Annotated in this window: 39 protein-coding genes and 1 pseudogene; 10 read left to right on the forward strand and 30 right to left on the reverse strand. The window is 39.4% G+C overall.

All coding sequences use genetic code 11. From position 1 onward, the window contains the following. Positions 1–633 precede the first annotated feature (633 nt). On the forward strand, positions 634–804 hold the full coding sequence (locus M1381_04035; protein ID MCL4478255.1) for a hypothetical protein: 171 nt from the start codon (positions 634–636) through the stop codon (positions 802–804). Positions 805–1085: 281 nt separating this feature from the next. Here M1381_04035 and ftsH read toward each other — a convergent pair whose 3' ends face one another. The 8 genes from ftsH to M1381_04075 all read right to left on the reverse strand — a co-directional run bounded on the left by ftsH (position 1086) and on the right by M1381_04075 (position 12000). Then, the gene (gene ftsH, locus M1381_04040; protein MCL4478256.1) at positions 1086–2936 is read right to left on the reverse strand and encodes an ATP-dependent zinc metalloprotease FtsH; all 1851 of its coding nucleotides are present in this window, start codon (positions 2934–2936) and stop codon (positions 1086–1088) included. Positions 2937–2991: 55 nt separating this feature from the next. Next, complete coding sequence (gene tilS / locus M1381_04045; protein ID MCL4478257.1) at positions 2992–4398, reverse strand: tRNA lysidine(34) synthetase TilS; 1407 nt, start codon at positions 4396–4398, stop codon at positions 2992–2994. A gap of 140 nt (positions 4399–4538) precedes the next feature. Further along, on the reverse strand, positions 4539–5948 hold the full coding sequence (locus M1381_04050) for a hypothetical protein (protein MCL4478258.1): 1410 nt from the start codon (positions 5946–5948) through the stop codon (positions 4539–4541). A 167-nt stretch (positions 5949–6115) separates the two neighbouring features. Next, a complete protein-coding gene (locus tag M1381_04055; protein MCL4478259.1) occupies positions 6116–8116 on the reverse strand; it encodes a hypothetical protein in 2001 nt (666 codons plus the stop codon). 3 nt (positions 8117–8119) lie between these two features. Further along, positions 8120–9037, reverse strand: coding sequence for a cytochrome b/b6 domain-containing protein (locus tag M1381_04060; protein ID MCL4478260.1), 918 nt, complete (start codon positions 9035–9037; stop codon positions 8120–8122). A gap of 2 nt (positions 9038–9039) precedes the next feature. After that, positions 9040–10110, reverse strand: a complete 1071-nt coding sequence (locus M1381_04065) for a hypothetical protein (GenBank protein MCL4478261.1) — start codon at positions 10108–10110, stop codon at positions 9040–9042. 2 nt (positions 10111–10112) lie between these two features. Then, positions 10113–10781, reverse strand: coding sequence for a cytochrome b/b6 domain-containing protein (locus tag M1381_04070; protein MCL4478262.1), 669 nt, complete (start codon positions 10779–10781; stop codon positions 10113–10115). Further along, complete coding sequence (locus tag M1381_04075; GenBank protein ID MCL4478263.1) at positions 10774–12000, reverse strand: cytochrome c3 family protein; 1227 nt, start codon at positions 11998–12000, stop codon at positions 10774–10776. Before M1381_04075 ends, M1381_04070 begins: the two co-directional genes overlap by 8 nt. 153 nt (positions 12001–12153) lie before the next feature. Between M1381_04075 and M1381_04080 the strand changes: the two genes are divergently transcribed. Further along, positions 12154–12492 carry a hypothetical protein gene (locus tag M1381_04080; GenBank protein ID MCL4478264.1) on the forward strand — a complete coding sequence of 113 codons (339 nt, stop codon included), beginning with the start codon at positions 12154–12156 and terminating at the stop codon, positions 12490–12492. Here M1381_04080 and M1381_04085 read toward each other — a convergent pair. The 17 genes from M1381_04085 to M1381_04165 all read right to left on the reverse strand — a co-directional run bounded on the left by M1381_04085 (position 12489) and on the right by M1381_04165 (position 31881). After that, complete coding sequence (locus M1381_04085) at positions 12489–13547, reverse strand: patatin-like phospholipase family protein (GenBank protein ID MCL4478265.1); 1059 nt, start codon at positions 13545–13547, stop codon at positions 12489–12491. The two genes, M1381_04080 and M1381_04085, sit on opposite strands and share 4 nt — an antisense overlap. Positions 13548–13630: 83 nt before the next feature. Next, positions 13631–14698, reverse strand: a complete 1068-nt coding sequence (locus tag M1381_04090) for a type II secretion system protein GspK (GenBank protein MCL4478266.1) — start codon at positions 14696–14698, stop codon at positions 13631–13633. Next, entirely contained in the window at positions 14695–15348 is a 654-nt protein-coding gene (locus tag M1381_04095; protein ID MCL4478267.1) for a prepilin-type N-terminal cleavage/methylation domain-containing protein, read from the reverse strand. Before M1381_04095 ends, M1381_04090 begins: the two co-directional genes overlap by 4 nt. Further along, a complete protein-coding gene (locus M1381_04100) occupies positions 15345–15770 on the reverse strand; it encodes a type II secretion system GspH family protein (protein ID MCL4478268.1) in 426 nt (141 codons plus the stop codon). The genes M1381_04095 and M1381_04100 overlap by 4 nt, the downstream gene beginning before the upstream one ends. Then, positions 15739–16272: a prepilin-type N-terminal cleavage/methylation domain-containing protein gene (locus tag M1381_04105; protein ID MCL4478269.1), complete on the reverse strand. Its 534-nt coding sequence runs from the start codon at positions 16270–16272 to the stop codon at positions 15739–15741. Before M1381_04105 ends, M1381_04100 begins: the two co-directional genes overlap by 32 nt. After that, the gene (gspG, locus tag M1381_04110; GenBank protein MCL4478270.1) at positions 16265–16702 is read right to left on the reverse strand and encodes a type II secretion system major pseudopilin GspG; all 438 of its coding nucleotides are present in this window, start codon (positions 16700–16702) and stop codon (positions 16265–16267) included. Before gspG ends, M1381_04105 begins: the two co-directional genes overlap by 8 nt. 10 nt (positions 16703–16712) lie before the next feature. Next, positions 16713–17936, reverse strand: a complete 1224-nt coding sequence (gene gspF, locus M1381_04115) for a type II secretion system inner membrane protein GspF (GenBank protein MCL4478271.1) — start codon at positions 17934–17936, stop codon at positions 16713–16715. 4 nt (positions 17937–17940) lie between these two features. Then, complete coding sequence (gene gspE / locus M1381_04120) at positions 17941–19659, reverse strand: type II secretion system ATPase GspE (GenBank protein ID MCL4478272.1); 1719 nt, start codon at positions 19657–19659, stop codon at positions 17941–17943. Beyond that, complete coding sequence (gene gspD / locus M1381_04125) at positions 19656–22076, reverse strand: type II secretion system secretin GspD (protein ID MCL4478273.1); 2421 nt, start codon at positions 22074–22076, stop codon at positions 19656–19658. The genes gspE and gspD overlap by 4 nt, the downstream gene beginning before the upstream one ends. A gap of 10 nt (positions 22077–22086) precedes the next feature. After that, positions 22087–22953, reverse strand: a complete 867-nt coding sequence (locus M1381_04130; GenBank protein MCL4478274.1) for a PDZ domain-containing protein — start codon at positions 22951–22953, stop codon at positions 22087–22089. Beyond that, positions 22931–24067, reverse strand: coding sequence for a GTPase HflX (hflX, locus tag M1381_04135; protein ID MCL4478275.1), 1137 nt, complete (start codon positions 24065–24067; stop codon positions 22931–22933). The genes M1381_04130 and hflX overlap by 23 nt, the downstream gene beginning before the upstream one ends. Further along, the gene (gene hfq, locus M1381_04140; GenBank protein ID MCL4478276.1) at positions 24064–24351 is read right to left on the reverse strand and encodes an RNA chaperone Hfq; all 288 of its coding nucleotides are present in this window, start codon (positions 24349–24351) and stop codon (positions 24064–24066) included. Before hfq ends, hflX begins: the two co-directional genes overlap by 4 nt. Positions 24352–24361: 10 nt before the next feature. Continuing rightward, entirely contained in the window at positions 24362–27829 is a 3468-nt protein-coding gene (gene dnaE / locus M1381_04145; GenBank protein MCL4478277.1) for a DNA polymerase III subunit alpha, read from the reverse strand. Positions 27830–27832: 3 nt separating this feature from the next. Further along, positions 27833–29365, reverse strand: coding sequence for a glutamine-hydrolyzing GMP synthase (gene guaA / locus M1381_04150; protein ID MCL4478278.1), 1533 nt, complete (start codon positions 29363–29365; stop codon positions 27833–27835). A 10-nt stretch (positions 29366–29375) separates the two neighbouring features. Beyond that, entirely contained in the window at positions 29376–30848 is a 1473-nt protein-coding gene (gene guaB / locus M1381_04155; GenBank protein MCL4478279.1) for an IMP dehydrogenase, read from the reverse strand. 26 nt (positions 30849–30874) lie between these two features. Then, entirely contained in the window at positions 30875–31327 is a 453-nt protein-coding gene (locus M1381_04160) for a cyclic nucleotide-binding domain-containing protein (GenBank protein ID MCL4478280.1), read from the reverse strand. 38 nt (positions 31328–31365) lie between these two features. Further along, positions 31366–31881, reverse strand: a complete 516-nt coding sequence (locus M1381_04165) for a gamma carbonic anhydrase family protein (protein MCL4478281.1) — start codon at positions 31879–31881, stop codon at positions 31366–31368. Positions 31882–31945: 64 nt separating this feature from the next. Here M1381_04165 and M1381_04170 point away from each other — a divergent pair, with 64 nt between their 5' ends. Then, complete coding sequence (locus M1381_04170) at positions 31946–32491, forward strand: hypothetical protein (GenBank protein MCL4478282.1); 546 nt, start codon at positions 31946–31948, stop codon at positions 32489–32491. A gap of 94 nt (positions 32492–32585) precedes the next feature. Here the strand turns inward: M1381_04170 and M1381_04175 are convergent, their stop codons facing one another. Then, positions 32586–33920, reverse strand: coding sequence for an MATE family efflux transporter (locus M1381_04175; GenBank protein MCL4478283.1), 1335 nt, complete (start codon positions 33918–33920; stop codon positions 32586–32588). Beyond that, entirely contained in the window at positions 33917–36757 is a 2841-nt protein-coding gene (locus tag M1381_04180; GenBank protein MCL4478284.1) for a hypothetical protein, read from the reverse strand. Before M1381_04180 ends, M1381_04175 begins: the two co-directional genes overlap by 4 nt. A gap of 228 nt (positions 36758–36985) precedes the next feature. On the opposite strand from M1381_04180, the gene M1381_04185 reads away from it, so the two are divergent. The 7 genes and pseudogenes from M1381_04185 (at position 36986) to M1381_04215 (ending at position 43304) form a co-directional block, all read left to right on the forward strand. After that, positions 36986–37222: a hypothetical protein gene (locus M1381_04185; protein ID MCL4478285.1), complete on the forward strand. Its 237-nt coding sequence runs from the start codon at positions 36986–36988 to the stop codon at positions 37220–37222. Positions 37223–37418: 196 nt separating this feature from the next. Continuing rightward, positions 37419–38090, forward strand: coding sequence for a ribulose-phosphate 3-epimerase (gene rpe, locus M1381_04190; GenBank protein MCL4478286.1), 672 nt, complete (start codon positions 37419–37421; stop codon positions 38088–38090). Beyond that, complete coding sequence (tmk, locus tag M1381_04195; protein MCL4478287.1) at positions 38087–38722, forward strand: dTMP kinase; 636 nt, start codon at positions 38087–38089, stop codon at positions 38720–38722. Before rpe ends, tmk begins: the two co-directional genes overlap by 4 nt. Beyond that, positions 38709–39695, forward strand: a complete 987-nt coding sequence (locus M1381_04200) for a DNA polymerase III subunit (protein ID MCL4478288.1) — start codon at positions 38709–38711, stop codon at positions 39693–39695. The genes tmk and M1381_04200 overlap by 14 nt, the downstream gene beginning before the upstream one ends. Then, positions 39685–40503, forward strand: a complete 819-nt coding sequence (locus M1381_04205; protein ID MCL4478289.1) for a stage 0 sporulation protein — start codon at positions 39685–39687, stop codon at positions 40501–40503. Before M1381_04200 ends, M1381_04205 begins: the two co-directional genes overlap by 11 nt. Positions 40504–40587: 84 nt before the next feature. Then, positions 40588–42498: a methionine--tRNA ligase gene (metG, locus tag M1381_04210; GenBank protein ID MCL4478290.1), complete on the forward strand. Its 1911-nt coding sequence runs from the start codon at positions 40588–40590 to the stop codon at positions 42496–42498. Positions 42499–42981: 483 nt separating this feature from the next. Then, a pseudogene (locus M1381_04215) lies at positions 42982–43304 on the forward strand (type II toxin-antitoxin system PemK/MazF family toxin). A 176-nt stretch (positions 43305–43480) separates the two neighbouring features. Here M1381_04215 and M1381_04220 read toward each other — a convergent pair. The 3 genes from M1381_04220 to M1381_04230 form a co-directional block, all read right to left on the reverse strand. Further along, positions 43481–45334, reverse strand: coding sequence for an NHL repeat-containing protein (locus M1381_04220; protein MCL4478291.1), 1854 nt, complete (start codon positions 45332–45334; stop codon positions 43481–43483). Between the two features lie 322 nt (positions 45335–45656). Next, the gene (locus M1381_04225; protein ID MCL4478292.1) at positions 45657–45824 is read right to left on the reverse strand and encodes a hypothetical protein; all 168 of its coding nucleotides are present in this window, start codon (positions 45822–45824) and stop codon (positions 45657–45659) included. Positions 45825–45882: 58 nt separating this feature from the next. Next, positions 45883–46904 (reverse strand): PQQ-binding-like beta-propeller repeat protein (locus tag M1381_04230; protein ID MCL4478293.1); only part of this gene is annotated, 1022 nt, incomplete at its 5' end.

The raw sequence follows: 46904 nt of genomic DNA on the forward strand, positions 1-46904 counted from the left end.
TTGAATAAAACCCTTTATGATGATTTAAAAAAAGCATTTAATAAAACAATGGAGGATTTTAATAATAACGCCCTTGATTGATCTCAATACCATCGTTTCAATACGATTTTCTTTCAAAATTAAAGATTATTAAGCCTTACAGATAACGAAAATATGATATTCTTAATCATATTTTGGAAAGTGATATTAAACTGCTTGCAAGTATACTGTAAAGCAAAGAAAGCTATATGCTATAATAATATCACTATATCAATGTATAATAATATCACTATAGCAATATAACAACCTTTACAAAGTTTAAAGCTTTCAAAAAATATAGATTTATTTAATCAATTAAATCTTATTATTCTGTGCAACAGATTATAGAAATAAAAAAGGCGAGCTTTGGCTCGACTATAAATTTACTTATGATTGTAAAGACTTAATTTATTGTTTCGTACCCGATAATGTTAAAGGATCGTACTAAGTTACATTGATCGGTACTACATTTACCGCTTAAATCGTATTGTATTAAGATTGATAAGACATATATATATAAACTCTATCAAGGTTGATAAGCTCTTATAGGTATTATTATTAGGCTAATGCCTTATTCTTTCCTGTATAATCGGGGTAGAACTCTATGAGCTTTTATTGATAACAAATAATGATGATTCTGAAAAACACATAAAAGATACCATTAACAAGTTACTCAATGAAGCCAATAAAGAAAAATTAAAGGCAGTAATTAACAAAGTAATAGAGAACGTTACCAAAGATAAGTTAAAAGACTTCTTGGAACTTTTAAGGCTTACAGCGTTATAAATAATCATTCGTATTTCAACGATTTCGTATATCTTGTATACATACGCATTTTACCTTGTGATCGCTTTTGTGATCAGAATTAAGCCAAAGTAGTAAAAACTGGTAGTAAGTCATAGGAACACATAAAAGACCGCTAATCCGCTTGAATAAAGGGTTTGCACGGAAAAAACCTTACTTTTCAAGACCTTATGTTTTTAGCTGATAGCGGGTTTAAAACCCGCGACTACTTGTTCGTTCAACACGGCCTTCAATGTTTTTAACAATACTATTATAAATGCCTATCAAGCATTAGCGGACTGCGGGTTAAGCAGGGCTTCAATCTCTGACGCGTCAAGTATCTCTTTTTCTAACAACTTGTCAGCAAATTTATTCAACAGATCAAGCTTGTTCTTTATTACATCTTTTGCATTGGTATAACATGCTATTATTATATCCTTTATCTCTTTATCTATCTCCACTGCGGTGGCTTCGCTGTATTCCGTTTGTCTTCCAACCTCTTTACCAAGGAATACGAGTTCTTCTTTCTTGCCAAATGTAACAGGACCGAGCTTCTCACTCATACCCCATTCACACACCATTTTTCTTGCCAGATCAGTTGCTTTCTCAAGATCGTTACTTGCACCTGTTGAGATGTCACCAAGTGCAATTTCCTCTGCAGCTCTTCCACCCATAAGTACCGTTATCGTTGATAGCAGGTGATCTTTCGATATAGTATATTTATCCTCTTCGGGGAGTTGAAGCGTTATTCCTAGTGCAAGACCTCTCGGTATAATGGTAACCTTGTGCAGTGGATCAGAATCGGGGATAGATCTGGCAACAAGTGCATGACCCGCCTCGTGATATGCTATTAACCTTTTTTCTTTTTCTCCTATAACCATGCTCTTTCTCTCTATACCCATAAGGATCTTGTCCTTTGCCTGTTCAAAGTCTTCCATTGATACCTTGTCCTTGGCATTCTTCGCTGCGATCAAAGCCGCCTCGTTTGTCAAATTAGCAAGGTCCGCTCCTGTAACACCGGGAATGCCCCGCGCTATTACATTCAGATCCACATCTTCTGAAAGGGGTATCTTTTTTGTATGGACTTTAAGGATCTCTTCCCTTCCTTTTAAATCAGGGATAGAAACTACTATCCTGCGATCAAATCTGCCCGGTCTGAGTAACGCAGGGTCAAGTATATCAGGCCTGTTTGTTGCAGCTATCATTATAACTTCTTCATTTGCCGTGAATCCATCCATTTCTACGAGCAACTGATTTAAGGTTTGTTCTCTCTCATCATGCCCGCCTCCAAGTCCTGCGCCTCTGTATCTTCCCACTGCATCTATCTCATCCATAAATATTATACATGGGGCGCTCTTCTTCGCCTGCATAAACAGATCCCTTACCCTTGCAGCACCAACACCCACAAACATCTCTACAAAATCAGACCCGCTTATGCTAAAGAATGGGACCTTTGCCTCGCCTGCTATGGCCCTGGCAAGCAAGGTTTTACCTGTCCCTGGTGAGCCTATCAAAAGCACACCCTTTGGTATCCTTCCGCCAAGTCTTGTGAATTTTTTCGGATTCTTAAGAAAATCAATAATCTCCTGAAGTTCTGATTTAACTTCTTCTACGCCTGCTACATCCTTAAATGTTATGTTCTGCAGCCCCTCGTTTAACATCTTTGCCCTGCTCTTCCCGAATGAAAGGGCTTTACCTGCGCCTCCCTGCATCTGCCTTGTAAACAGGACCCACCATATAACAAGAATTATCAACAATGGTGCCCACGTTATAAGTACACTCTTCCATACAGAATCTTGCTCCTCAGGTTTTGCTGTAATACTTACACCCTTATCAAGGAGCCCTTTGATGAGGTTCGGATCATCCGGCGTATATGTCTCAAATTCTTTATTGTCGGATGTTTGCCCTGTTATTTTATGCCCTCTTATAACAACAGACTTTACACTCCCTTTATTGACAAATTGGACAAATTCACTGAATGTCAATGTTTTTGCAGTTTGAACAGGCTGATTAATGTATTTTATGAGTACAACTGTTACTACAAATATTACTATCCATATACCCAGATTCTTCAATAACCCTGAGTACTTATTGCCGCTTTGTTTCGTAGGTTTTTTTTCGTTTTCCTGATCCATTTATATCCTCTTATTTTGATTAAACTATATACAGTGTTAATGTAAACAAATTATTTTAAATAATCAATACCTTTAGAAAGGTTTTTGTGTCTTTATCCTGTCTATATCTGCTGTCAACAAAAAGACCCGTAATAGCGATAATCTCACCGGAAGATGTAACAATAAATGGTATTTTTGTCCTTTTTAATCGCGGTACCTTTTTATCGATGAATAGATCATGAACCTTTTTATGTCCTTTGTTCCCCGGCAGGGATATTCTATCACCCTTTATAAGGGTGCGTATAAACAACACATCATTTATCTTATCATAATCAAGCACAATACGATTTTCATCCATTCTGCCCGGGTCGATGTTTGATGATTCTATAGATGCTTTAAACGTTATACCTAATTCATCAATAAGAGTCTTGCCGGGGATACTAAGCCTGTGGACTCCTGTATTTGTAAATTTGTCCATTGTCTTAGTGAAAACAATAGTACTCTTTTCTATATAAACTTTTATTCCCTCTGATAATGACTCAAGTACGGCTGAGTCGGTATGGCCACTTAATATTATATCCATGATTTGATCTATGTGTTTCCTTTTTGGATTATAATATGTTCCCTGCATAAATTTGACAGCGGTCTGTAAAACCCTTTTAACGATAACATGCGGATACGTTAATAAATTCTGCAGGTTTAGGGTTATAGAGTCTCTGCTCTTGCTAACTGTAGCATTATTATAAGCATCGGCAGTGAGTTTATCCATAAAGCTATCAATCTCCCTCAGATCACCGGCCGTATGCATCACATGTTCTAAAAACCTACTATTAAGTCCGATCATCAAAGGCAGAACCTCGTGCCTTATCCGGTTCCTTAGAAAATCTGGTGACTCGTTTGTTGAGTCGATCGTATAAGCAATACCTTTTTTTCTAAGGTACTCAAGTACATCATCTTTTGATAGCATAAGTATGGGTCTTACAAAATGTCCTCGTACCGGAGGGATTCCACTTATACCCGTTATCCCGGTGCCCCTAAGCATATTAATAAATACTGTCTCTGCATTGTCGTTCATTGTATGGGCAAGTGCAATTTTATCAAGATGTAATAATTTAATGCAATCCTCAAAGCATCCGTACCTTTTTTTTCTCGCAAGTTCTTCAACAGAATGCCCCTTTAGTTCTTTTTGGGTTATCCGAATATCGTATTTTATGAATTTAAAACCGGGAGAGCTTTCTGCAAACTCCCTTACAAATTGCTCATCCCTGTCCGATTCTTCGCCTCTTAAATGATGGTTTACATGAACAACAACAGGCTCTATACCAAATGCGTCTTTGTACTTCTTAATAAGTACGGCAAGGCATACAGAGTCGGGTCCCCCCGATATTCCGATACCAATCCTCTGTCCATGTGAAAACATGTTATGCGATTTAATGAATCTCAAAAATTGTTCTTCTATCAATTTTATACTATGCGGTGCCATTAATCCATTATAAACCCAAAAAATGCAATAGGGAAGAACGTTCTATAATTTATGAATTAAACCGGATATCCTTTTTTAAGACGGTACAAAATAAAAAATGATATTTTAAAATGTGGTACTGTTTCACATCCCGGTATCAATCACCTTATATAAATCGGGTTTGAATACACCCATACATATTTCTGCATAAACTGTTCATAATACTGTCCGAGGTACGGGATTAGATGATAGGGCGTTATGTATACGACTATTCTATAAACACCGGGAGACTGTACTGCGTACGAAAATGAATTCGCTGCTGAATGTACAACATGTTCTCCAGACTGGTCTACCTTCAAAAGTTCTGCACTTATGTCCGGCGGAATTACACCCGATTCAAGTCTGTACACCCTGGGCACCGACACATACAGTTTAATTCCATCCTGATAGGGCAGTTCCTCCCCCATTTCATACGTAGTACCGTCCAGTAAAGCATGGAAATCGAAACCATAGGCGAGCCCAAGTATATCAAAACAGACATAAAGCCTCCCTTCTCTTAATGCATCTTTTATTGACAGATAGTCATCATGCTTTGCCAACACGTAATTGCTGAACCATTCCATCAGCCTCCTGTAACTGTCTCCTCTTTCTCCGTCTCTTAGTATCATAGGGAATGCATTTTCATGTACATCTGTTGCCGCTATGCCCACCATTTTTCTATCAAGTGTAAGCGCATCCCATTTCGCAATATCATTTGTGTTCTCAGTAAAGAATGAGAGAAAGGCAAGATTTGGATCAGGGGCATTAGGGCTGGTATTGAGGAATAGAGATAGCTTTGCCATAAACACATATGGATCAAGCCCAAGATCGTTCTGCCGTATTTCAGGGTCTATATTGGAATGAATATTGTATATCTCTACTCCATCTACCGGAGCTGTCATAAGATAGCCTGCATCTCTTCCCTCCGTGTGGTTTACAAACACGACTGCACCGTTATTTTTGTATTGGGCTATCATATATGCGTCGTCCCTGCTGTAATTTATAGACCTGTCGGTAGGTGTAAGACCAATGTGTGATTCCATGCCAACAGGCATAAGCACACCTTCCTGCCCGGCCATTAATATCGTTTTAGAATTGTCGGGGCACGAGACTATATTTGCAACAGGATTGCCGTTATTATAAATGAGTGTATCCCCTGCTTGATAGATCAACAGGTTGTAAAATGAATAATTAACCATATTTGACGGGTGATCCGTGATCATAATAAAATCATCCTTTGTCTTGCAAATGGCGTTCCTGAAATCATTGTAACAGGCTTGGTTTGGCTGCCCGTTAATAAAAGGGTGTCCATCACATGCATCGTGTGAATAAACGGTATGTAAATGTATAATTCCTCGCAATATGGTATAACCCCTTCTGCTGCCAAGTACGCTTGCAGGGTATACGATTCCAGGCTGCCAAGTTTGTTGCCGATTTGGTGCAGATTCCCTGCAGCTATTCATACCTATTATCGTAAAAAAAATAACAAGGATCGGCCACAATTTGTTTACTAAATTTGCATTATTCCGCATAATATAATCCTCCATTAATATTTATCTTTTGCCCGCAAGTACGACTGCAGATAAAAGTGCCATTCCTCTCCCGAGTGTTCATTTTTAAATTTCAGCTAATATAAAAAAGAGGCATCCCGCCCAATGCTGCGATCAGTGAAATCCGAAAACACTTTACGTTAACATGCTTATTTTAATTCTTTAATAGCACTGTCAAACAAGCCTTCTGTAACGGACATATTATGCAGCCCGTTTGCCTTTTCTATAAATAATAATTTGGTAGAAGCATCATCATATCTATGTTTCATCTGTTTGTATTTATTACTCTTTTTGTCAAGTCCTTCAAGTGTTATTTTTGTATTTTTTAATAATAATTCTACAGTCTCATACTTTTTAGCATATACATTGTTCCATTTATCAAGCAGCCCGCCATACATAGGCACGTGACATCCTACACATCTGCCTCTTACCGTTTGGTATACGTGGCCTGTTTTTATTGTACCGTGACAGTCATGACAGCTTACAGAACCCGCCATAACATTCGGTGTATGCGGGATATCCTTAAACGGAACACGGCCGTTAAAAAGTTTGGCAGTATCGCTATGGCATAATACGCAATTTGAAGTAGCACTATTCTGATGATGACATTGGGCGCATGTATCTACCTTTATGTTCATAGCCATTGCATGATCTGCAGGATGACAGGCATCACAGCCTAAGCCCATGCTTATATGAAAATCGTGCGGGAAATTAACACCAAGGGGATCAAACCTTATTGTTTCTGGCATTCCGAGAGTATTATGGCATAATACGGCACACGAAGCCCCAACACTCTTTAACGATGCAGGAACATTTGCCTCAGCTTCTGGACCTCCAACAATCTTTGCTGCTTTATTGGCAAGTTTTAGAGAATTCATTAATATCTGCTGTGTGTATCTTATGTTATGTGAAGGGTAGGCGTTTGAAACAAAACGGGTATTAAATTCTGCATCGTCGATAAGACGCTGAGCCTGATCTTTCTTAACTTTACTTGCACCCGAATTCCTTATTATAATTTTTGCCTTGTTTATGGTATTACTGGCATAAACATTCATACTGTTGCCAACCGATATCCAATTATACATAAGTCTATCATAAGGCTTACCGTGGCATTCCACGCATGCCATTGCTGTCTGCTGTAGATTTTCTTTTCTTGCAAGTCTTATGTTATGCAGTGATGAAGATTTCTTAGGATGACATCCCTCACAGCTTACCTGTGTAGAAAACATTGCATCCGGTGTATTCGGTGTATCCTTTGCGCCTATTCCCATATACATTTGCCTTTGATAGTTGTGTTTTGATTGATGGCAGTCTTTACAATTACTTTCGAGGGCCTGAATCATGTGTATCTCTCCATGAACCATTGGTTTATGGCAGTTATTGCAGGTTAAATGCTCTTTCGTAACATGTGTATAATGTACGAACATGGGGTTATCGTACTTATACGATCTATCTTCATGACATTTATGGCATCTGGCCTTGGGAACTTTACCGGTGCCCTTTATGACGTCCAAATGACATTGGTTGCACTGCATACCTTTCGTTAAATATGAACTATGATTGAACTCCATTCCATTAAAATCAACGGTTTTTGTAGGGCTACCATGGCACGAAGGGCATCCTGTAACAGCCTCCCCTCTCGGTGCACCAATAAAATGACAGGATATACATGCATCTTCATCCGTAGTTTTCTGCTCTGTACCATGCGTTACATGCGGATGGCAGGTCTCACAGCTTAACAGCATTTCTCTTACATCCTTACCAACATGGAGTGAGTGATTAAAGTATACCATATTTTTGTAAAATATGGGTTTGTTTAATTCTTCCATTGTATGGCACTTTATGCATATCTTATCAGAAACAACCGCCCTCGGGTGTGGATTATAAAATCCTGTAGCAATTTCAAATGACATTCTCGTAATGTAATTAAACCCAAGTTTATGACACGTTACGCATGAGATATTTTTATGAACAGACGACTTCCATTCGTTGATATATGGCTGCATAATGTGGCAGCTTTTACAGGTATTTGTAGAACCGGACAGTATGATAAACGTGGTATTGCTTAGAAGCCACACGAATAATAAAATAGCTATTACTGCCATAGATATTTTGCGTCTTATTATAAAGAGCTTTACATAATCAAACATGATCTATTCCTTCTCTACTTGTTTTGATATCCTATCGTATTCCAGCGGATGCTCATCGATCATCTGTTCTCTGGTCAACTTTCCATGCCACCACACAAGTGACCCGGGAAACCTGCTTGGATTAAAATGAACATTATAGAAATGCCAGATAACAATTGTTAGTGTGGCCAGTAGCGCCTCATCACTATGGGCTTCTCTTGCAATATCATATACATATTTTGGCAGATACATCATGGTTAAATTATGAAACCACATGATAAGCCCTGAACCAACCATTACAATTCCACCCCAGTAGACCGCCCAGTAGTCAAACTTTTCAATATAGCTGAATCTATCAAATTTTGGTTTTTCTTTTGATAACCCAAAAAAATACTTTACCATCCGAACAACATCTTTGCCGTCTTTTACCCTCGGCAAAAGCGCAAACCAATCCCTTCTGCCCTCTTTGTTAAACATACTATATAATGTATGGAACAAATAAAAAGCGATTAAAAGCACTGCACCTACCCTATGGATTATGCCTTGAACCGCTATCCCGCCCAATATGTGCATTATGATTTTGGACGCTACAGCATTTGGGAATTTTATAGGTAAACCTGTTATAATCAAAATAATGACACTTATGAAAAGCATTATATGCTGAATCCTGAAATAAATGTTAAACCGTTGAAATGTATCCTCTTTCCATTGTTCTTTCTTGTTCGTTTTTTCCCTGGCTTTTTGCTCTTTTTTTATGATCCTGTATATCTTTTTCAGTTTCGTATCTAATAATGGCTCAAGGTCATTCTCCGCAACTGCTTTTATAAGCCTCTTTGCCATATTAACGAGTTCTTGATCATCTTTTATTCCAAGTGATTCTATCAAATGATTTTCAAGTTCTTCTATAAAGTGTTCTTTAGAAGTTTTATATCTATCTGCCACAATTATTCTCCCGATTTATTTTTCTTACCCAATTCTCCTGCTTTATATCTGCGATACAGATCAAATAATATATGTATGAAAAGCACTGTTAAAGTAGATATTGTAAGGATCTCAAAAAACAATCCTATATAGTATATTATTCCCGAGCTTTTACTTTTATAATTTACGTGTATTTTACCCTTGGTGAAGTCGATGTTCGCATTTGGATGACATCTACCGCAGGTCTTTACAAGATTTGCCTTATTTATTGATGATCTCGGATCAGATGCAGGCAGGATAAGATGCGCCCGATGACAGCTTGCGCAATTAGCAACCCTCACAGACCCGAATTCATCTGCTACCCCATGATAACTTTCTTTGTATGTGCTTACACGTCCGCCTGGGATATTATATTTTTTTATGAGTTCTTTATTTTCATGGCATTTTGAACATATGTTAAGCACATGCGTAGGATAGATATTCGATAATGGATCGTACTTTGCCAATATTAAATGCTTTCCATGACATGTTGTACATGTAGGAGCTGACTTGATGTTCTTATCAAGTACAGCAACACCATGAATACTTTCTACATATCTTTTATATTGTGTTTTATGACATTTGCCGCACGTGTATGCAACATCCCGGTGATTTACCGTAGAAAGCGGTGAATTAACTTTCTGAACATTATGACCACCATGGCAATTCTGACATTTTGGAGCAGAAGGATCACCTTTATTGAGAAGCTCTCCGTGTATTGATTGAAAATAATCGTTTGCAGGAATTGCATTATCAGGATTATCTTTATAATGGCATCTAAAACAGTTTACAGTACCCGGCTTCTTAAGATGGGGTATTTCCATAACATCCGCATGACAGTCTGTACAATGCAGTTTATTATGGATAGAGTTCTCAAGCTCTTCCTTATTCACATACAGTTCCAGAACCTTCCCCCCGGGCATAACCTTTTTAAACCCCGGCCTGCCGTGGCACAAAAGACATTTCTTATACAACTTTACCTGAGCGGAGGCGTTTGAGGGAATAAAAGATAGTATGATAAAAAGAGACGTTAACAATTTAAGTGCTTTCATCATCACTATCCCTTAATAATTTTCTCATATTCGAGTTTGTGATCCTGCTTTAATCGTTCTATAGATATCTTGCCATCAAGCCATGTCTTACTCATGGGGAAATCCTCTGGATTAAGGTGTACATTGTAAAGATGAAAAAGGAATAAAACTATAAATATTAAAACCCCATCCCATCCATGCACAAGTAGGGTTAGGTCTATTACCCATTTGGGTAATACCGCCATAGACAAATTTACAAACCACAGGATCATCCCTGTAAAAATCATAATAATTGTACCGAAAACGACACCCCAGTACTGAAATTTTTGAAAATAATTATACTTATCAAATTCCGGCTGCTTTTTAGAAAGCCCAAGATTGAATGCAAGCTTCTGAAAAAAATCCTTGACGTCTTTCCACCGCGGTTTTATGTTCATCAGTTCTCTATGTCCCTCATCTGTAAATACCACCCAGTATGCATGATATACAACAAGCAGCATAAGAATTACTGCAAAGGTTCTATGAATCAATCCTCTTACCCAAATACCGCCTTCTAACCTTATCAGCCATTTAGAAAAAAGGTTATTGTGAAATTTAAGTACAATACCTGTAAGCGATAAAATTATCATAGAAACTAAGAGAATAATGTGTTGTATTCGTTGATTTTTAGAGAGCCGCTCTGCTGTGCTATTCATGCTTTCTCCTTATGATTTTTTTTCTACGGATGTTTATAAGATCAAATATTACATACACTACAAAGATTGTGATTAAAATACCTATAAACCATGTATAAAATATCCTTACATAGTACGGTCCCTTCTCTCCATGCTTATTGACAATTACGTGGATTTTACCTTTAACAAAATCAGCACTTGCATTTGGATGACATCTTCCGCATGTCTTTACAAGATTTGCCTTATTTATTGATGATCTCGGATCACTTGACGGCAGTATTTCATGGGTTCCATGACAGCTTGCACAATTTGCTGCTTCAAGATTCCCGAATTTAAGTGCTATTCCATGAAAACTATTTTCATAAGTAGATAACCTTCCAAGCGGTAAATTATACTTTTTTGCCATTGTTACCGAGCTATGGCATTTTGAGCATGTTGTTGGTATGTTTTTAGCGTAAACACTCGACTTAGGATTCGTTGGTTTTAGGATTTTGTGCTCTCCATGACAATCAGTACAAACAGGTGCAGCCATTATGTGCTTATCCTTTACAGCGTGCCAGTGAATGCTTTGCACATATTTTGCATATATTGGTTCATGGCATTTTGAGCATGTTACCGGAATATTAAGTTTGTTTATTTTTGAGTTTTGATCAGTAGAGGGTTCTATATCATGCGAGCCGTGACAATCGGTACAAACGGCTGCGACAGAAATACCTTTTTTAAGAAAGGCGACGCCATGAACACTTTCCTTATAAGAGTTTACCCATTCATAACCCGATTTGGTTGTCTCTTCATCAACGGGTTGTTCTTTGTGACAATTAGCGCAGATGTTAATCATGGCTTTTTTCCCCGCAGTTGATTCAAGATATGGCTTGCCTTTAATATCATGGGAGCCATGACAGGTAACGCAACCGGGTCCGTTGGAGACTTTACTATGAATACTTTTAAAAAATGACTCTGCCTGCTGTTTATGACATCTTGCACAATTTACCTTTGCTGTCGGATTTTTGTGAGGATACCCTTTGATCTCAGTATGACACTGTATACAGCTTATTCCGGTATGTGCAGATCCTGTTATTTTATCTGGGGCTATGTACATACCTTTTTGATCTACATGAGGGAATTGGCTATAAAAATCTTTTTTTCCATGACAGCTCATACAATCAGTATTGTACGCGCCATAAGCACTGCTATAAATTAACAGTATAGCTCCTGCCAATAGTATTACTTTTTTTTTCATTTATTGCCTCTTCAACAAGCTATAGTTATTTGTATACATTATTTTGTATATAATTTATTTATTTTCAGGTCAACAAAAAACGGAACACGCTCTTTAAAACTGTTTGACATTCTCGCATTATATTGGTTTTAAAAAGTGAGGAGGTGTGAATCAATGAAGCAAACACATTTCGGTGTCTTTAACAAAAAGAGAATAGGTGAGTTAGCTCTAAAATTATTGTCATCAAGACCGGTACAGCCTGTAATGAGTAAAACATTTGAAGCTGCTATGAAGCTGAAACAGGGATTTGATTCTGTAATGCCTGCGGTTTTATCAATCCTAAACCTACCTTCTGTAAGTGATGTACGGAGACTTAATGAAGAAGTTGTAAAACTTGGGAATAAGCTTGATCACCTGATTGCCCAAACGCGATCTAAAGATAAAAAGGAACAGGATCATTTACCTAAAAATGAAGATAGCGAAACAGCCTCCCCGCAAAAGAGAGTGAATTAACTCACTACTTGTAAAACAGATTTTTTTACATCACTTATTCTTTTTTTTATCTTTTCTGAAGCGGTTAGAGAAAGCTCTTTTTGTGATTCTATATCTTTGAGCAAATATTTTATGTGCGGTATTTTTTTCCATGTTGCAATAGCTCCTGCTGCAACAAATTCAAGCCGGCTTTTGTGAGGTATGTAACCTGGATTACTTGAATAAAAGTCACCGACATTGGGGACTATTTTTACATCAGCATCGGTGCCCCATTTTTGTTTATCAAAGTTTCTTCCAAATACTGCCATTGTTCTTAAAAGTGCTTTTATAGGTTTTCTGTCCAGATCTTTCATATTTTTTGTTCCATATTCGAGAGCGGTCCCTACAGTTGTGATGATGGGTTTGGCGATGTTACTTGAAGTCATGAGTTTTAGTATTCTGGATAACGAAAAACCGCTGCCGTATAGATATTCATTATATATGTTAACTATTGAGACTATAATAATGTCCGCACCCCTTTGCCTTAGCCAATCAACAGGGACATCGTTGCCAAACGAACCGTCTACAAGTATCATATCATCTATTTTTGCGGGTTTCCACGCCCCCGGTATTGCACATGATGCATATATTGCATCTCTAAGATACCCTTCGCTTATATAAACTGTTTTACCTGATCTTATGTCAAGTGCCGTAATCTCAAGCGGTATTTTAACATCATCGAAAGTAGCGTCACCAAAAAGCTCTTTTAACCAGCTTCTGAAATATGACGAATCAAAAAGCTCACTGCCTTTACGCTTTTTAAATTGGAAAATGGATCTGCTCTTTAATGTATTTTCAAATGCCTCCCAGCTTGCATGATAGCCATAAAGGGAATATAGACCTGCTACTATTGAACCGGCACTGCTGCCTGCTATAAAATCTATTGGGACAAACTCATTATAAAGTACCCTTAATACACCAACATGCGCCACACCTCTTATTGCCCCTCCACTCAGACATAATCCTATTTTTAATGGTGTTCTTTTTTTTCTGGCATCTTCATTGATCATATTTTCTAAAGGTCTTTTGTTCGTCATATTCACCTCTTTTATAGAGTATACCATTATCAAATTACTATGCAAGATAAAATGATATTATATATATTAAAAAAATCATCTATTTACATATTGAACGGCTGTTCTCTCCAGTAAAGTATTGTAAATGCGTGGGTTTGTCTATTTCTGTATACCACTGTCCTTATAACATAAGAACCGCTTTCATTAATTATTCCGATACCATCAATAGAAAAGTAATCACTTTTGACATCAATATATCCATTAACAGCCTGAACAGCCGGATTGTTGAGATCAATACCGATCTTTACAAGCTCGTTTGTAAAATCGCCAATACTTAAGAAAGGTTTCTGTTGGCGTGCAGAAATTATATCTTGAACCTGAGAATCATCAAGATTGTACATCGCTGCCAGAAGTAAGGGAGATGCTGTGTTGACATTGATCCTGTATGGAGATGCGGGATTATAAAACTCTGGAAACACTGTAAAGTATGGACTGTCCATTGCATCAGGCACAGGTAAAACTCCAGCCTTGTCTGAACCTCCCATAAGCAGGTTAAAGGTTTTGGGGTTTATTCCTTTGATCATGTTCAGTTCCGTTATTGAATCCATTGGTGCATCCTTTGCAGTATATGGAGGTGTCAAGCCCTCATAATAATCGCTTTTTGCACCGTTCGGTCTTGGCATCTCTCCAGAGGTTATCCAGTCCTCAATTGCATCAACAACAGAGGGATCAAGTTTTAATTTCTCGAACATGTTCCTGCATATTCCATCAAGTGTATGGTTTATAGTAATAGTATCGGAACCGACAAGTGCATTCAAATCAAATTTACCCGATTCATCACTTATCAAGCCTCGTGCTATGCCAATTGTTTGATCCTTTATCGTAATGGGTAAAGGGAAATTTGGTATCTGAGACCACAACTGCATACCCGTATTAAGCTCTCCATAAACCTCATAGTCAGCATTGGGACTTATATTCATATCGGACAGTAATATGCTTTTTTCTATATCTATAGCTGCAATAGATATGCGCCGCGCCTGTACGCTGTCCCTTATACGCATGGTAATATCCATGTTCACCCTTGTCGTATATGCAAACTCAACGACAACAGCAGACAGTATAGCTATGACGAGCAAAACGATGATCAGCACCTGCCCTTTTATCCCGCTCATTGAGCCATCCTAAGGTGAACTATCTCTCTGAATGGTATCTCAGCTCCGCTTTTGTCTTTAAGTATGATCTCAATAAGAACAGCGTAAGGCAGATAGCCCCTTCCCGAAAGTCTTGTATCCCATTGATTCGTCCACTGATTTACATGAGAATCAAAATACAGCAGCGTGAGACTCACAACCCGATCACTGACTACAAACCCTGGCCCCTGTGTTAGCGGCGCTGTTGTAAAGAATGGAGTCTCGTATCTGATCATAGATACAATCGTTTTATCTGGATCAATTTTAAAATCGTATCCTATTGCTGAATAATCGGAGCCTAAAATGCCGTTTGCTATAGGAATATTAACGTGAGAAAGCGAATCAAAATACAGTTTATCAAGGGGATTCCCCTTCCATTCATCGCTTATCCCGACAAAATATGTATAAGGGCTTATGCTTCCGGCAGGGGATACGGAAAGGTATGCCGATGTTATCTCTCTTTGCATGTGAAGTAATATCTCTCTGCCGATCTGGTAAATCGCATTTCTGTGTTCTACATAAGATTTTGCCCTGAACGCCGTAAAAAAAGAAAGGTATATGAAGGATAGTATAACCGCAAGTATGGATAAGGAGATCAAAGCCTCTATCAATGTAAACCCGGATTTTTTCATATCTGTGGTACCATCGCATGAGTTTTAATATAATCTATGAGTGTAAAATTATCGGTATTACCGTGAAACTGCCAGCTTACGTTAACCAAAATTATCGGAGGTAGGTTTAAAGGTAAATCTATTGGCAGACCTATTCCCGTATCCGTTTTTACGTCGATTTTAAATGATGGAAACTGTTGTGAGAAAGATTTTATCGGCGGGCTAAAACTCCCAAACTCAGCTTTTATCTGTTCCTCTTCAAGCCTATAGTTTGCAAGCATCATTGCTATACTGAGATCATTTGTATAGTTTGATGCATCTATATTCTGATTCTCTAAAGATTGTATTGAAAGCAGCCCTACAGCCAGGATAGCAACCCCGACCAGAAGTTCAAGCAGTGAGAACCCCTTCTCAAGATGATGGCGGTTCGACATATTTATCATATATTGCCACATCTCCTGTAAAAGGATTTACCTCAAGGGAATAAACATCGCCTTTATCGTCTTCAAGATGAATAAGTGTGTACGGCATGTAGCCCTGCGGATAAACCTGAACAGAAACCTCAGTAGCATCACTGCTCACTGTGTCTGTATTTATAATTATATCTTTAATTTTTATGCCCTGTGGAAGTTTCTCGGGCTTACCGAGTACATCAGTATCATATTTCCATTCGCATACATTGGTCTCAAGAGATGGTACACATTTTTCCACCCAGTATTCATTTTTTGCAAGATCAAACTTTATACGATATGTTATTCCCTGTGAGAAGGCTGACTTTGCATACACATATCTTATAGTTGATGCCATCCTCTGTGCGGATGTCCTTAGCTCTACACCTGTTAAATCCATCAATCTCGGGATAACAAGAGCCAACACTATCAAAATAATAAACAATACAACCGTTAGCTCTATAAGAGTAAACGCACTTTGCTTAAACTTATTCATTCACATCCCAGTTTGTTATTACCCCCTTATTATCTGCAGCACCCTGCTTACCGTTCGGTCCATAAGACATTATCACATATGGTTTTCCATCGGGCGCAGGACTCATATACACATAATCATTATCCCATGGATCCTTTGGGATATGACCGCCCTCTATATAGCCGCCGTCTCTCCAGCAGCATGGAATCTGTCCGGTTGTTGGTTTGTCCGTAAGGGCTTTTAAGCCCTGTTCTGTTGTTGGATACATATGGTTGTCAAGGTAATAAAGTTTCAGGGCAGTTTCTAATGACTTTATGTCCGCCCGTGCCTTTACTTTATCCGCTTCTTCTTTTCTCGGAATCACATTAACAGCAACAAGTGTTGCGAGCAAACCTATGATCAGTACTACTACCATTATCTCTATAAGCGTAAAACCTGTTTCTTTTTTCATGATTTTCCTCCTAATGTACAAGCTGATTCATTTCAAATATCGGTACCAGCACCGATAGTATTATGAATAGCACTATACTTGCCATCATTAATATCAGTATAGGCTCAAGTAAGGCTGTTAAAGCACTAACCGCTGTTGTTACATTATCTTCGTAAGTGCTTGCCACTTTTTCAAGCATGCCTTCAAGCTCACCGCTCTGCTCTCCCACCGTGATCATTCTTGTCACCATAGGCGGGAATACGCCGCTTGCCTTTAAAGGAGCCGCGATAGTAGAACCTTCGACTATCGCTACTTTTGCCTTTTCTATTGCCTCTTCAATAATCGTATTATTTACAATAGTTTTTACGATATCCATTGCTTTAACAACAGGTACCCCGCTCTTTAAAAGAGTGGACAGCGTCCTTGCAAATCTAGCAACTATCGTCATTCTTATGAGTTTACCAAAGACAGGCATATTAAACAACATGGACTCAAATTTTCTTTTGCCTCTATCCGTTCTTATATACCATCTAACAATATAAAAAATTCCTATCAGCATCAGCAAGAACAAATACCAATAAGAATTCAAAGTATTACTTATAAAGATAAGCACTCTTGTAAAAAGTGGGAGGGTTTGATGTACATCTCTAAAAAGCATTGACACCTTTGGTATAACGAATGTCATCAATGCTATAACAACAATTGTTGCAAGAGATACCATAATCGCAGGATAAACCATTGTTGCAATTATTTTATATTTTAATTTTACCTGATTTTCAATATAATCTGCAAGCCTCTGCAGGACAATATCAAGGGCACCGCTTGATTCACCCGCAGCAACCATATTTATATAAAACTCGGGGAAAACCTTTGGAGCAACCTTAAGTGCATCAGCAAGAGAGCTGCCTTCATTTATCTTTGACTTAACATTACTGAGAACTTTTTTTAATTTTATATTATCCATCTGTTCTACAAGTGCTTCAATGGAATCTATAAGTGTAAGCCCTGCACTGAGAAGGCTTGCAAGCTGCCTTGTAGCAATAGCAACTTCCTGCTGCTTTATCCTTGTTAAAAGATCGGAGATGCTGCTCTGAGACGCGGTTTCCGATGCATGTTCTATCTCCTGTTTAAAATCAGTTGCATATATTCCGCTCTCCTTAAGTTTAATTCTTGCTGCACGCTGGCTGTCAGCCTCTATAATACCTTTTATTGTTTTCCCCTTGGAAGAAAAACCTTTATACTCGAATACGGGCATAGATTTAAACGACCTCTGTTACCTCTTCCTGTGTAACCCTCAGAACCTCTTGAATGCTGGTTGTCCCTTCAATCACCTTTCTTGCTCCATCCTGTTTAAGTGTTGTCATTCCCTTTTTAATGGCTTCACGTTTTATTGTGGAAGAGTCTATACCTTTTGTGATCATTGAACGAAGTTCTTCATCAACAAGCATAATTTCATAAATGCCTGTCCTGCCTCTATAACCTGTATTTACACAGTTATTGCACCCTTCCCCTTTATATATAATGCCGTCTTGTAACTGAGCCGCTTTTATGCCAATCTCTAATAATTCGTCATTATCCGGTTTATATGCTGTTTTGCAATCAGGACATATTGTCCTTACAAGCCTCTGCGCTATAATTGCAACAACAGATGAAGATACAAGGAATGGCTCAACACCTATATCTACAAGCCTTGTAATCCCTCCTGCTGCATCATTTGTGTGCAACGTTGAAAACACAAGATGACCTGTTAAGGAGGCCTGTACTGCAATTTCTGCCGTTTCTTTATCTCTTATTTCACCAACAAGCACTACATCAGGGTCCTGCCTTAGAATGGATCTTAGTCCGTTGGCAAATGTAAGCTCTATTTTTGGGTTCACCTGTATCTGGCCGATACCTTTTATTTGATATTCCACAGGATCCTCTATTGTAAGTATGTTAAGTTCTGAAGAATTAAGTGTTGATAAAACAGAATAAAGAGTTGTTGTTTTTCCACTGCCCGTTGGACCTGTTACCAGTATGATTCCGCTTGTTCTTTTTATAAGCTGTTTGAGTAAATGCAGCTTCTCTTCACTCAGGCCTATACTGTTAAGACCTATGAGGACGCTTGACCGATCAAGCAGCCTTAACACAGCCCGCTCTCCAAATGACGTAGGGATAATAGATGCCCTGATATCTATGTCCTTACCGGACATCTTTATTCTTATTCTTCCGTCCTGTGGCAGCCTTTTTTCAGCAATGTTCATACCCGCCATTATTTTAACCCTTGAGAGTATGCTCGATTGAAAACGCTTCGGCGGCTTTATAACCTCGTAAAGTATACCGTCTATCCTATACCGGATGACTATCTCAGTCTCATAAGGTTCTATATGTATATCGCTTGCCCTTTTTTTTATAGCCTCGTACAGGAGCGAGTTTATCAACCTTATAATAGGTGCTTCATCGGTTGAATCAATAAGGTCCTCAGGTTCATTCAGCTCAAGTGCGATATTGTCAAGGTTTGCATCCTCAAGTTCATCAACCATCTGCTCCGTGCTCTCTTGTACCCTGTCATAGTACATGTTTACAGCGTTTATTATGTCGTGCTGGGAAACGATCACCGGAATAACGGGGGCATCGAGCAATAGCTCCGCATCATTTATACTTTCTATATTCGTGGGATCCGAAACAGCAAGTTTTACAAAACCGTCTACCCTTAAAATGGGTAAGATGGCAAATCGCCGTGATAAGGTTTTAGGAAACTTCTGGATAAGCTCTCTATCAATCTTGATACCTGAAAGATTCTGAATATATTCGATATCAAACTGTTTTGAAAGTGCCTTTAAGAGATCCGCTTCTTTTATATATTTAAATTTGGTTAACAGCAATTCCCCAAGCCTGCCGCCTTTTTCTTTTTGATAGGCAAGGACCTCTTCAAGCTGTTGTGATTCTATTACCTTATCTTCAAGAAGTATATCTCCTATAAGCTTTTTTTGCTTCATGGTATTGTTGTTTCTGTTTGTTTTAATGCCCCCGCGGTAAATGTAGTACCTGTGATAGGTTCGGTACCTGGTATTGATTTTTCTGTTCCCTTTATTGACGCTGGTTTTTTTTCTATAACTTGAGGCGGCATCGCAGTTGTTGCCGGTGTAAATTGTTCCACTTTTAAAGATTTATTGCTTTTTATCTCTTTGTTTACAGGCAGGATACCGGTGCCCGATGTAATAGCTGAAGTAGAAGTTGCACTTAATGCAGCACCACTTGTAAATGTCTCACCCGTTTCTTTAACACCCATTTGAGACGTTATCTCACCCTCCGGTGTTATGTAGGTTTCGCCTGTAAACAAAAGTGGCGCAGGCTGTTGAACAGAAGCTGGAGATGAAGTATCTAAACCTTTAAACGCACTTTTGAATGGGCTGTTTTTAAGCTCGTATCCAAAGGTTTTTTTCTCAAACTCTTTTGACTGTGCTTCTTTCATCCTGTTTATAGCTGCTATGTCTGCCTGCCCTCTAACAATGTACGGCGTAAGAAAAATCATGAGATCCGTCTTGTCTTTTGATTTATTTGAATATCTGAAAAGCCATCCTATTATTGGGATATCCCCGAGTAACGGGATTTTGCTTTCGCTTACACTTGATTGATCCTGGATCAAACCGCCTATAATTATAGTACTCCCGTTTTTTACAGTAACAACCGTTTCTTCGGATCTCTTTGACGTTGTTATACCATATGTATTTGTACTAAGTCCCTGCGGGGATGCAATAATTGCTGTTAGATCAAAATTTAGTTTTAATCTTACATAATCTCCTGCATTTATTTGGGGCGTGATTTTTAATTTTAAACCTACATCCTGACGCTGTATGTACGTCTGCGAATAACCGCTGATCTGCCCTACAGCCTGCCCTGTTGGCACAGGCACATTTTCCCCAACCATGATCTCTGCGGCTTCATTGTCGGTTGCAAGGATATTTGGCGTAGAAAGTACGTTAGCTTCACTATCTGTTTGAAGTGCGTTCAGGAAAGAAACAATATTCGGATACGTTACACCGTTTAGTGTAACGGTTCCTTCAACAACGCCCAACGATAATCCTGTCAATCCAAATGGACCAAGCGGGTTTGTTGTAGACGGTAATGTCGTCAAGCCTGCCCCCATATTACTGCCCGCACCCAACTGAGTACCGACTGCATTAAAATTTGGTAAAGCCAGCAAATCGACACCAAACTGATTTGCCCTGCTTAAAGATAATTCAGCTATTATTGCCTGCACATAAACCTGCCGCCTGGCTATATCAAGTTTTCTTATTACACCCTTGATTGTCTGATAGTCTTTTGGTGTTGCTATAATGATCAAAGAGTTTGTTGCAGGGTCTGCTGTAATCTTAACACCACCCTGAAACTGCGCAACTGCTGCACCCGCCTGCTGTGGATGTCCCGGCATGCCGGGCATAGCTGACGAGCCTCCGCCTGCAAGGCTTGCAAGAGTTGTTGCAAGCTCCTTGGCATTCGCATTTTTTAGATAATAAACGTGTATCTGTCCTTCACCGTTAACAGGTACATCGAGTTTTGCTATGAGCTGTTTTATGGATTCCAGCATATCGGTATTGGCTACGATGATCAGTGAATTCGTTCTATCATCATAAAGAACCTTTATTTGCTGCTGAACCCCCCCTGGCTGTGCGGGCCTGAAGAAACCGGGAGACGGGGTTGTGGTTCCTGCAAATAGACTGGTTATGATATTTGAAACACTTTGAGCAGTTGCATAGTGCAGTTTTATTACATCTATTGTCTGTTTGTATATATCCTTATCAAGGGCTTGAATAATTTTAAGCAGCCTGTCTATATTGGAAGCAGCATCAGTTATTATAAGTGTGTTTGTGGGATCATAAGTTTGTATGTTGCCAAAAGGTGAAAGAAACGGCCTTATGACGTTTGCCATGTCGCTTGACGTTATATAATGCATTGGTACAACCTGCGTTATATAGGCATCGCTTGTGTGCTCCGGTTTTCTGCCAAAGTATGTGCCTATCTCTGTTCCCTTTGCATTGTTAAGCGGCACTATTTTCATTACATTGCCCGACCCAACCGTTGTTAAATTGTTTACCTGCAGTACCGATTCGAATATGCGCCAGACCTCTTCCAGCGTGACAGGTGTTGGTGAAATAATCGTCACTTTTCCGCTAACATTCTGGCTGAGTATAAAATCCTTCCCTGTAATTTTGCTTATTACCTTTATAAAATCCTTTATATCAACATCATTAAAATCCATATTTATTCTTGCATTAACAGCCCTTACAGGTTTTTTTATATGTTTATTGATCGTTACAGATGTAATTGTTTCCCCATCTTCCTTAGCCATAACAATCGATGGGGCAAGTAGCATTAAAAATACTGAAATGTATGATATGGTTCTTCTATTCATTCTTCCACCTTTATTGTACCGCATAATTTAAATTCATCTGCTGTCCATTCCTATCAATAACAATATTAAAACGTCTTTCATTCTTTAACTGTTGAAATAGCTGTAACGCGCTTTCCGGTGTTGTCACCCTGATGCCATTAACACTATGTATAACATCTCCATTCTGTAAACCTATATTTGAATAAAGACTGCCGGGAGATATCGCAAATATCCTGTAGCCGTCAATCTGGCCGCTTACAACATTAGGGACCACTCTTGCCTGTGTCAGCAGTTGTCCCATATTCTGAAGGTTGGACTGAAACTGGCTTTCAGGAATAGTGTAACTATTCTGCGCTATCTGCTTTATACCCGTTCCAGAGCTACCGGCACTCCCGCCTCCTTCTAATGCTTTTCCTTTTGACATACTGATCTCTTCTTTAGCACCATTATGCAATATGATCACCTTTTTTCTTTCTATTGATAGAATGATTGCACCATTTATATGATCTTTTACTCTATACACATTGATATCGGTACCCATCTGCATAACCGCATACGCATACTCGGGTGAACCCGCAACCGTTCCAAGTAATTTTATACTCATGTTGGTTTTTGTTATGGGACCATTGGAATTGCTTATAAGTTCATCAAGCCCCTGTGCAGATGAATTAAAGATATTTCTTTCTACGATAGTCGTATAGTATGCTTGATCCTTTTTTATTGCTACCAGAGTGGCATTCGATCCATTTCTTGATGAAGCCGGTTTTACCGATGGGATAATGAAAAGTCTTGTCCTGATATATGTTGATGTAAATGATGCCATTAGATATGCAAACATTAAAAGCAGAAACATATCAATGACCCATGAATATTTTTTAAATAGCTCTATATAGTTCATTATCTACCCGTCTAACCTGCTGTTTTGTGTTTATTAGAACTTTATGAATCATGTCTTTAAGTAACTCTATTTCTATACCCTGTTTTGCAGAGATAGCTACGGCTCTATCATAACGTCCAACGACTGCTCTAACCGAAATATTATCTCTAATCATATCTGTTTTATTAAAAACATAAATAACCTGTTTATCTCCGGCTCCAATCTCGTATAGCACTTTTTCCACTTCTTCTATATCCTTTTCAAAGTCGGGTTTCGAAATATCTATAACGTGAAGAACGATATCAGCATTGACAACATCGTCCAGGGTTGTCTTAAATGCCTCTATAAGCTGCACAGGCAGGTTTTCTATAAAGCCCACCGTATCATTAATAATTGCATAACTCTTATCTTTAAAATTAATCCTTCTTGCCACAGGATCAAGGGTCGTAAACAACTCATCGCTTGTCTGCATGTTTGATTTGGTAAGCGTATTTAAAAGTGTTGACTTACCGGCACTCGTATACCCAACCATAGCTACGGATGCTGTCCCGGAACTGCTGCGTTTTGCCTGTTGTGTTATCCTTTGCCTTTTAACAATATCTATCAGCCTTTTAATTCTTGTTAGTCGTTCTTTTATCCTTCTTTTGTCTATCTCAAGTTTTGTTTCACCAGGGCCCCTCGTGCCGACACCGCCTCCTGTCTGAGACATAAGGACACCCCTTCCGGTAAGCCTTGGTAATAAATACCTTAACAGAGCCTGCTCAACCTCCAGTTTACCGTACTTTGAATGAGCCCTTCTTGCAAATATATCTATTATTAATCTCGATCTATCTATTATCCTGCTCTGTAGTATTGATTCTATATTTCTTTGTTGCGCAGGCGTCAGCTCTTTATCAAATACCACAACATTGGTGCCAAGCACAGCTATTATTCTGTTTAGTTCAAATAACTGCCCCTTACCGAGAAAGGTTGCATTATGGGGTGTGTTTATCTTCTTGACCTTTGTTTCTACGACCTCTCCGCCATCGGCATATATGAGTGCATTCAGCTCTCTAATACGTCTTTCCTTCATAGAATCACTCTCGGTCCCAGTTTGTATATGAACAGCCAGTACTGTTTCTTTTTGTATCGTCAAACGGTTGTCCTTTTTACGAGTATTATGCCGTGTTTATAAATAAGATATCTATCCGAGTTCTCAAGTATGATAGAATAGTTATCAAAACTCTGTATCTCTCCTTCTACAACTGTACCCGACACAAGTTCTATAGACACCTTTGTCTTTTCTTTTCTTAACTGATTCAGAAATTGATCCTGAATATTTACAGCCTGACTCTTATGAGAATCATTATCTAATGATGATTTAATCAGCGTATTGTTTTGTTGTTTTATAAACTCGCCCATCTTGTTTTTTAATACCATATATCCTCCGTTATTGCTTATTAAAATATATCTCAACTTCCCCAAGCAGATTCTTTATTATACTGAATAATTCGGGATCAGGCTTTATTTTAAGGTAATCCGGTAACTCAATGACGTAAGCATTTTTACCATCCCGCATAAAATTAAGATAAACCCTTGCGCTGCCTTTATACTCGCTCAAATAATTTTTTATTTCTCTAAGATGCTCATCTGAAACATTATCAAAATCAGCAGTAATGTATACTTCATCTATGAGTTTTTGAGCAGCGCGATCAATTGTAAAGATCTCTTCTGCTATAATTTTTACTACTTTGGTTGGTTCGGTACTCTCATCTTCCTCTCCTCCGTCATAACCTTCTTCCTCAACTTTTACGTTACCTTTTACAATAACGGGTTTATTCTCTTTTATTGTATCCTTTACGTTTGTAAAAATGCTGGAGAAAATGATAACCTCTACAGAGTTTTCATCGTCCGATAGTGTTATAAAAGCCATCGGCCTGCCTGTTTTCTTTTCTTTTATCTCCCTGATAGTCGTGATCATGCCGCTTACCTTAACAGACCTGCCATCCATATCAACGAGCGAACTGATCTCTGTATCGGAATAAGCCTTAATCTCATCTCTGTACTTTTTTAGAGGTGTCCCGGATATGTACGTATCCAGCAGCTCTTTTTCATAACCGAGCTTTTCAAGTTCATCCCATTCGGCTTCGCCGTGGCCGTTAGATTTGTCAGGTATAGTGTCCAATTCAAAAAGCTGGTTTTGAGCCTGCATGGAGTTCATTTTTCCTGCCATTATATATAAATCCTCCATACTTTTGAAAAGCGACGCCCTGGTTTTTCCTGTAAAATCAAAAGAGCCTGCCTTGATAAGACTTTCTACTACCTTTCTGTTTACCTTAGACAAATCCACCTTCGTTAGAAAATTCCACAGCGAAGCAAATCCGCCTGCCTCACGGGCCTGCAATATTGCATCAATGGCCGTCTCTCCAACATTCTTTATGGCCATTAATCCGAATCTTATACTGTTCCCCTCTATTGTAAAATCCTTCATTGATCTGTTCACGTCCGGTAATGTTATGTCTATGCCGAGCTTCTTACAGTATGCGATATAACGGGCAAGGTTCGAGGTCTTATGGGACTTATTCTTAGCCTCATTTGACAGCACCGCTGTCATGTATTCGATTGTATAGTACGTCTTGAGATAAGCTGTCCATACGGCAACAAGTCCATATGCCGCACTGTGAGATTTATTAAATGCATATTCTGCGAATCGTTTTAGCTGATCGAAGAGTGATTCTGCTCCCGTCTTTTTCATCCCGTTGGCAACAGCACCATGTACAAATTTTTCGTGAAGCTTCGGCATGTTTTCTTCTTCCTTTTTGGCGATAACTTTACGTACATAATCTGCTTCCTCAGGTGAAAAACCGGCGATCTCGATGGCTATCCTCATAACCTGTTCCTGATAAAGAATGACCCCATAGGTTTCCTTCAATATTTCGTTCAGTACGGGGAATCTGCTTGCGACAATTCCTTTCTCCTTGTTTCTTGCAAACTCGTCTATCCATGCCATTGGCCCAGGCCTGAATATTGCAACCACGGCAATTATATCATCGATTCTTGACGGTTTAATTTTTTTCAGTGTTTCCTGCATGCCGGAACTCTCAAGTTGAAACAGTGCAACCCCGTCCCCTTTTTGCATTGATTCATATATCTTAGGGTCATTGAGATCTATTATTGTAAGATCTATATCCTGGTTTCTGTATTGTTTGATCAGTTCCTTTGTTTTCTGGATGATCGTGATCATCGCCAGTGACAGGAGATCAAACTTGATAAGCCCTATCTTCTCTACATATTCTCCTTCAAACCCCGTAACAATTTTATCGTTCTTATCCTTATAAATGGGCAAATAATCGGACAGCGGCATATCGGCGATCACAACACCGCTCGCATGAATAGATTTATCCCTTATAAGTCCTTCAAGCTTTAAAGCTATGTTTATCATCTCTTTTATCTTTTCATCCTTCTGGCTGAGTTCCTGGATCTCATGTATAGTTTTTATTGCATCCTTAAGCGCCATTTTCTCGGGTATTATCTTCGTTATACCATCAACCACATTATAAGGGATATCAAGTACCCTGCCCGCATCCTTTACAACAGCCCTTGATTGCAGGGTATGAAAGGTGGTGATCTGTGCCACTTTCTCTGAACCGTACTTTTCTTTTAAATAATCGATCAGCCTGTCTTTATTTTCTGCACATATATCAATATCTATATCGGGCAGACTTATCCGGTTTTTGTTAAGAAATCTTTCAAAGTATAATCCATATTTTATGGGATCTATCTTTGTTATTCCTATGGCGTAAGCTACAAGGCTCCCAACCGCTGAGCCTCTGCCGGGGCCTATTGGAATGGCATGTTTATTTGCATAATCAATAATATCCATTACTATCAAAAAGTAGCTTGAGAAGTGCGTTTGCTTGATAGCTCCAAGTTCATTCTCGAGCCTCTCACGGTATTGCTGTTCTTTTGCCTTTATGTACGGATATTTCTTAGCAAGTTCCTCAAAACTATTGTATGTAAATTGTGTGAGCAGGTTATCATAGTTTTCGTTACCTCCAAAAGAGATCACGGGAAAATGGAATTTCCCGAGTTCTATCTCAAGGTTACATCTGTTCGCAATCTCCCATGTAGCCTCAAGCGCCTCAGGATGGTTTACGAACGCCTTTGCCATCTCTTCATGTGTTTTCAGGTAAAGCTCCTGCGTTGAAAACTTAAGCCTGTCCCTATCGGAAAACTTCTTTTTTGTTTGAATACAGAGGAGCACATCATGCGCCTTTGCATCCTCCATATCAAGGTAATGAACATCGTTTGTTGCAACGAGCGGTATGTGAAGGTCTTTTGATAAGTTATAAATCAGGTTGTTCACAATTGCCTGTTCTTGTATACCGTTAGCCTGAACCTCAAGAAAAAAATCATCTTTAAAAATATCTTTGTATTCTTCAGCGGCGGTAATGGCTGCCTGAACATTGCCGGAAAGCAGTTTAGCCGGGATCTCACCATGCAAACACGCGGATAAGGCAATCAGTCCCTGTCTGTGCCCGTCAAGAATTTTCTTGTCTATCCTTGGTTTACCATAAAAACCATCTGTGTATGCTATGCTTATTAGTTTTAAAAGATTTTTATAACCGGTTTGATCCTTTGCAAGAAGAACGATATGATATTGCTCTGTTTTTTGATTTTTATTATCAATACTTCCATTGATAATGTATGCTTCAACGCCTATTATAGGCTTTATACCCTCGCTCCGCATCTTGGTGTAAAAATCAACCGCACCAAACATGTTTCCATGATCGGTCATTGCAACGGCAGGCATGTTGTATGCTTTAAGCCTCTGTGCAAGCCTATCTATATGTATAGCACCATCAAGCAAGCTGTATTTAGTATGAAGATGCAGATGTACAAAGTTATACGCTCCCATCGGTTACTCCCATTCTATAGTTCCGGGAGGCTTTGAACTTATATCATAGACAACTCTATTTATCCCATTAACCTCTCCAATGATCCTTGAAGATAATCTATCCATCAACTCATAAGGCAGCCTCGCCCAATCAGCAGTCATTCCGTCTTCGCTTTTAACAGCCCTTATCGCTATTACATGCTCATAAGTCCTTTCATCTCCCATTATGCCTACCGTTCTTACCGGTAAAAGAACAGCAAAATACTGCCATAGGTCTTGCGATATCTGATACTTGCCTATTTCTTCCCTTACGATACTGTCCGCTTTTTTAAGCATATTTAACCGCTCTTTTTTTATCTCTCCTATAACTCTTATACTCAAGCCGGGTCCCGGGAAAGGTTGTCTGTTAAGTATATATTCGGGCACATGGATCAGCCTTCCAATCTTTCTTACTTCATCTTTAAATAAAAGCCTGAATGGCTCAAGCACTTTAAGATGCATCTTTTTTGGCAAACCGCCGACATTATGATGGCTTTTTATAACCTGTGATGGCCCTATGTGAGGATTACTTTCTATTACATCTGGGTATAGTGTACCCTGCAAAAGCCATTTTATATGCTTATCCGTTATCTGCTTTTCAAACACATCAATAAATGACTTTCCTATAATCTTTCTCTTTTTCTCTGGTTCAACAACACCCTTTAATTTTTTTAAAAACATGTCCGAAGCATCCACGTACTTAACATTAAGCCCCATATTCGTTAAGGTATTAAACACCTCTTCAGGCTCATTTTCTCTTAATAATCCGTTATTTATAAATACGAGTTTTAGCTTATCTCCTATTGCTCTATAGGTTATAAATGCTGCAACAGTTGAATCAACGCCGCCGCTAATAGCGCCTATAACACTGTCATTCCCGATGCGGTTTTTTATATCAATAACGGAATTCTCTACAAAAGCACCTATATCCCATTTCCCTGTTACATTGCAGTGCCTTGCAAAATTATTTAATATCTTTATCCCTTCTTCAGTATGTGAAACCTCCGGGTGAAATTGTAACCCTATGATCTGTTTTGATTGATTCTGAAAACCTGCTATCGGTGAGTTTGCAGATGACGCAATAACACTGAAGCCCTCCGGCACCTCCTCTATTCGATCAGAATGACTCATCCATACTGTATGCCTATGTGTATGCTCCATACCGTCAAATAATGGTGATATAGGATCGATCTTTATCTCGGCTCTCCCATACTCCCTTTGTTTTGATTTTTGTACCTTACCTCCAAACTTCTGCGTAACATATTGCATACCGTAACATATGCCAAGTATAGGTACTCCAATCTTGAATATACCATCATCAGGCTTTGGTGCATCTTTTTGATAAACACTGTACGGACTGCCTGATAAAATTATACCTTTTGTATCCAGCTGCTTTATCTTTTCGATAGGTGCGTTGTAAGGCAGTATCTCAGAATAAACCGAAAGCTCTCTTAATCTCCTTGATATAAGGAGGGTATACTGGGAACCAAAATCAAGAATAACTATAGTATCAACCATATTAAATCAATTAAAGATCGAGCCTGTAATTGGGAGCCTCTTTTGATATGGTTATATCGTGAACATGGCTTTCTTTAAAACCTGCGGGTGTTATTTTGACAAATTTTGCTTTTTGCTTTAACTCTTCTATATTCTTTGCACCAACGTATCCCATACCGGCACGCAAGCCGCCTGATAATTGGTATATTACACCTGAGATTGAGCCCTTGTACGGGACTCTGCCTTCTATGCCCTCGGGAACGAATTTAGATTCATCTTCAATATGGTCCTGATTATACCTGTCTTTTGAACCCGCCTTCATTGCTTCTAGAGAGCCCATACCTCTGTAAACCTTGTACGTGCGTCCGCCAAAGAATACAAGCTCCCCGGGGCTTTCATCGGTTCCTGCAAAAAGGTTTCCGAGCATTACTGTATCAGCACCCGCTGCAATCGCCTTTGTTATATCACCTGAGAACTTGACTCCGCCGTCAGCGATTAAAGGCACACCCGCCTTTGATGTTACCTTATGCACGTTAAATATGGCGCTCATCTGTGGTACACCGACACCTGCTACAATTCTGGTTGTACATATGGAACCTGGGCCCACACCTACTTTTATCCCGTCAGCGCCTGCCTCGAGCAATGCCTTGGCACCGTCCGATGTCGCCACATTACCAACTATAATATCAATATTGGTATACAATTTTTTTATCTCTCTTAGAAAATCAATAACTCCTTTTGAATGCCCGTGTGCAGTATCTATAACAAGGCAGTCAACGCCTGCTTTTACAAGGGCATCGGCCCGCTCAAACCTGTCATGGGATATACCGATTGCAGCACCGACAATAAGTTTGCCGTACTTATCCCTGGTTGCATTAGGGAATCTTATGCTCTTCTCGATATCCTTAACAGTTATAAGTCCTTTTAATTCTCCTTTACCGTTAACAACGAGCAGCTTCTCTATTTTATGCTTATATAAAAGCTTTTTTGCCTCCTCACGCGTAACATCCTCGTTTGCTGTGATAAGGTTTTTCTTTGTCATTAACTCGCTTATGGGTTTTTCAAGGTCATCCTCAAATCTCATATCTCTGTTTGTAAGGATGCCAACGAGCTTCTGTTTTTTCACAATGGGTAAACCGGAAATACTGTACTTGCGCATTAATATAACAGCCTCTTTCAACTTGCGATCCGGCGGCATATTAATAGGGTCGTTGATTATATAGCTTTCGTACTTTTTTACCTTGTGAACCTCTTCCGCCTGCCTCTTTGCAGATAGATTTTTGTGTATAATGCCTATTCCGCCTTCCTGCGCCATCGTTATGGCTGTGGCTGATTCCGTAACAGTATCCATTGCTGCACTTACGAATGGAATCTTAAGACTCTGGTGCCTTGACAGTCTTGTATTAATAGCAACATCTTTAGGTATAACCTTTGATTCTCCGGGTAGAAGTAACAGATCATCAAATGTATAACCATCCATAACGTAAGGTGCATTTTCTGTCATTGATTCGTCCTTAAAATAATATACCTTTACTCTTCATTAAATACGCCCTCCATCCCTTTCGGATCACCCAATATACCTGCAATATGCTTGGTTATACTTAGCAATATTTGATACGCTGCGTGGATATTGTCATTTACAAATCTATTAAAATTATCCCTTGTTATCACTATAACTTCCAATGGCTCTCTTGCCCTTACCGTGACAAACCGTTTTGTCTCAAGGATCAGTGAAAGCATACCAAACGCATCACCTTTCTCAAGATTACCAATAATATTCTCTCTGCCATTATTCGTTTTCTTTAAAACATCAACGCTTCCTGATAAAATAATAAACATCGCATCGGAAATCATGTCCTCCACAAATACGGGCACGCCTGCAGGGATATTTCTCTTTTGAGCTATACTTACAAGCAGATTTACAACCCTTTCATCCGTATCTTTAAAAATATTGCCTATCTTTAAATCGTTAACTGTAACCATAAAATATGTTTACATAAGCCTAAAAAATAAGCAAGTTATTATACCTTCAAGCCCATATAATGCCTTGCATATTCAACGTACCGTTTTGCCGAGTTTACTATGTACTCAATATCTTCTTGATTCAGGTCCCTTTTTATCTGAGCCGGCACCCCGGCAACGAGTGTCTGCGGCGGCACTATCATTCCTTCTTTTACAACGCTCCCGGCGGCAACTATCGACTCCTCTCCAACAATAGTCCCATCAAGCAAAACAGCGCCCATACCTATAAGACATCTGCTTTTTATTCTGCATCCATGCACTAAAGCTCTGTGGCCGATAGTAACATCATCCCCTATAAACAAAGGATATCTCTCATGAGTTACATGCAGCATGCATAGATCTTGTATATTTGACCCTCTGCCTATTCTTATATAGTTTTCATCCCCTCTTACAACAGAACCAAACCATATCGAGCTATCTTCACCAATAACAACATCACCTATGATCACGGTGTTATGGGACATATAAACATTTTGGGCTATTTGCGGTATTCTTCCATTATGTTCTATTCTCATTTTTTTTACCTTGACTAATACCTATCATAAGTTTATGCATACTGTAAACTATAAAGGAGAAACCATGTACAAATACATTATGACTATAATAACAGCAACTATTGTATTTCTGCCCCACAAGGTGTTCTCGGATCAGGGACAGATATCTTTATCACTAAATCCCGGTTTTACCATATTTACTAAAAACCAAACATACGATTTTAACAATGGACCTAAATTCGATATTGCAATTGGGTATGATGCCTCCGATGAATCGAATGTAAACTTTGATATGGGGATTAACAGGTTTCAGAATAATGTAGACAATAATCTTTTGATGAATCTCATTTATACAGGTATAAACCTAAAGCAATACCTGAATGGCGGCATCGAAAAAGGTTATTTTACAGGCGGTTTAAACTTTGTTTATGCAAATTTTTCAGGTACTCCATCTCTAACGCCAAAACCAGCGCATGACATGGGTGTTCTATTAAATGCCGGTGTTGGCATAGACGTAATGGCTTCATCAAGTTTTTTTTTCGGGCCCCTTCTCAAGTACGAAGGAGTGATTCTTCAAAAAACTTACCTGAGCCTTTTAAGTTTTCAGATAGATGCTGGATTCTTGTTCTAAAGTAGACCTATCATCCCGGGTAAAGCAGTGTCGAGCTGCAGGCGCTGGTTTTAAACCATTTTTTTTACCCTTATATTGCATTTCTGGGTTAATCTTATAGCTTAATAAGCTTCCATTTACCCTTCTTTATGCCGATCAACATAAAGACACTTAACAGGAATATATAAGTATCAGCGGCAAGCCACAGCCCTATTATATTAAGCTTCAGAAGCACACCGAGAATGTATGATAAAGGGACAAACAATAGCCAGTGTAATGTTACATCAACAGCCATGACATACTTTGTGTATCCTGCGCCAAACAAGGACTGACTGCCGATTAAACCAACGGCTTCAAAGATTAATGCAGAGCTATAGATGAACAAACCTTTTGAACCTGCTATAATAACTAAATTGGAATCAGTGAATAATCCCATTATAGTAGAGGGGAATGCCATGAATATCAGTGCTATTAAAGCCATGATCAGTACGCCGAGCTTTATTGAATCTATTGCATATCTCTCTGCTTCATCGGGGTTATTCGCACCAAGACTCTGTCCAACCATTGTGGCAGCAGCAGTACCAAATCCGAGTAAAGGTAAAAATGTCATAGATGCAACCTGTGTTAAAATAGCAGTTGCGGCCTGTGTTACAACGTCTATCTTTCCCGATATAACAATAAATGCCTCAAAACCAAGTGTTGTAAGTAATGCAGCTATGGCTGCGGGATAGCTTACTCTTATAATCTCTTTCAAAACGGACCTGTCTGTTCTCCAGGATGCATATATCTTAAATATCCTGTAAGGCTTTTTTATGCTGTAAAAAACGATTGCAGCAACACCTACAAACGAACTTATTGTTGCCGATATGCCGGCACCTTCAACACCGAGTCTCGGGAATCCAAAGTGTCCAAGTATGAGCCCGTATGACAGTACAATATTCACAACATTCATAATAATAGAGACGTACATGTAAACCCATGTTCTGCCCAGTGCATCAAAAAAGGCTTTATAAACAACTATCACAAGAAACGGCAAAAGGCCGATAAACCGGTATCTTATGAATTTTGCCCCTTCAATCGCGACCAATCTGTTATGCGTTAGAAGTATAAATAAAGGCTTTGCTATAGTATATCCTATAAAACCTATCATGGTGCCGAGAACAACTGCCATAATAATACCAGCAAAAAGCACCCTGCCCGCTTTTTCATACTGCTTTTCTGCAAATCTACGGGTTACAAGGCTCAATATGCCTACCGATATCGCATTCAATGCACCGCCAAATACCCATAACGTAATTATCCCAAGCCCGAGCGCTGCAAGCCCTATTTTTGCATCCGCTCCGAGCCTGCCAACCATAGCAACATCAAATAAGTTGATAAACGTCTGGGTTAGCATACCAATCATAACCGGCGTTGCCAGTCTTATAATCGTTGGGTAAGAACGTTTCACTGTATAGGTGCCCCAATGAAGAAATAGAAAGAAGATGAAGGGAATGCGTTCAATGCATAAGCATAGCCGAAAGAAAATCTAACATTATAAAGATATGCAATGTACGTATCAATATGCAGTTCCATACCATAAGATGTAATAGTTTTTATAGTGTTCGTACCTATATCCGCATAAGGTGCAAGAGAGACCTTATCGAAATAAACCGGCAATGTGTTGATACCTCTATCAATAATTGCAACAGGGTATCTGTATTCAATGGTCAATGAAAGGGCTTTGTCCCCCGTTAATATGCCCGCCGGATAACCCCTTATCGGTACTGCTGAGAGGTTTTGATTGGCAAGCAGTGACGGCAGACCACCTATAGAAAGCAGCTGGCTGCCTTTTGAAGGACCTGCAACAAAATCATAAATGCCTCTAAAATATATCACATGGTTTGCGCCTAAACCAGGTAGGTATGCACGCAATTGCGAATAAAACTGCGTAAGTTCAAGATCGCTTCCGAGAGCAGATAGATCCCTTTCCAATGACGTATTAAAATAAACCCCGTTTTCTCTGCTTATGGATGTATCAAATACGTACGTTGTATCGATAGCATAGGTTGCTGTAAACCCGCTTAACTTACCAGTGAACGGCGCATTTGAGACGTAAGCAGGGAGATGCGTTAATGAACTTATAAGCGCGTAGTCATAGCCGATACCAATAGATTGGCGGTATCTGAAATTGTTTATAGGATATGATATGTCAAGTTCTGCATTGCTCTTTTGCAGAACGTATGAATGTGTTGTATTGGATGCCGGCTCTGTGTACGTTTCAGCAATGTACGGTATAATGCCTCCATTAATCCCGATTTGAGGCGGGTACGCGTCATTTGTATAAGAAGCAAAAAAACCGGGGCTTGATTTACCGTTTTGATAACCCGTGTAATCGGCAAGCAGATAATAGTTATGATAACCAAGCAGATCGGAGCCCTGTGTGTATACACCAACCGAATAGGCGTCAGGATCAAGTGTTACTGCCGGCAGCCACCATGTCGGTCTGAGTGTATCCCATGGTGAATACTTTGTAATAGCTGCTTTTGTATGTTTGCAAGATTTAACCTGCCGGACAAGAAATTCTCTCTGTCTATTCAAAGTCCTGAATGTGGATGGAGAAAAAGGCATTTCATACACGTTAAAGCCCGTTTTATCATACTGGACAAAGGCAAGCATTTTATCATCAGGGGATACCTGCGATTCATAAGCACCGCCGATCACATTTGTTATCATGTAAATGGTTTTATCCGTAATAGAATAAGCATACAGGTTTGCTATACCCGTTCTATCCGATGAAAACATTACAAATCTATTATCCCTTGACCACGCAGGGAACAGGTTGAGATGCGTATCAGCTACAACCGTAGTAAGGAATTCGCCTTGCTTATTCAGGATCTTTATATCCGTTTCTCCATCATTATATTTGACCGTAACAGCTATATCATTACCATCATAAGACCATCTTGGGTCAAGGAATTGGGCTGATCCCTTAATCATTGCGATTGTTTTTACAGAGCCGGGATCCGTAAGACGGTAGATCATGAGCGAAGATACTGTTGAGGTGTTTGAGACAAAAACAACCTTACTGCAGTTGTATGATACATCAGGACCCCTTACTCTTAAACCATGGGTGAGCTGTTTTGTACGATTTGTTTTCAGGTTTAGTTCATACAGATCGCTGTAAAGATAAAAGTTTTTGAAATAGTCTTCCTGCGAGAAGAATAGCCTTTGATTACATGCTGAATTTGTATGATTGCTGTTCCTTAAGGTTACCCGTTTTGTTTTTCCTGTTTTTAAGGATTTGTAAAAAATAGCCATATTGGTCATGCCGTTATAAGATGTGTAAAATATGCCCTTGCCCTTGTTATCCCATACAGGACTTCTTGTGTCTGCACCAATAAATGTGAGCTGCTTTGACGGCGTCGGTCCTGAAAACAAAAATGATATATACTCAAGCATCGCCTGCTTTCTTAAGTGAACCTGCCATTCGCGCCATAATGTAATAAAGGATTCATCTTTGAATGCGTGCTTTGAAGATGTCTCAATAAAAAAGGGCAGGTACGTGTATTCTTTTGAATACTCTGCAAGTGCTGCTGCCCCATACCGTTCTCCGATATACTGAAGGAATTTACCGCCGTATAGATAAGGGTACTCTCCATAAGGCCATTTGCTCGGGATCCCGTCACCCCTATCTATAGGAGGCAACGTATTTGTAAGCGCCTGCATTCTTAAAATTGTATTGTAATAGCTGCCGTTATCCCTGCCGGCCTGAGTGAGTGTAGATTCATTGTAAACGGCATAACCTTCAATGATCCAATCGGGTTCAAGAAAATTTGTAAACAATACTCTTCCAAAGATATCATTCAAAAATCCAAAAAATCCCCTTGACTGATCGAGATGCAGTATGTGTGTGTACTCATGGACAAAGATCATCTTTAGCCAGTAATCATAATTGATGATGCTTGTATACGCGTCAGGAGGTACTGCGTATATGATTATGTGATCATAATAGTACGGCGTGGTTTCACCATTTGTAGAGTCGGTAGAATTTGTAAGCAGGATATAAGTCTTTCTTTGGGGTACCCAGTTCATACGAGAGGTCATTTTTCTATAATAAGATTCTGCAATATTCATAAGCTTTTGAGCAATATCCAGCTCCGATGGAGTGAATATGATTGAAAAATGTTTAGACTGTATTGTTTTCCATGTTTGGTCTGGTGGGGCGTATCCAAACCCATACGAGACTGCTATGCTGGTCAAAATTAACACGGGAACAAACAATAAAAGACATACTTTATATTTCATATAGAAAGGTAGATTGCATAAAAAACATTAACTGACAATGATCATAAGCACATTCCGCTGAATAAAGGCATTTTATGGAACAGGTGAAAATGCGGACAAAACTCAGAATCGGGCTGCAATCCCTGTTTATGCGATGGTATCATTTATAGTATAGAAAAGCATCCGGTTTCTTTATAATTTTAACAAAACACTTGACAGTTTAATAAAATGTTTAATAATCAACACCAGGTGTTATTTTTTAAACACAGGGTAAATGTGATGAAAAGGATAGATATGCATGGCAATAAAACAGATAGGAAAGATGAAGTTTTAAAGATTTCAACAGATGTTTATAACAATGATAATGTGCCTGTCCAAAAAAAAAGATTTATAGAACCGGAGCTGCGCGAGTATCCGTCTTTAACAGAGATCACTCTATTATCGGCACCAGGGACTTCAGGAACATTTTTTAAAACATTTAAATAGAATGAGTTAGGCATAGCGTAAGCTGTATTTTATCTTACGCGTGTATTTCGGACCGGACTTAACTGTCTTAACCATAGTCTTCCGCCTTCGGCATTTCAGTTTTATAATAACCTTCTTATTGTATTTTTTTGCTTGATTTCATTTTTATTTTATCCATTGCTAATAATATGTTATAGGGTAATAGGAGTTTATGCTTATGAAACATATATTTGTTGCCCCTTCATTGCTGGCATGTGATTTCTCAAGGCTTAAAGAAGAGATAAAAGCTGTAGAAAGAGCAGGCGCAGATATGCTGCATATAGATGTAATGGATGGCAGGTTTGTTCCAAATATAACGGTGGGACAACCTGTTGTTAGCTCTATAAAAAGGATTACAGCCCTGCCGCTTGATGTCCATCTTATGATACTTGAGCCAATGGATCATATAAAGAGTTTTATCGATTCGGGTGCTGATATAATAACAATACACTGGGAGGCTTGTAACCATATACATAAGGCTATAGGGATGATAAGAGATTATGGTGCAAAGCCGGGTGTGTCGTTAAACCCGGCAACGCCTGTCAGCATGTTGAAAAATATTCTTGAGGAGTTATACCTTGCTATTATCATGACTGTTAATCCCGGATTCGGGGGACAGAAATTCATCAGTTCAGCATTGAATAAAATTAAAGAGCTGTCTGAGATAAAAAAGAATACCCATACAAATGTACTTATAGAGGTAGATGGAGGCATTAGCCCGGGGAATGCCGGGATCGTTACAGATGCAGGGGCTGATATCCTTGTTGCAGGCACTTCGATATTCGGGGCAAAAGATTATCGATCTGCGATCCTATCAATGAAAGGTGTTAAGGTAAAACATCCGAGATGAAAGAAAAGGGACTATTCATTACATTTGAAGGCATTGACGGATCTGGAAAGACAACGCAGCTTGAGTTGTTGTATGAAAAACTGCTGGCGATGAATAAGCCGGTTATAAGACTTAGAGAACCTGGGTCCACAGAACTCGGAGAAAAAATAAGAAATGTTATTTCGGATAAATATATAGAGATATCGGATTATGCGGAGTTGTTATTGTTTTTTGCGAGCAGGGTTCAATTGATAAAAGAAAGTATAACTCCTGCACTTGAAGAGGGTAAAATAGTTTTATGTGATAGATTTAATGATGCAACCATAGCTTATCAGAGTTATGGCAGGGGCTTACCTCTGGATATCGCATCAACACTTGAAAAACTTTTTATTCTCCCGTTAAAACCGGATGTAACCTTCCTGCTTGATTGCCGGTATGAAACGGCAGTTAAAAGAATGAGCTCAAGGGCAAATCAGACCCGGATTGAACTACTCGATAAAACCTTTTTTAAAAAGGTAAAAAACGGATACCTTGAACTTGCAAAGAATGAGCCGGAACGGTTCGTGGTAATTAATGCGGATGAAGATATTATGTCAATCCATGAAAACAAGATAATGTTTTTTTTAAAGGACAAAGGTTATGTCTCTGCTTGATATAAAAGGACAGCAAAGGGCTATAACAATAATAAAACAGTTTATAATTAATAACACCGTAAACAGCTCATTCCTCCTGTACGGAAACAAAGGTGTGGGCAAGCATTTAACAGCATTGAATATAGCCAAAACTTTAAACTGCGAAGACAATAAAGATAAATGGTTGTCGGATGATACATGCATGAGCTGTAGAAAGATAGATGGTTCAAAGCACACCGATGTGGTTGAATTAAAACTCCCCTTAAGTGATGGTGAGAAACAGGTGGATACCATAAGAAATATCATTGAATGGCTTAATGCCCCATTGTTCGAAGGTAAACACAAGACGCTCATCATGGATGACGCATCGGAACTAAACTTACATTCTCAGAATGCGATATTAAAAACGCTCGAAGAGCCGCCAGCATGGGCAACAATAATTTTGATAACAAACTCTTACACAAAGCTTCTGCCAACCGTTCTGTCAAGATTGATAAAGGTTGGATTCAATAGATTGTCTGTTGATGTTATTAAAAGCATACTTCAGCTTATCACAACACTTAAAGAAGATGAGCTGAATTATGTAAGCCTTTTGTCAAACGGGGGCATCAAATATCTTAGCTATAAAGATGCGGAAAAGAATGTAAAGGATATGATAAACACCTTATCAAACATTGTCGATACCAGCTCCATAATACAATTTGCAGAGAAGTTTAAATCACAGGCATGGAAGGCCAGGTTTCAAGAACTTATGCAAATCATGTTATCAATCTTACTTGATGCAATAATAATCGATAAAAATCCATCAATCATAAGGAACATTAATTTTGTAAATGAAGTAGGCATTATTGCAAAAAGATTTGATAGGGAATGCCTCATAGATACAGCTTTATCTCTTGAGCAGGCAAGGCTTGCTTATGAGATTAATGTAAATCCTCAGATGATTATGGAAAATATTTTATTTGGACTTATAGGAGAAGAGCATGACAATTAAGAGGATTACGAGGATACAATCCGTGCTTACGCTTGAAGAGCATAGTTATGATGCCTCTGATTTTAAACTATCAAAGACGCAAAAGGTTATAATAGAGATATCGGATGGTCTGGCTATAGGCCGGATAGTTGTGGAACCTTATACGGAGGACATCCCCGATACAGAGATCAAGGCATTGTTAAAGGTTGTAAGGCCATTCACGATAGAAGATCTGGAACGGGAACAGATCCTTATTCAGAGGGCAAGGGAAGCAAAAATATACTGTCAGGACAAAGCAAGAGAAATGAATCTTGATATGACAATAATAGAGGGTAGGTTTAATTTTGACGGTTCCAATATTATTCTGTACTTTGTTGCAGAATCAAGGGTTGATTTCAGAGATTTGATCAAGGATCTTGCAAAAAGGTTTCATACGCATATAGAGATGAAACAGATAGGTGCAAGGGATAGGGCAAAGATGCTCGGAGGCATGGGATCGTGCGGCAGAGAGTTATGCTGCAGCACATTCCTAAAAGGTTTTACATCCGTAACAATAAAACATGTGAGACCACAGGGCTTACCCCTGGTTCCACAGAAGCTTTCCGGTGTTTGCGGTAAACTCATGTGCTGTCTTACATACGAATACGATTTTTATGTGCATGCAATCGAGAACTTGCCTAAACTCAACAAAAAGGTTTCTACCACTCTCGGTAACGGCGAAGTAATTGGTTATGATGTTTTTAAAATGGAAGTTATTGTTAAACTGGAAAACGGTGAACAGGTAAAATTAAAAAATGAAGAAGTAAAGAGTAAAAGCCTATTTTTATAAAAAGCAAACCCCGTTAGAGAAGTTCGTTCTCTAACTGTTTGCGGTGACGGTGGCTTTCTCTAACATGCTAAAGGAGAAGATTTGATGGATAAAGGATCACATTTTTATATAACAACACCGATATACTATGTGAATGATGTTCCGCATATAGGACATGCCTATACAACAATAGCAGCGGATGTCCTTGCAAGATACCGGAGACTGCGCGGAGATGAGGTTTTATTCCTGACCGGTACCGATGAGCACGGCAAAAAGATACAACGATCGGCAGAACAAAGAGCTATAACACCTCAGGAACTCGCGGATGATGTTGTAATAAAATTTAAAGACGCGTGGAAACTATTGAACATCAGCAATGATGACTTTATTCGCACAACAGAAAAAAGGCACATAGAGGTTGTACAGGAAATATGGAAAAGGCTCAAAGCAAAAGGTGACATATATCATGGTTTTTATGAAGACTGGTATTGTGTTCCATGCGAATCGTACTGGACGGAAAAAGAACTTATCAATGGGAAATGTCCAACCTGCGGAAGGGAGATGGAAAGGGTTAAAGAGGAGAGTTATTTCTTTAAACTCTCAAAGTATCAGGAGCCATTATTAAAATACATCCAATCAAACGATAAGTTTATACTCCCTCTGTCAAGACGTAATGAGATTATAAGCTTTGTTAAATCCGGGTTAAGGGATCTGAGTATAACAAGAATAGGTTTTGATTGGGGCGTAAAAGTCCCCGACGATACAAGGCATGTTATATACGTTTGGTTTGATGCACTCATAAACTATCTCACAGGAGCAGGCTTCCTTCATGATGAAGAAAAATTTAAAAAATTCTGGCCTGCGGATGTCCATATAGTAGGTAAAGATATCGTAAAGTTCCATGCTGTTTACTGGCCCGCATTTTTAATGTCGGCGGGGTTAGCATTGCCAAAACAAATATTCGCACACGGCTGGTGGACTATTGAAGGAATGAAGATGAGCAAATCTACCGGCAAAGTTATCTCACCCGCTCTGCTTGTGAACGAATACGGCGTAGAACCGACACGGTATTTTCTGATGCGAGAAGTGCCGTTTGGCCTTGACGGCGACTTCTCGAGTAATACAATGCTTACCCGCATAAATAGTGAACTTGCCAATGATCTTGGTAACCTGCTTTCCAGGACGACCGGCATGGTTACAAGATTTGCGCAGGGTATAATACCTGAACCTTCTAATGAGGATGAGCTTGACCTGGAACTAAAACAAAAATCTTTATGGCTTTTTGAAGAATATAAAAAGGCAATGTCTGACCTTGAATTTCATACGGCACTTATAGATATCTGGGAGTTTATTGCAAGTGCCAATAGATACGTTGATAGAACAAAACCATGGCAAGAAGCCAAATCCGGGAATGGGGATACACTTTCAACGAGACTTTACAATATAGTTGAGGCAACCCGTATTGTTGCTGTTTACCTTATGCCCTTCATGCCGGAGACAGCAAAAAAAATACTGAGTACCCTATCTCAAGATATCGAAGGCCGTAATATGGATTACCTTGTAAAATGGGGGTATACAAAGTCTGGGACCGGCATCCGGATGGCCCTGCCCTTGTTTGAAAAAGTATCTGTAGTCTCGCCGGCAAAAGAGCAAAAAATAGAACAAAAAGGGCATGAAGAAGCTAAAAAGCCTGTTGAGCAAATCCCAATTGATACCTTTAAAAAAATAGAATTAAAGACTGGTATAATAATGAGTGCCGAAAGAGTAAAGGGCTCTGAAAAACTGATAAGGCTTGAAGTTAATATTGGTGAGCCGAGGATCATTGTTGCGGGTATAGGCAAGTCTTATAAACCGGAGGAACTCATCGGTAAAAAGATCGCTGTTGTCGCAAATCTTGAACCCGCTAAGCTTTTTGGCATTCAATCAAACGGCATGCTGCTTGCGGCCGGTGATTCAGAACACTTAACATTATTAACATTCGATAGGGAAGTATCTCCAGGCACAAGAATCAAGTAAACCCAAAAATGCAGGATTAAAGCCTGTTTGTCTGTTCCCATCCGGCGTAACCGGTGCGTATGTAATACACATTGTAAGAAACAGTCTTGCTCAGTATAGCCAATCGAGCATTTTTAACTGGCAAAAGGGTTTATGACATTGATATTTTCTTGAACAGTTGTCTTTTGTTGTGGTTTGTGAATATTTTATTGAAAAGGGTGTTGTTTTTTAGGCGTAAGTACATTTTAATTACATTAAAAGAGAAAAAAATGAAAATAAACCTTGTGTCAAAAGGCAACTCAAAAGGAATAAGAATCCTGCAAGTGTGCTAAAACAATGCAACATGTCTGCCGGGCTGGAGCTTTAAGTCAAGAAGGATAGAATAATTCTTATGCCCGCTACAGAAGTTCCGAGAAAAGGATGGGATAAGGCATTTAAGGAAATGCACAAAAATAAAGAAGATATACAATTACTTGATGAAAAAGTAGACATGGAAAACTGGGAATGGAAATAAGACAGTACGAAGTCTATCTTATTAATCTTGATCCTACTATCGGCCACGAAATACAAAAAAAAGACCGTGCGTGATAATCTCTCCGGATGAAATGAACAGAAATATTCAGACTGTCATTATAGCACCCATTACAACAAAATCTCACGATTACCCCAGCAGACTTAAAGTAAGATTTCAGGGCAAAAACGGATGGGTTGTTTTAGATCAAATAAGGACAGTGGATGAAAACAGGCTGTTAAAAAGACTTGGAACGATAAAAGACAATGAAATAAACAAAATTAAAAGCCTGATAAAAGAAATGTTGGTGGATTAAAATGGTGTCCAATAAAGGGTCGTTTTCTTAAAAGACTATCTGATGTTTTTGGGGTATCTGTATGTTGTTGAAGAAAGCATGCCCACCGAATTATCGCCCATGCCGGGCACTCCAATTAAAAAGGGCGGGGAAAACCCCGCCCTGATTCTTTAACTCTATTACCATTTAGCTCATACCTAAAAGTTTCCGCCGCCCGGGAATTGAGGGCCTATGTACGGGAAGTATTGAGGTCCTGTTGTTATACCCTTTAATTCGGTTACATTACCACTGCCATAATTCGCAACCCAGACATTGCCGGATGCGTCTATCGCTATACCCATGGGATTGGAGCCTACGGCATACGTTCCTTTTGTAGTGCCTGTAGGGCTTAATTCGGTTACATTTTTACTATTACTATTCACAACCCAGACATTGCCGGATGCGTCTATCGCTATACCCATGGGTGAGGTACCTACATTATACGTTCCTAATGTGACGCCCGTAGGGCTTAATGCGGTTACAGTATTATAAACTACATTCGCAACCCAGAGATTGCCCGATGGATCTATCGCTATGCCATAGTGATAATTGTCTGAATTGCCTACATTATACGTTTTTAATGTAGTACCGGTAAAGCTTAATTCAGTTACAGTATTACTACCTTTATTCGCAACCCAGACATCGCCGGATGCGTCAATCGCTATGACATCGGGATTGCCACCGACGGTAACCGTGGTAATGGTAGTGCCCGTAGGGCTTAATTCGGTTACATTATTACTATTACTATTCACAACCCAGACATTGCCGGATGCGTCTATGGCTATACCCATGGGATAGGCACCGACGGTAACAGTGGTCATGGTAGTGCCTGTAGGGCTTAATTCGGTTACAGTACTATCATACCAATTCGTAACCCAGACATCGCCGGATGCGTCTATCGCTATGCCTTCGGGATTGAAGCCTACATGATACGTTCCTTTTGTAGCGCCCGTAGGGCTTAATTCGGTTACAGTACTATCAGCGTAATTCGTAACCCAGACATTGCCGGATGCGTCTATCGCTATACTATATGGGTATAATCCTACAGCATACGTAGACGTGACGAGCTTACTCCCTTTTACCTGGTTTGAATATCCACTCTCTGCGGCATTGTTCTGTGCGCTAACAACAAAGTAATAAGGTGTGCTGTTTGTTATACCGGTTACCGTATAGGCTGTTGTTGTGGTTGTTCCTACTGCCATATAAGGTCCTCCGGAAACCGCTGATTCATAAATAGTGTAGCTTGTAGCTCCTGTTGAAGCATTCCATGCAAGCAGAATGCTTGATATCCTTGATAATGCTGTGAGGTCTGTAGGTGTTGAAGGAATGACGTCTAAGGTGCTTACACCTATTGTGCCGGTTACTTCGTATCCATAATTATCACTTACAGTAACCGTTATATACCCACCCGTATTATAGGTTGACGGTGCTATTACAGTGGCTGTTGTGCCATAACCTGTTATTGCCCATCCTGAAGAAGCCTCCCATATGTAATGCGGTATATTCCCTTGTGCATCATAGGTATTGACGACTGCTGTTATAACTCCGTTTGGTGATACCGGATTTGGTAACGCTGTTATACTATTTATCACCGGTGCACTATCACCCTGCGTGCTTAAGGCAATTACCCCAATTGCATACATTCCGTTAATGTCCGACACCTCTATTGTCGCCGTGCCGGTCATGCCGTAGCCAGACGGTGCTATTATGGTTGCTGTCTGACTATTTACACTGGATGGTGACACACTCCACAGGCTTGTTGCCGTCCACGTGTAGGTAAGGGCAAGGTTCTGAGCGCTCTGTGCAATGACAGTTGTTGTAACAGGACTTCCCGGTATTGCAGGTAATCCCGTAGCATTTAAGCTCTGAATTATCGGCATGGTTGGACCGGTTATACCCTGTGCACCTTGCGGACCTGTTGCTCCTGTTTTACCGTTCGAACCTGAACATCCTGCGATAAGCAGCAGGACAAACAATGAAAAGATAAAAAATGCTTTGATGGTGACTTTCATACAAACCTCCTTCTTAGTGTTACTGTTATCACCTTTATTCTTTGTTTGTAAAGAAAAACGAAGGCGACACGGCGGCGTGGAGATCCTCGAGGCTTACCGGTAGCACCCCGTTCAAGAAACGTCCCTTATTTGAACATGCCTCGCTGCCCGGTGTTTCAGAAGAAAAACGGCAATGGTAACCTTCGCATGATCTCAAGATCGCCCCTTCAAATCGATTTACCCGAAAAATGCAATAAGGAAGTTTTCTTATTCGCTCAATCCCGCGATCCACCTGATATCTATACGTTTCCTTATAGAAACGAGCTTTTAGTCCTCTGTATGTTTATATGCTATTACCCGGTATGGTTTCCTCATCGGATATTCGAAGAATACCTTTATTTGACGCGGCCTTTTCGCTCATTACATAAACTTCCTCATTTTCAAACGCATTTTTCGGGTTTATGGAATCTCTATTGTCAGGACGGCTGCCGTTGACTGTTTCTCGGTTCACTATCTTGAATAAGTCAAATAGTTAAAAAATCAAAACACTTTTTTAAATGTTAGACAGATTAATTGTGCCATGTACTAAAATATATTGTACCGTCGGGAGCTACTACGGGTGCTGTATTTGCAGTACCAACAACCGAAAACTGCCATTTTAATGTACCATTGGAATTAAAGGCATATAGTTTGTTAGCTAATACCATGTAGATAGTTCCATCAGCACTTACAACGGACGCACAGCCTTCGAACTGTGTCGTAGAGCTCCAGTTGAGACCACCGTAGGAGTTAATCGCATAGAGGATATTTTTATTCGGTACGGCATCGTATAAATCAACATAGATCGTCCCATCAGTTCCGGTTGCCGGAGGAGAACCAAAAACGATATAAGCTCCAAATTCATGAGTCCAATAAAATGAACCATACGGATTAAAAGCATAAAGGGTGTTGGCAACATTACCACTTAATATGATATAGACAGTCCCATTCGGAGCGATGATCGGGGGCGATGCGAAACCAATATAGTCTGTACCATTGAATATCGTAGAAGAAAATTGCAGTACACCGACTGATGAAAACGCATAAAGCATGTTATTGCCAGCCTCAATGTAAATAGTATCATTGATGCCGACAGCCGGTGCTGAGCTGAATGAATCGGTTGAATCGCTCCATTGAAGTGCACCAGTCGGACTGAGTGCGTAAAGGCTACCATTAACTGTTAAGAAGATAGTGCCATTGCTTCCTACAACGGGAGATGATAAAATAAAACCGTTTGTTACATAGGTCCATTGAAGTGCACCAGCTGAATTAAAATCACAAAGAGTTCCGGAACCATTGCAGGCGGCGTAGATTGTACCGTCAGTTCCTATTACAGGTGATGGACTGTTTTCACTTATATTTGATAATGGTACTTCCCAGACAACCGAACCGGTTGGGCTCATTGCATAAAGAAATGAGCTTTCTCGATTCCAAGTTCGCAAAGAAGAAGAGAAATAGATAGTGCCATCGAGACCAATGGCCGGTGAAGAGGGAGACATGTTTTTCGTAGTGTAATTCCATTTCAGTGTACCATTCGGGTTGATTGCATAAA

The organism is Deltaproteobacteria bacterium, assembly GCA_023382265.1.
In the GTDB taxonomy this organism is placed as follows: Bacteria; JAMCPX01; JAMCPX01; order JAMCPX01; family JAMCPX01; genus JAMCPX01.

What these genes read in the sequence shown, in the direction of transcription:
- ftsH (MCL4478256.1), bottom strand. Translation starts at nt 2,936, where the DNA reads ATGGATCAGGAAAACGAAAAAAAACCTACGAAACAAAGCGGCAATAAG.
- tilS (MCL4478257.1), bottom strand. Translation starts at nt 4,398, where the DNA reads ATGGCACCGCATAGTATAAAATTGATAGAAGAACAATTTTTGAGATTC.
- M1381_04050 (MCL4478258.1), bottom strand. Translation starts at nt 5,948, where the DNA reads ATGCGGAATAATGCAAATTTAGTAAACAAATTGTGGCCGATCCTTGTT.
- M1381_04055 (MCL4478259.1), bottom strand. Translation starts at nt 8,116, where the DNA reads ATGTTTGATTATGTAAAGCTCTTTATAATAAGACGCAAAATATCTATG.
- M1381_04065 (MCL4478261.1), bottom strand. Translation starts at nt 10,110, where the DNA reads ATGATGAAAGCACTTAAATTGTTAACGTCTCTTTTTATCATACTATCT.
- M1381_04070 (MCL4478262.1), bottom strand. Translation starts at nt 10,781, where the DNA reads ATGAATAGCACAGCAGAGCGGCTCTCTAAAAATCAACGAATACAACAC.
- M1381_04075 (MCL4478263.1), bottom strand. Translation starts at nt 12,000, where the DNA reads ATGAAAAAAAAAGTAATACTATTGGCAGGAGCTATACTGTTAATTTAT.
- M1381_04080 (MCL4478264.1), top strand. Translation starts at nt 12,154, where the DNA reads ATGAAGCAAACACATTTCGGTGTCTTTAACAAAAAGAGAATAGGTGAG.
- M1381_04085 (MCL4478265.1), bottom strand. Translation starts at nt 13,547, where the DNA reads ATGACGAACAAAAGACCTTTAGAAAATATGATCAATGAAGATGCCAGA.
- M1381_04090 (MCL4478266.1), bottom strand. Translation starts at nt 14,698, where the DNA reads ATGAGCGGGATAAAAGGGCAGGTGCTGATCATCGTTTTGCTCGTCATA.
- M1381_04095 (MCL4478267.1), bottom strand. Translation starts at nt 15,348, where the DNA reads ATGAAAAAATCCGGGTTTACATTGATAGAGGCTTTGATCTCCTTATCC.
- M1381_04100 (MCL4478268.1), bottom strand. Translation starts at nt 15,770, where the DNA reads ATGATAAATATGTCGAACCGCCATCATCTTGAGAAGGGGTTCTCACTG.
- M1381_04105 (MCL4478269.1), bottom strand. Translation starts at nt 16,272, where the DNA reads ATGAATAAGTTTAAGCAAAGTGCGTTTACTCTTATAGAGCTAACGGTT.
- gspG (MCL4478270.1), bottom strand. Translation starts at nt 16,702, where the DNA reads ATGAAAAAAGAAACAGGTTTTACGCTTATAGAGATAATGGTAGTAGTA.
- gspF (MCL4478271.1), bottom strand. Translation starts at nt 17,936, where the DNA reads ATGCCCGTATTCGAGTATAAAGGTTTTTCTTCCAAGGGGAAAACAATA.
- gspE (MCL4478272.1), bottom strand. Translation starts at nt 19,659, where the DNA reads ATGAAGCAAAAAAAGCTTATAGGAGATATACTTCTTGAAGATAAGGTA.
- gspD (MCL4478273.1), bottom strand. Translation starts at nt 22,076, where the DNA reads ATGAATAGAAGAACCATATCATACATTTCAGTATTTTTAATGCTACTT.
- M1381_04130 (MCL4478274.1), bottom strand. Translation starts at nt 22,953, where the DNA reads ATGAACTATATAGAGCTATTTAAAAAATATTCATGGGTCATTGATATG.
- hfq (MCL4478276.1), bottom strand. Translation starts at nt 24,351, where the DNA reads ATGGTATTAAAAAACAAGATGGGCGAGTTTATAAAACAACAAAACAAT.
- dnaE (MCL4478277.1), bottom strand. Translation starts at nt 27,829, where the DNA reads ATGGGAGCGTATAACTTTGTACATCTGCATCTTCATACTAAATACAGC.
- guaA (MCL4478278.1), bottom strand. Translation starts at nt 29,365, where the DNA reads ATGGTTGATACTATAGTTATTCTTGATTTTGGTTCCCAGTATACCCTC.
- guaB (MCL4478279.1), bottom strand. Translation starts at nt 30,848, where the DNA reads ATGACAGAAAATGCACCTTACGTTATGGATGGTTATACATTTGATGAT.
- M1381_04160 (MCL4478280.1), bottom strand. Translation starts at nt 31,327, where the DNA reads ATGGTTACAGTTAACGATTTAAAGATAGGCAATATTTTTAAAGATACG.
- M1381_04165 (MCL4478281.1), bottom strand. Translation starts at nt 31,881, where the DNA reads ATGAGAATAGAACATAATGGAAGAATACCGCAAATAGCCCAAAATGTT.
- M1381_04170 (MCL4478282.1), top strand. Translation starts at nt 31,946, where the DNA reads ATGTACAAATACATTATGACTATAATAACAGCAACTATTGTATTTCTG.
- M1381_04180 (MCL4478284.1), bottom strand. Translation starts at nt 36,757, where the DNA reads ATGAAATATAAAGTATGTCTTTTATTGTTTGTTCCCGTGTTAATTTTG.
- rpe (MCL4478286.1), top strand. Translation starts at nt 37,419, where the DNA reads ATGAAACATATATTTGTTGCCCCTTCATTGCTGGCATGTGATTTCTCA.
- tmk (MCL4478287.1), top strand. Translation starts at nt 38,087, where the DNA reads ATGAAAGAAAAGGGACTATTCATTACATTTGAAGGCATTGACGGATCT.
- M1381_04200 (MCL4478288.1), top strand. Translation starts at nt 38,709, where the DNA reads ATGTCTCTGCTTGATATAAAAGGACAGCAAAGGGCTATAACAATAATA.
- M1381_04205 (MCL4478289.1), top strand. Translation starts at nt 39,685, where the DNA reads ATGACAATTAAGAGGATTACGAGGATACAATCCGTGCTTACGCTTGAA.
- metG (MCL4478290.1), top strand. Translation starts at nt 40,588, where the DNA reads ATGGATAAAGGATCACATTTTTATATAACAACACCGATATACTATGTG.
- M1381_04220 (MCL4478291.1), bottom strand. Translation starts at nt 45,334, where the DNA reads ATGAAAGTCACCATCAAAGCATTTTTTATCTTTTCATTGTTTGTCCTG.